The 55,727-nt window shown below is 72.5% G+C and carries 53 protein-coding genes and 1 pseudogene (1 of these 54 running past the window's edge); 22 read left to right on the top strand and 32 right to left on the bottom strand.

From position 1 onward, the window contains the following. Positions 1-353 precede the first annotated feature (353 nt). The 6 genes from proC to ACZ3HQ_RS09135 all read right to left on the bottom strand — a co-directional run bounded on the left by proC (position 354) and on the right by ACZ3HQ_RS09135 (position 4,646). The gene (gene proC, locus ACZ3HQ_RS09110; protein WP_467509074.1) at positions 354-1,166 is read right to left on the bottom strand and encodes a pyrroline-5-carboxylate reductase; all 813 of its coding nucleotides are present in this window, start codon (positions 1,164-1,166) and stop codon (positions 354-356) included. Positions 1,167-1,229: 63 nt separating this feature from the next. Continuing rightward, the gene (locus ACZ3HQ_RS09115) at positions 1,230-2,003 is read right to left on the bottom strand and encodes an ABC transporter permease (protein WP_467509075.1); all 774 of its coding nucleotides are present in this window, start codon (positions 2,001-2,003) and stop codon (positions 1,230-1,232) included. Then, positions 2,000-2,788 (bottom strand): ABC transporter ATP-binding protein, encoded by a 789-nt coding sequence (locus tag ACZ3HQ_RS09120; protein ID WP_467509076.1) that lies wholly within the window; start codon positions 2,786-2,788, stop codon positions 2,000-2,002. Before ACZ3HQ_RS09120 ends, ACZ3HQ_RS09115 begins: the two co-directional genes overlap by 4 nt. Positions 2,789-2,903: 115 nt before the next feature. Next, on the bottom strand, positions 2,904-3,701 hold the full coding sequence (locus tag ACZ3HQ_RS09125; RefSeq protein ID WP_467509077.1) for a class I SAM-dependent methyltransferase: 798 nt from the start codon (positions 3,699-3,701) through the stop codon (positions 2,904-2,906). A gap of 75 nt (positions 3,702-3,776) precedes the next feature. Continuing rightward, a complete protein-coding gene (locus tag ACZ3HQ_RS09130) occupies positions 3,777-4,289 on the bottom strand; it encodes an EamA/RhaT family transporter (protein WP_467509078.1) in 513 nt (170 codons plus the stop codon). A 45-nt stretch (positions 4,290-4,334) separates the two neighbouring features. Continuing rightward, positions 4,335-4,646, bottom strand: a complete 312-nt coding sequence (locus ACZ3HQ_RS09135; protein ID WP_467509079.1) for an SH3 domain-containing protein — start codon at positions 4,644-4,646, stop codon at positions 4,335-4,337. Positions 4,647-4,851: 205 nt separating this feature from the next. Here ACZ3HQ_RS09135 and ACZ3HQ_RS09140 point away from each other — a divergent pair, with 205 nt between their 5' ends. Then, positions 4,852-6,969, top strand: coding sequence for a protein kinase domain-containing protein (locus ACZ3HQ_RS09140; RefSeq protein WP_467509080.1), 2,118 nt, complete (start codon positions 4,852-4,854; stop codon positions 6,967-6,969). 37 nt (positions 6,970-7,006) lie between these two features. Here ACZ3HQ_RS09140 and ilvD read toward each other — a convergent pair whose 3' ends face one another. From ilvD to ACZ3HQ_RS09160, 4 genes are all read right to left on the bottom strand, one after another. Further along, positions 7,007-8,860, bottom strand: a complete 1,854-nt coding sequence (gene ilvD, locus ACZ3HQ_RS09145; protein ID WP_467509081.1) for a dihydroxy-acid dehydratase — start codon at positions 8,858-8,860, stop codon at positions 7,007-7,009. 185 nt (positions 8,861-9,045) lie between these two features. After that, positions 9,046-9,651, bottom strand: coding sequence for a TetR/AcrR family transcriptional regulator (locus tag ACZ3HQ_RS09150; RefSeq protein ID WP_467509082.1), 606 nt, complete (start codon positions 9,649-9,651; stop codon positions 9,046-9,048). Next, entirely contained in the window at positions 9,648-10,460 is an 813-nt protein-coding gene (locus tag ACZ3HQ_RS09155; RefSeq protein ID WP_467509083.1) for a sugar phosphate isomerase/epimerase family protein, read from the bottom strand. Before ACZ3HQ_RS09155 ends, ACZ3HQ_RS09150 begins: the two co-directional genes overlap by 4 nt. An 85-nt stretch (positions 10,461-10,545) precedes the next feature. Further along, entirely contained in the window at positions 10,546-11,478 is a 933-nt protein-coding gene (locus ACZ3HQ_RS09160) for a Ppx/GppA family phosphatase (RefSeq protein ID WP_467509084.1), read from the bottom strand. Between the two features lie 71 nt (positions 11,479-11,549). On the opposite strand from ACZ3HQ_RS09160, the gene ACZ3HQ_RS09165 reads away from it, so the two are divergent. After that, the gene (locus tag ACZ3HQ_RS09165) at positions 11,550-12,374 is read left to right on the top strand and encodes a DUF3109 family protein (RefSeq protein ID WP_467509085.1); all 825 of its coding nucleotides are present in this window, start codon (positions 11,550-11,552) and stop codon (positions 12,372-12,374) included. A 91-nt stretch (positions 12,375-12,465) separates the two neighbouring features. Here the strand turns inward: ACZ3HQ_RS09165 and ACZ3HQ_RS09170 are convergent, their stop codons facing one another. Then, positions 12,466-14,163, bottom strand: coding sequence for a BACON domain-containing protein (locus tag ACZ3HQ_RS09170; RefSeq protein ID WP_467509086.1), 1,698 nt, complete (start codon positions 14,161-14,163; stop codon positions 12,466-12,468). 242 nt (positions 14,164-14,405) lie between these two features. Between ACZ3HQ_RS09170 and radA the strand changes: the two genes are divergently transcribed. Together radA and disA are read left to right on the top strand one after the other, a co-directional pair. Further along, positions 14,406-15,815: a DNA repair protein RadA gene (gene radA, locus ACZ3HQ_RS09175; protein ID WP_467509087.1), complete on the top strand. Its 1,410-nt coding sequence runs from the start codon at positions 14,406-14,408 to the stop codon at positions 15,813-15,815. 80 nt (positions 15,816-15,895) lie between these two features. Continuing rightward, a complete protein-coding gene (disA, locus tag ACZ3HQ_RS09180; RefSeq protein ID WP_135787480.1) occupies positions 15,896-17,020 on the top strand; it encodes a DNA integrity scanning diadenylate cyclase DisA in 1,125 nt (374 codons plus the stop codon). Positions 17,021-17,116: 96 nt separating this feature from the next. Here disA and ACZ3HQ_RS09185 read toward each other — a convergent pair whose 3' ends face one another. Then, on the bottom strand, positions 17,117-17,956 hold the full coding sequence (locus tag ACZ3HQ_RS09185; protein ID WP_467509088.1) for a hypothetical protein: 840 nt from the start codon (positions 17,954-17,956) through the stop codon (positions 17,117-17,119). Positions 17,957-18,137: 181 nt separating this feature from the next. On the opposite strand from ACZ3HQ_RS09185, the gene ACZ3HQ_RS09190 reads away from it, so the two are divergent. The 5 genes from ACZ3HQ_RS09190 to cseC all read left to right on the top strand — a co-directional run bounded on the left by ACZ3HQ_RS09190 (position 18,138) and on the right by cseC (position 22,569). Beyond that, positions 18,138-19,013 carry an HhH-GPD family protein gene (locus ACZ3HQ_RS09190; RefSeq protein WP_467509089.1) on the top strand — a complete coding sequence of 292 codons (876 nt, stop codon included), beginning with the start codon at positions 18,138-18,140 and terminating at the stop codon, positions 19,011-19,013. Between the two features lie 272 nt (positions 19,014-19,285). Continuing rightward, the gene (locus ACZ3HQ_RS09195) at positions 19,286-19,825 is read left to right on the top strand and encodes a SigE family RNA polymerase sigma factor (RefSeq protein WP_467509090.1); all 540 of its coding nucleotides are present in this window, start codon (positions 19,286-19,288) and stop codon (positions 19,823-19,825) included. Between the two features lie 35 nt (positions 19,826-19,860). Next, positions 19,861-20,466 carry a hypothetical protein gene (locus ACZ3HQ_RS09200; RefSeq protein WP_467509091.1) on the top strand — a complete coding sequence of 202 codons (606 nt, stop codon included), beginning with the start codon at positions 19,861-19,863 and terminating at the stop codon, positions 20,464-20,466. A 58-nt stretch (positions 20,467-20,524) separates the two neighbouring features. Beyond that, positions 20,525-21,229 (top strand): two-component system response regulator CseB, encoded by a 705-nt coding sequence (gene cseB / locus ACZ3HQ_RS09205; protein ID WP_467509092.1) that lies wholly within the window; start codon positions 20,525-20,527, stop codon positions 21,227-21,229. A gap of 8 nt (positions 21,230-21,237) precedes the next feature. Next, positions 21,238-22,569, top strand: a complete 1,332-nt coding sequence (cseC, locus tag ACZ3HQ_RS09210) for a two-component system sensor histidine kinase CseC (RefSeq protein ID WP_467509093.1) — start codon at positions 21,238-21,240, stop codon at positions 22,567-22,569. A 395-nt stretch (positions 22,570-22,964) separates the two neighbouring features. Here cseC and ACZ3HQ_RS09215 read toward each other — a convergent pair whose 3' ends face one another. After that, positions 22,965-24,557: an MDR family MFS transporter gene (locus ACZ3HQ_RS09215; protein WP_467509094.1), complete on the bottom strand. Its 1,593-nt coding sequence runs from the start codon at positions 24,555-24,557 to the stop codon at positions 22,965-22,967. Between the two features lie 122 nt (positions 24,558-24,679). On the opposite strand from ACZ3HQ_RS09215, the gene ACZ3HQ_RS09220 reads away from it, so the two are divergent. After that, the gene (locus ACZ3HQ_RS09220) at positions 24,680-25,279 is read left to right on the top strand and encodes a TetR/AcrR family transcriptional regulator (RefSeq protein WP_030811215.1); all 600 of its coding nucleotides are present in this window, start codon (positions 24,680-24,682) and stop codon (positions 25,277-25,279) included. Positions 25,280-25,345: 66 nt separating this feature from the next. Here ACZ3HQ_RS09220 and ACZ3HQ_RS09225 read toward each other — a convergent pair whose 3' ends face one another. After that, positions 25,346-25,891, bottom strand: a complete 546-nt coding sequence (locus ACZ3HQ_RS09225) for a M23 family metallopeptidase (RefSeq protein ID WP_467509095.1) — start codon at positions 25,889-25,891, stop codon at positions 25,346-25,348. A gap of 440 nt (positions 25,892-26,331) precedes the next feature. Here ACZ3HQ_RS09225 and ACZ3HQ_RS09230 point away from each other — a divergent pair, with 440 nt between their 5' ends. Continuing rightward, positions 26,332-26,934 carry an HAD family acid phosphatase gene (locus ACZ3HQ_RS09230; protein WP_467509096.1) on the top strand — a complete coding sequence of 201 codons (603 nt, stop codon included), beginning with the start codon at positions 26,332-26,334 and terminating at the stop codon, positions 26,932-26,934. 50 nt (positions 26,935-26,984) lie between these two features. Beyond that, a pseudogene (locus tag ACZ3HQ_RS09235) lies at positions 26,985-28,259 on the top strand (NACHT domain-containing protein); the annotation flags it as partial. 447 nt (positions 28,260-28,706) lie between these two features. On the opposite strand, the gene ACZ3HQ_RS09240 reads toward ACZ3HQ_RS09235, so the two are convergent. Then, the gene (locus ACZ3HQ_RS09240) at positions 28,707-31,229 is read right to left on the bottom strand and encodes an ATP-dependent Clp protease ATP-binding subunit (protein ID WP_467509097.1); all 2,523 of its coding nucleotides are present in this window, start codon (positions 31,227-31,229) and stop codon (positions 28,707-28,709) included. A gap of 430 nt (positions 31,230-31,659) precedes the next feature. Here ACZ3HQ_RS09240 and ACZ3HQ_RS09245 point away from each other — a divergent pair, with 430 nt between their 5' ends. Then, complete coding sequence (locus tag ACZ3HQ_RS09245; RefSeq protein WP_467509098.1) at positions 31,660-32,322, top strand: SCO3374 family protein; 663 nt, start codon at positions 31,660-31,662, stop codon at positions 32,320-32,322. Here ACZ3HQ_RS09245 and ACZ3HQ_RS09250 read toward each other — a convergent pair. The 10 genes from ACZ3HQ_RS09250 to ACZ3HQ_RS09295 form a co-directional block, all read right to left on the bottom strand. Beyond that, positions 32,301-32,636, bottom strand: coding sequence for a histone-like nucleoid-structuring protein Lsr2 (locus ACZ3HQ_RS09250; RefSeq protein ID WP_130338348.1), 336 nt, complete (start codon positions 32,634-32,636; stop codon positions 32,301-32,303). The two genes, ACZ3HQ_RS09245 and ACZ3HQ_RS09250, sit on opposite strands and share 22 nt — an antisense overlap. Before the next feature lie 203 nt (positions 32,637-32,839). Beyond that, entirely contained in the window at positions 32,840-33,373 is a 534-nt protein-coding gene (locus ACZ3HQ_RS09255; RefSeq protein ID WP_086694982.1) for an amino-acid N-acetyltransferase, read from the bottom strand. Between the two features lie 9 nt (positions 33,374-33,382). Continuing rightward, positions 33,383-33,778: a BlaI/MecI/CopY family transcriptional regulator gene (locus ACZ3HQ_RS09260; protein WP_078858492.1), complete on the bottom strand. Its 396-nt coding sequence runs from the start codon at positions 33,776-33,778 to the stop codon at positions 33,383-33,385. Between the two features lie 65 nt (positions 33,779-33,843). Then, the gene (locus ACZ3HQ_RS09265) at positions 33,844-34,020 is read right to left on the bottom strand and encodes a hypothetical protein (RefSeq protein ID WP_467509099.1); all 177 of its coding nucleotides are present in this window, start codon (positions 34,018-34,020) and stop codon (positions 33,844-33,846) included. An 87-nt stretch (positions 34,021-34,107) separates the two neighbouring features. After that, positions 34,108-34,767 carry a hypothetical protein gene (locus ACZ3HQ_RS09270; RefSeq protein ID WP_467509989.1) on the bottom strand — a complete coding sequence of 220 codons (660 nt, stop codon included), beginning with the start codon at positions 34,765-34,767 and terminating at the stop codon, positions 34,108-34,110. A 137-nt stretch (positions 34,768-34,904) separates the two neighbouring features. Then, the gene (locus ACZ3HQ_RS09275) at positions 34,905-35,702 is read right to left on the bottom strand and encodes a type III pantothenate kinase (protein ID WP_030811239.1); all 798 of its coding nucleotides are present in this window, start codon (positions 35,700-35,702) and stop codon (positions 34,905-34,907) included. A gap of 5 nt (positions 35,703-35,707) precedes the next feature. Continuing rightward, positions 35,708-36,688: a carboxylating nicotinate-nucleotide diphosphorylase gene (nadC, locus tag ACZ3HQ_RS09280; RefSeq protein WP_467509100.1), complete on the bottom strand. Its 981-nt coding sequence runs from the start codon at positions 36,686-36,688 to the stop codon at positions 35,708-35,710. Between the two features lie 48 nt (positions 36,689-36,736). Next, positions 36,737-38,434, bottom strand: coding sequence for an L-aspartate oxidase (locus tag ACZ3HQ_RS09285; RefSeq protein WP_467509101.1), 1,698 nt, complete (start codon positions 38,432-38,434; stop codon positions 36,737-36,739). Then, positions 38,431-39,432 (bottom strand): pantoate--beta-alanine ligase, encoded by a 1,002-nt coding sequence (gene panC, locus ACZ3HQ_RS09290; protein WP_467509102.1) that lies wholly within the window; start codon positions 39,430-39,432, stop codon positions 38,431-38,433. Before panC ends, ACZ3HQ_RS09285 begins: the two co-directional genes overlap by 4 nt. Continuing rightward, entirely contained in the window at positions 39,429-40,421 is a 993-nt protein-coding gene (locus ACZ3HQ_RS09295) for a Rossmann-like and DUF2520 domain-containing protein (protein ID WP_467509103.1), read from the bottom strand. Before ACZ3HQ_RS09295 ends, panC begins: the two co-directional genes overlap by 4 nt. 178 nt (positions 40,422-40,599) lie before the next feature. Between ACZ3HQ_RS09295 and ACZ3HQ_RS09300 the strand changes: the two genes are divergently transcribed. Then, positions 40,600-41,751 carry a threonine aldolase family protein gene (locus tag ACZ3HQ_RS09300; RefSeq protein ID WP_467509104.1) on the top strand — a complete coding sequence of 384 codons (1,152 nt, stop codon included), beginning with the start codon at positions 40,600-40,602 and terminating at the stop codon, positions 41,749-41,751. 5 nt (positions 41,752-41,756) lie between these two features. On the opposite strand, the gene ACZ3HQ_RS09305 is transcribed toward ACZ3HQ_RS09300, so the two are convergent. Beyond that, complete coding sequence (locus ACZ3HQ_RS09305) at positions 41,757-41,969, bottom strand: hypothetical protein (protein ID WP_467509105.1); 213 nt, start codon at positions 41,967-41,969, stop codon at positions 41,757-41,759. A gap of 160 nt (positions 41,970-42,129) precedes the next feature. Here ACZ3HQ_RS09305 and ACZ3HQ_RS09310 point away from each other — a divergent pair, with 160 nt between their 5' ends. Continuing rightward, positions 42,130-43,233, top strand: coding sequence for a DUF5937 family protein (locus ACZ3HQ_RS09310; RefSeq protein WP_467509106.1), 1,104 nt, complete (start codon positions 42,130-42,132; stop codon positions 43,231-43,233). A gap of 3 nt (positions 43,234-43,236) precedes the next feature. Here ACZ3HQ_RS09310 and ACZ3HQ_RS09315 read toward each other — a convergent pair whose 3' ends face one another. Continuing rightward, positions 43,237-43,908: a response regulator gene (locus tag ACZ3HQ_RS09315; protein WP_467509107.1), complete on the bottom strand. Its 672-nt coding sequence runs from the start codon at positions 43,906-43,908 to the stop codon at positions 43,237-43,239. A 71-nt stretch (positions 43,909-43,979) separates the two neighbouring features. After that, positions 43,980-45,185, bottom strand: coding sequence for a sensor histidine kinase (locus ACZ3HQ_RS09320; protein ID WP_467509108.1), 1,206 nt, complete (start codon positions 45,183-45,185; stop codon positions 43,980-43,982). A gap of 117 nt (positions 45,186-45,302) precedes the next feature. Between ACZ3HQ_RS09320 and ACZ3HQ_RS09325 the strand changes: the two genes are divergently transcribed. Further along, positions 45,303-46,298, top strand: a complete 996-nt coding sequence (locus tag ACZ3HQ_RS09325; RefSeq protein ID WP_467509109.1) for an SAM-dependent methyltransferase — start codon at positions 45,303-45,305, stop codon at positions 46,296-46,298. A gap of 22 nt (positions 46,299-46,320) precedes the next feature. Here ACZ3HQ_RS09325 and ACZ3HQ_RS09330 read toward each other — a convergent pair whose 3' ends face one another. From ACZ3HQ_RS09330 to ACZ3HQ_RS09340, 3 genes are all read right to left on the bottom strand, one after another. Continuing rightward, positions 46,321-47,469, bottom strand: a complete 1,149-nt coding sequence (locus ACZ3HQ_RS09330) for an NADH-quinone oxidoreductase subunit D (RefSeq protein ID WP_467509110.1) — start codon at positions 47,467-47,469, stop codon at positions 46,321-46,323. A gap of 37 nt (positions 47,470-47,506) precedes the next feature. Next, positions 47,507-48,652, bottom strand: coding sequence for a hypothetical protein (locus tag ACZ3HQ_RS09335; RefSeq protein ID WP_467509111.1), 1,146 nt, complete (start codon positions 48,650-48,652; stop codon positions 47,507-47,509). Between the two features lie 95 nt (positions 48,653-48,747). After that, positions 48,748-49,878 carry an alpha/beta hydrolase gene (locus ACZ3HQ_RS09340; RefSeq protein ID WP_467509112.1) on the bottom strand — a complete coding sequence of 377 codons (1,131 nt, stop codon included), beginning with the start codon at positions 49,876-49,878 and terminating at the stop codon, positions 48,748-48,750. 221 nt (positions 49,879-50,099) lie between these two features. Here ACZ3HQ_RS09340 and ACZ3HQ_RS09345 point away from each other — a divergent pair, with 221 nt between their 5' ends. From ACZ3HQ_RS09345 to ACZ3HQ_RS09370, 6 genes are all read left to right on the top strand, one after another. After that, on the top strand, positions 50,100-51,914 hold the full coding sequence (locus tag ACZ3HQ_RS09345) for a phosphatidylglycerol lysyltransferase domain-containing protein (protein ID WP_467509113.1): 1,815 nt from the start codon (positions 50,100-50,102) through the stop codon (positions 51,912-51,914). 137 nt (positions 51,915-52,051) lie between these two features. Further along, positions 52,052-52,912, top strand: a complete 861-nt coding sequence (folP, locus tag ACZ3HQ_RS09350; protein WP_467509114.1) for a dihydropteroate synthase — start codon at positions 52,052-52,054, stop codon at positions 52,910-52,912. Continuing rightward, positions 52,909-53,457 (top strand): nuclear transport factor 2 family protein, encoded by a 549-nt coding sequence (locus tag ACZ3HQ_RS09355; RefSeq protein WP_467509115.1) that lies wholly within the window; start codon positions 52,909-52,911, stop codon positions 53,455-53,457. The genes folP and ACZ3HQ_RS09355 overlap by 4 nt, the downstream gene beginning before the upstream one ends. Positions 53,458-53,691: 234 nt before the next feature. Next, entirely contained in the window at positions 53,692-54,051 is a 360-nt protein-coding gene (gene folB / locus ACZ3HQ_RS09360) for a dihydroneopterin aldolase (protein WP_467509116.1), read from the top strand. Next, positions 54,048-54,659: a 2-amino-4-hydroxy-6-hydroxymethyldihydropteridine diphosphokinase gene (gene folK, locus ACZ3HQ_RS09365; protein WP_467509117.1), complete on the top strand. Its 612-nt coding sequence runs from the start codon at positions 54,048-54,050 to the stop codon at positions 54,657-54,659. Before folB ends, folK begins: the two co-directional genes overlap by 4 nt. Before the next feature lie 59 nt (positions 54,660-54,718). Continuing rightward, complete coding sequence (locus ACZ3HQ_RS09370; RefSeq protein WP_031182764.1) at positions 54,719-55,207, top strand: DUF3180 domain-containing protein; 489 nt, start codon at positions 54,719-54,721, stop codon at positions 55,205-55,207. 55 nt (positions 55,208-55,262) lie between these two features. Here the strand turns inward: ACZ3HQ_RS09370 and folE are convergent, their stop codons facing one another. Next, a protein-coding gene (gene folE / locus ACZ3HQ_RS09375; RefSeq protein WP_135787453.1) for a GTP cyclohydrolase I FolE crosses the window boundary here: on the bottom strand, positions 55,263-55,727 show its 3' portion. It continues 141 nt past the right edge of the window; only the last 465 of its 606 coding nucleotides appear in the window; its start codon lies off the right edge, out of view — the gene reads right to left on this strand; its stop codon occupies positions 55,263-55,265.

Raw genomic sequence — 55,727 nt, forward strand, 5'->3', positions numbered from 1 at the left:
GTCTTCGCTTTCGCGCTTTCCTTTCCGGCGGTTCCGACTCTATCAGATCCTTTCGGCGTCTGATTCCCAGTCAGAGGGGGTTGTCTTCCCGGCCCTCTGGGCCGTTCCGACGAGTGAGACTTTAGCGGATTCCCGGCTCCCGAGCTAATCGGGGGCCGCGTCCTTTCGAACACGGATTCCTCATTTCGCAAATGCGCACACGAGCATGCGACAGCAAGTGTCGATGAGTAGTGGGCCTTGCGAGATGGCTGTCCGGGGACCGACCGGAGTCGGCGCTCACGTCGGACAGCTCGGAGTACATTACGCATCTGGGAGGGCGGTGTCAACCCCCCTCCGCAAAGATCTTGCCGGGGTCAGTCCTTCTTGCCGGAGGCCAGCTCACGGCTGCGGTCGCGGGCCGCTTCCAGGGCCGCGATGAGGGCGGCCCGTACCCCGTGGTTCTCCAGCTCGCGGATGGCGTTGATGGTCGTACCGGCCGGCGAGGTGACGTTCTCGCGGAGCTTGACCGGGTGCTCGCCGCTGTCGCGGAGCATCGTCGCGGCGCCGATCGCGGACTGCACGATCAGCTCGTGGGCCTTGTCGCGGGGCAGACCGAGCAGGATGCCGGCGTCCGTCATGGCCTCGACCAGATAGAAGAAGTACGCCGGGCCCGAACCCGAGAGCGCGGTGCAGGCGTCCTGCTGGCCCTCGGGGACGCGGAGGGTCTGGCCCACGGCGCCGAAGATCTCCTCGGCGGTGGCGACGTGCTCCTCGGTGGCGTGGCTGCCCGGCGAGATGACGGACATGGCCTCGTCCACCAGGGCCGGGGTGTTCGTCATGACGCGGACGACCGGGGTGCCCTCGGCGAGCCGCTCCTCGAAGAACGAGGTGGGGATGCCCGCGGCGCCGCTGATGATCAGGCGGTCGGCGGGGACATGGGGAGCGAGTTCGTCCAGGAGGGCACCCATGTCCTGCGGCTTGACCGTGAGGATCAGGGTGTCGGCGCTCTTCGCGGCCTCGGTGTTGGTGACCGGGGTGACTCCATGGCGGGCACGGAGTTCCTCGGCGCGCTCCGGGCGGCGGGCGGTGACCAGGAGGTCGGCGGGCGCCCAGCCGCCCCGGATCATCCCGCTGAGCAGGGCTTCGCCGATCTTGCCGGTGCCGAGGACTGCGACTTTCTGGCTCATGCGGTTCATCCTCGCACCGGGGACACGGCGGGTGGGGCCTTTGTCCGGTGGGCGGACGCGGCCTCAGTCGGTGCGGCGGCGCAGGGTGGCGGCGCCGAGGGCGAGGACCAGGAGCGCGCATCCGGCGACGATCAGTACGTCGCGGACGAAGGCCGAGGTCAGGTCGGTGTGGTGGAGGACCTCGTTCATGCCGTCGACGGCGTACGACATGGGCAGGACGTCGGAAACGGCCTCCAATAGAGGGTGCATGTCCGCGCGGGGCGTGAAGAGGCCGCACAGGAGGAGCTGGGGGAAGATCACCGCCGGCATGAACTGGACCGCCTGGAACTCCGAGGCGGCGAAGGCCGAGACGAAGAGGCCGAGGGCGGTGCCGAGCAGGGCGTCCAGGAGGGCGACCAGTAGGAGCAGCCAGGGTGAGCCGGTGACGTCCAGGCCGAGCAGCCAGACGGCGAGGCCGGTGGCGAGCGCGGACTGGACGACGGCCACGGCGCCGAAGGCGAGCGCGTAGCCGGCGATGAGGTCGGCCTTGCCGAGGGGCATCGCGAGGAGGCGTTCGAGGGTGCCCGAGGTGCGTTCGCGCAGGGTGGCGATGGAAGTCACCAGGAACATCGTGATCAGCGGGAAGATCCCGAGCAGTGAGGCGCCGATGCTGTCGAAGGTGCGCGGGCTGGCGTCGAAGACGTAGCGCAGCAGGACCAGCATCAGGCAGGGGACGAGGAGCATCAGGGCGATGGTCCTGGGGTCGTGGCGGAGCTGGCGAAGGACGCGGGCGGCGGTCGCGGTGGTGCGGGCGGTGCTGAACGCGGCGGTCGGCGCGGCCGGGGTGGTGGTGCTCATCGGGTCGGCTCCTTGGTGCGGTCGTCCGCTTCGTCGACGAGGCGCAGGAAGGCGTCCTCCACGGTGTCGGTGGCGGTGCGGGTGCGCAGGTTCTCGGGGGTGTCGTCGGCGAGGACGTGTCCGTCGCGCATGAGGAGGAGGCGGTGGCAGCGCTCGGCCTCGTCCATGACGTGGGAGGAGACGAGGAGGGTGGTGCCGCGGCCGGCGAGCTGGTGGAAGAGGTTCCAGAGGTCGCGGCGGAGTACGGGGTCGAGGCCGACGGTCGGTTCGTCGAGGACGAGCAGGTCGGGGGTGCCGAGGAGGGCGACGGCGAGGGAGACGCGGCTGCGCTGGCCGCCGGAGAGGTTTCCGGCGAGGGCGTCGGCGTGGGTGGTGAGGTCGACGTCGGCGATGGCGCGGGTGACGTGTTCGCGGCGGCGGTCGGCGGCAGCGCGGCCGGGGTCGAGGATCGCGGCGAAGTAGTCGAGGTTCTGCTCGACGGTGAGGTCGTCGTAGACCGAGGGGGCCTGGGTGACGTAGCCGATGCGGCTGCGCAGGGTGGGGTGGCCGGCGGGGCTGCCGAGGACGTCGAGGGTGCCGGTGACCTTGGCCTGGGTGCCGGTGATGGCGCGGATCAGCGTGGACTTGCCGCAGCCGGAGGGGCCGAGCAGGCCGGTGATCCGGCCTCGGGGGACGGCGAAGTGGAGGTCGTTGAGGACGGTGCGGTTGCCGCGTACGACAGTGAGTCCGGCGGCGCGGACGGCGTCGGGTGCCGTCGGCTGGGGTGACTCGGGCACATTATTCATCACATGATGAATAATGTGCCCGAGCCGGGGTGCCGTCAAGGGGTGCCGTCAAGGAGCCGTGTCAGGGTCGGGCCGTCTCGGCTCAGGGTTGGGTCGGGGTCGGCTCCGGGGCCGGTCAGGGGCGGGTCAGGGGTTCCGGGGTGGTGGCGACGAGCACAACCACCTCGTACGTCTCCTCGACCAGGCCGTCGGGGAAGACCTTGATCAGGTGGGCTCGCTCGGCGTCGAAGAATTCGGAGCGGGCGGGCTCGGGGGCGAGGAGGAAAGCGGAATGACTGCCGATGTTGGCCAGGTGGGTGTCGAGCGGCACGTGACGGCTCCAGCGGACCGAGCGCCGGACGAAGTCGAGCCGGCCGCTGGGATCGGCGGTGGCGACGCGGTCGGCGGCCTTGCGCTGCTCGGTGTGCACGGGCAGGCCGAGGAACCGGGCGGCGCGCGTGGCGGCCGCGGCGATCCAGTCGACGTCTATGGCGTCGGTGTTCCACCAGAGCGCGAGCGCGCCGCCCGGCCGCAGCGCACGCAGCGCCTCCGGCACCGAGCGGGCCGGATCGGTCCAGTGCCATGCCTGGGCGTAGGTGACGAGGTCGGCGTGGGCGTCGGCCACGGGAAGGGCGTCGCCGCTGCCCCGGACCAGTGGGAGGTGTGGGTTCCGGCGGCGGAACTCGGCGGCCATGCCCGCGCCCGGTTCGACGGCGAGCACGTCGGCGCCCCGCCGGTGCAGCAGCTCGCTGGCGATGCCGGTGCCCGCGCCCACGTCCACGGCCCGGGCCCCGGTCAGGGGGCGGCCGGTGAGTTCCTCGATGGTGTCGAAGAGCGCGGGCGGATAGGAGGGGCGGTTCTCGGCGTACTGCGCGGCGGCCACGTTGAAGGAGTGGGCGCGGGCGTCGGCGGTGGGGACTTCCGGTGCGGTCATGCCGCCCATGGTGCTCGGCGTGGGGCCGGTGGGGACAGTGGTTTCGTGCCGTCCGCCCTGGTGCCGACGCCGGGGTCAGGCGCGGCGCTTCTTGCGGGCCTTCGCCGGGTTGCCCGTGCGCCGGGACTGGGTGCGCTCGTACTCGGCGCGGGCCGTGTCGTACTCGGTGCGGTGCAGTTTCTCGCCGGGCGCCTCGGTGAAGGAGCGGGCCGACCAGGCGAGGAGGGTGCCGACGAAGCCGACGGCGAGCAGGCCGCGCAGGCGGGCCTGGCGTTCGGGGTCGGGGCGGCGGCCGAAGTTGTCCCAGGTGGTGCGGAAGGCGAGCGCGCTGCACACCGCGAACATGGCGATGACCAGGACGGTCACGAAGGAACCGGTACCGGCGATCTGGAGGCCCTGGTAGGCCAGGCGCAGGATCAGGCAGGAGACGGCGGCCGCGACGAGGGCGCCGATGGCGACGGCGGCGCGGCGGAGCGTGTAGCCGCCGCTGTGGTCCACCCAGGTCGTGCCGAAGAAGCGGAGGGGTTCGGGGCGGGGGCCGCCCGTGGAGCCCGCCGGGGCGGTGTCGGTGCCGGTCTCGTCGCTCACGCGTCGATTATGGCTCGGTCCTCCGGCGGGCTCGGGGGTGGGGCGTCAGCCGCAGCGGCCGGTCACGTAGCCGTCGCTGCCGGTGTGCACATAGGCGTCGGACACGTACTCGCCGGAGCCGATGTTGTCCCAGATGTTCGTGGTGCCGTACGGGCCGGTCACGGTGGTGCCGGGTGTCTGGCAGTAGAGGGTGACGCTGGAGCCGGCGGGCAGCGTGCGGACGATGCCGTAGCCGGTGCCGGGGCCGCTGCGGACGTTCAGGGTGACGCCCGGTGCGATCGGAAAGCGAGGCGCGGTGGCTGTGGCGACGGCTGTCGCCGGGTCGGCCGCGATCGTGTGCGCGTGGTCGTCGGACATGAGATACCTCCCCCGTGACACCCCGTGACGGCCACGGGGTGGTGACGCCGCTCGCCGGGCATCGCGTACGGGTGCCGGACGGGCGGGCGGGCCACGGCTGCGCCGCGACTCGCAGGCGGAGGTTAGCAAGCCGCCTCGGTGTCGTACGGGCAATCGAATAGGCTCCTTTCGTCGCGCGCGCGGCCGATGAGCACGGGGGTGGTCCATGGCGCCACGGCACAGCACCGGAGCCGGCGCGGAAGCGGAACTTCCGGATTACGCAGGCCACTACCGGCTGGAGTCGCGGCTCGGTTCCGGCGGGATGGGTGTGGTGCATCTGGCCCGCAGCGCCTCCGGGATGCGGGTGGCGGTGAAGGTGGTGCACGCGGAGTTCGCGCGGGACCCCGAGTTCCGGGGGCGGTTCCGGCAGGAGGTGGCGGCCGCGCGGCGGGTGAGCGGTGCGTTCACCGCGCCGGTGGTGGACGCGGACCCGGAGGCGGCGCGGCCGTGGATGGCGACGCTGTTCATCCCCGGGCCGACGCTGTCGCAGCAGGTGAAGCGGAACGGGCCGATGGAGCCCGCGCAGGTGCGGCGGCTGATGGCCGGGCTCGCCGAGGCGCTGAGGGACATTCACCGGGTCGGTGTGGTGCACCGGGATCTCAAGCCGGGGAACGTGCTGCTGGCCGAGGACGGACCGAAGGTCATCGACTTCGGGATCTCCCGGCCGACGGACAGCGAACTGCGCACCGAGACGGGGAAGTTGATCGGCACGCCGCCGTTCATGGCGCCGGAGCAGTTCCGGCGGCCCCGGGAGGTGGGGCCGGCGGCGGACGTGTTCGCGCTCGGGTCGGTGATCGTGCACGCGGCGACCGGGCGGGGGCCGTTCGACTCGGACAGTCCCTATGTCGTGGCCTACCAGGTGGTGCACGACGAGCCGGAGCTGGCCGGGGTGCCGGAGGGGCTCGCGCCGCTGGTGCGGCGGTGTCTGGCCAAGGAGCCGGAGGACCGGCCGACGCCGGACGAGCTGATGCTGGCGTTGCGTTCGGTGGCGGCGTCCTACGACACGCAGGCGTTCATACCGGCGCAGCGGGAGGGAGGAGCGGTCGGGGGCGGGGACGCTCCACAGCGGGAGGAGCCAGATCTCGCGCACGGGTCGGCCTCGCCGAAGCGGTCACGGTGGCGTGGGTGGCCGGTGCTGGCGGCGGCCACGGCTGCGGTGCTGGCCGTCGGCGGCGTGCTGGCCTCGGTGCAGTGGGCCGGAACCGGGCAGGGGGCGCGGCGGCAGGCGGCTCCGGCGGTGACGGCGGCCGGGTTCGACGGGTGGCGCTCGGAGGCGGTGGCCGGGGTGCCCGGTGCGCCCCGGTGCGTGATGGGAGCGGGCACGTTGCTGTGCACGGCGGACGGGGCGGTGTTCGCGCTGGACCCGGTGAAGGGGTCCGTGGTGTGGCGGCGGGCGTTCGCGGGGGCGTTGTGGAGTGACCCACCCGTCGTATCGGGCGGGTTGCTGCGGCTGCGGAACCAGAGCGGACGGCTCACGGCGCTCGATCCGGGCACCGGGCGCACGCGTGGGGAACGGGAGCTGGCCGGGGACACCGGGACGCGGTACATCGGGGACACGCTGGTGACGACCCGGGCGGACGGGGTGGTCATGGGCGAGGAGAGCGGTTCGGGGAAGGAGAAGTGGCGGCTGCCGTTGCCGGACGGCACCCGGCCGCGTGTCGACGCCTTCGGTACCGGGGGCGACGGGTACGCGACGGTGACCTCGGCGGACGGGAAGAGCACACGGGTCACGGCGTTCGACCCCGGGACCGGGGCCGTGCGGTGGAGCGAGCGGATGTCCGGGATGGTCGAACCGGTCGGCGCCGGGGGCGGGTTCGTGTACTTCCTCGACGACGACCCGGTCTACGGGGACACCGAGGGGCTGGTGCGGTACGAGGTGAAGTCGGGCGCCACGCGCCGGGTGCCGCTGCTGGGGCCGCGGCCGGACGCCCAGGCCACCGTGCGGGACGGGGTGGTGTACCTGCTCGCGGCCAACGGGGGCCTGGACGCGGTGGACATGGCGGCGGGCAAGCCGTTGTGGCACCTGGAGACGACGGTGAGCCGGGGTTCGGCGCCGGTGGCGGACGGGCGGCGGGTGTACTTCTCGGCCGCCGACGGGCGGCTGCTCGCGGTGGACGCCCGCCGGGGCACCCACGCGGGTCAGACCCGTCCCCGGCTCGGCGCGCGGGCGGACCGGGTGACGGCGGGGCTGCCCACGCCGGTGCCGGCGTTGGGCCATGTGTACGCCGGGGCGCCGGACGGTTCGGTGTTCGCGGTGAACACGGGTGATCCGGCGGCCTGGTGAGCGTTGAGCGCACCGGCCGCCGGGTCAGCCGGAGGGGTCAGCCCAGGAGGGAGACGTCGCGGACGGCGCCCCGGTCGGCGCTGGTGGCCATGGCCGCGTAGGCGCGCAGGGCGGTGGAGACCTTGCGGGTGCGGTTGGCGGGGGCGTAGACGCCGTTCAACTCGGCTTCGCGGCGGGCGAGTTCGGCGTCGTCCACCAGGAGTTCGATGGTGCGGTTCGGGATGTCGATGCGGATGCGGTCGCCGTCCTGGACCAGGGCGATGGTGCCGCCGGAGGCCGCTTCGGGGGAGGCGTGGCCGATGGAGAGGCCCGAGGTGCCGCCGGAGAAGCGGCCGTCGGTGATCAGGGCGCAGGTCTTCCCGAGGCCGCGGCCCTTGAGGTACGAGGTCGGGTAGAGCATCTCCTGCATGCCGGGTCCGCCCTTGGGGCCCTCGTAGCGGATGACCACCACGTCGCCGTCCTTGACCTCCTGGGTGAGGATGCGCTGGACGGCCTCCTCCTGGGACTCGCAGACCACGGCGGGGCCCTCGAAGGTCCACACCGACTCGTCGACGCCCGCGGTCTTCACCACGCAGCCGTCGACGGCGAGGTTGCCCTTGAGGACGGCGAGGCCGCCGTCCTGGGAGTAGGCGTGCTCGGCGGAGCGGATGCAGCCGCCCTCGGCGTCGTCGTCCAGGGAGTCCCAGCGCTCGGACTGGGAGAAGGCTTCGGCGGAGCGGACGCAGCCGGGGGCCGCGTGCCACAGCTCGACGGCCTCGGCGGACGGGGAGCCGCCGCGCACGTCCCAGGTCTTCAGCCAGTCGGCCAGGGACGGGCTGTGGACGGACGTCACGTCCTCGTTGAGCAGGCCGGCGCGGTGCAGTTCGCCGAGGAGGGCGGGGATGCCGCCGGCGCGGTGCACGTCCTCCATGTAGTACGTGCGGTTCTTGGCCACGTTGGGCGCGACCTTGGCCAGGCACGGGACGCGGCGGGAGACGGCGTCGATCTCCGGGAGGCCGAAGGGGACGCCCGCCTCCTGGGCGGCGGCCAGCAGGTGCAGGATCGTGTTGGTGGAGCCGCCCATGGCGATGTCCAGCGCCATGGCGTTCTCGAAGGCCGCGAAGGAGGCGATGGCGCGGGGCAGGACCGTCTCGTCGTCCTGCTCGTAGTACCGGCGGGTGATGTCCATGACCGTGCGGGCGGCGTTCTCGTACAGGGCCTTGCGGGCCGTGTGCGTGGCGAGGACCGAGCCGTTGCCGGGCAGGGAGAGGCCGATGGCCTCGGTGAGGCAGTTCATCGAGTTGGCGGTGAACATGCCGGAACAGCTACCGCAGGTCGGGCAGGCGTTCTCCTCGATGCGGAGGATGTCCTCGTCGGAGATCTTGTCGTTGACCGCGTCGGAGATCGCGTCGACCAGGTCCAGTGTGCGCACGGTGCCGTCGACCAGGGTGGCGCGGCCGGACTCCATGGGCCCGCCGGAGACGAACACGGTCGGGATGTTCAGGCGCAGCGCGGCCATCAGCATGCCCGGCGTGATCTTGTCGCAGTTGGAGATGCAGACCAGGGCGTCGGCGCAGTGGGCCTCCACCATGTACTCCACCGAGTCCGCGATCAGGTCGCGGGAGGGCAGGGAGTAGAGCATGCCGCCGTGGCCCATGGCGATGCCGTCGTCCACGGCGATGGTGTTGAACTCGCGCGGGATGCCGCCCGCCGCGGTGATCGCCTCGCTGACGATGCGGCCGACCGGCTGGAGGTGGGTGTGGCCGGGGACGAACTCGGTGAAGGAGTTGGCGACCGCGATGACGGGCTTGCGGCCGATGTCCGCGCCGGGTACACCCGAGGCACGCATAAGGGCGCGGGCGCCCGCCATGTTGCGGCCGTGGGTGACTGTGCGGGACCTCAGCTCGGGCATCGTCGCTCGCTCCTTCGTGAGAAGTCGGGTCAGAGGGACTTTCGACTGCTCCCGAGCGTACGCCGGTCATCCACGGGGCGGGACGAAGTGTCCGGAATGCGGGACGGACGTCTTGGCGCCCGGCCTGCCGCGCGCCCTCTCGCCGCGGCCCCCTCGCCGCGCGCCTCCTCGCCGCGCCCCCCGCCTCACTCCCCCGTGAGATGCCCCTGCACCACCGGCGCCAGCCGGGCCACGATCCACTCCAGGTCGGCCGAGGCCAGCGGCTCGACCTTGATCACGTACCGCAGCATGGCCGTGCCGACCAGTTGCGCGGCGGCCAGCTCGACCCGCAGCTCGGCGTCGGACACGTCCAGGCGCCCGGCGATCCGGCGCAGCACCTGGGCGGCGATCAGCCGGCGGAACACGGCGGCGGCAGTGTCGTTGTTGACGGCGGAGCGGACGATGGCCAGCAGCGGCGTACGGGTCGCGGGGTTCTCCCACACACCCAGCACGAACCGGGTCAGCCGCTCCCCCACGGAGTCCAGCGGGCCCTCGGCGATCGCGTCCGGCGCGGCGAGGGCGGGCGCGAACGCGACCGAGACTGCGGCCTCGAAGACCTGCTCCTTGGTGCCGAAGTAGTGGTGGACCAGCGCGGAGTCGACCCCGGCGGCCTTGGCGATGCCGCGTACGGAGGTCTTCTCGTAGCCGCGTTCGGAGAACTCCTCGCGGGCGGCGTCGAGGATGCGGTCGCGAGTGTCGCCGGACTCGGCGCGCGGGGGCCGGCCCCGGCGCCGTGCGGTGGGCTCGCTCACGGCCGGGGCACCCGCGCGCCGGCCGCGAGGTGGCGGCGGGTGAAGGCGAGGGCCTCGGCGAGGTCGGCCTCGCGTTCGGCGCTGGACATGGCCCGGCGGGTGTTGACCTCGATGACGACATGGCCGTCGAAGCCGGTGCGGCTGAGGCGGTCGAGCAGCTCGGCGCAGGGCTGGGTGCCGCGGCCGGGCACCAGGTGCTCGTCCTTGGCGGAACCCCGGCCGTCGGCGAGGTGGACGTGGCCGAGCCGGTCGCCCATGCGGTCGATCATGCCGAGGGCGTCGGTGCGGGCGGTCGCGGTGTGGCTGAGGTCGATCGTGAAGTGCCGGTAGTCGTCCTTGGTGACGTCCCACTCGGGGGCGTAGGCGAGCAGTTCGCGGTCGCGGTAGCGCCAGGGGTACATGTTCTCGACGGCGAACCGCACGTCGGTCTCGTCGGCCATGCGCCAGATACCGTCGACGAAGTCGCGGGCGTACTGCCGCTGCCAGCGGAAGGGCGGGTGGACGACGACGGTGGAGGCGCCCAGTTTCTCGGCGGCCGACTGCGCGCGGCGCAGCTTGGTCCACGGGTCGGTGGACCAGACCCGCTGGGTGATCAGCAGACAGGGCGCGTGCACGGCGAGGATCGGCACGCCGTGGTGGTCGGAGAGGCGGCGCAGCGCCTCGATGTCCTGGCTGACGGGGTCGGTCCACACCATGACCTCGACGCCGTCGTAGCCGAGGCGCGCGGCGATCTCGAAGGCCGTCGCCGTCGACTCCGGGTAGACCGAGGCCGTCGACAGGGCGACCTTTACGTCCCTTGGTTCAGCCACGGACACACCTTACGGGGTGGGGCGGCGGGGACGCGGGGTGTCCCCGCTGCGGTGTGAGCTTCGCCATCGCGGGCCCGCCTACGGCTCACGCCGAGCCCATGTGGTCCAGGCGCCGCAGGATCACGCCCTCGCGCAGCGCCCACGGGCAGATCTCCAGGCTCTCCACGCCGAACAGGTCCATCGCCCCCTCGGCCACCAGCGCCCCGGCGAGGATCTGCCCGGCCCGCCCCTCGGAGACTCCGGGCAGCTCGGCGCGCTGCTGGGCGGACATCGCGGCGAGCCGGGGCACCCATGCCTCCAGCGACTCCCGCTTCAGCTCGCGCTGTACATAGAGGCCGTCGGCGTCCCGCGCCGCGCCCGCGATCCGGGCGAGCTGCTTGAAGGTCTTGGAGGTGGCGACGACATGGTCGGGGGCGCCGAAGCGGCTGAACTCCCCGACGGTACGGGCGATCTCCGCGCGCGCGTGGCGGCGCAGCGCGCGCACCTCCTCGGACGTCGGGGGGTCCTGCCGCAGCCAGCCCGCGGTGAGGCGGCCGGCGCCGAGCGGCAGGGAGGCGGCCGCGTCCGGCTCCTCGTCGATGCCGTAGGCGATCTCCAGCGAGCCGCCGCCGATGTCGAGGACGAGCAGCTTGCCCGCGGACCAGCCGAACCAGCGGCGGACGGCGAGGAAGGTGAGCCGGGCCTCCTCGGCGCCGCTGAGCACCTGGAGGCGGACGCCGGTCTCGTCGGCGACGCGCGCGAGGACGTCGTCGGCGTTGCGGGCCTCGCGCACGGCGGAGGTGGCGAACGGCAGCAGGTCCTCGACGCCCTTGTCCTCGGCGGCCTGGAGGGCGTCCCGTACGACGGCGACGAGGCTTTCGATGCCCTCGTCGCCGATCGCGCCGCTGTCGTCGAGGAGTTGGGCGAGCCGCAGGTCAGCCTTGTGGGAGTGGGCGGGCAGCGGGCGGGCGCCGGGGTGGGCGTCCACCACCAGCAGATGCACCGTGTTCGAGCCCACGTCCAGGACACCGAGTCTCATGGGCGAAACGCTACTGCCAGAACCGCTGTGCGCGGTGCCCGTACGGCTCTGAAGCGACTTACCCTGGACGGGTGCCAAAGACGAAAAAGGCGAAGGCCAACAAGCTCGACAAGCCTGGCAAGCCGCGCAAAGCAGACAAGGCCCTCAAGGATGACGAGAAGGGCCTCGACTTCGCGCGCGCGTGGGTGGAGTTCCCCGACCCCGCAGACGACGAGCAGGTCTTCCGCTGCGACCTGACCTGGCTGACCTCCCGCTGGACCTGCATCTTCGGCCAGGGCTGCCAGGGCATCCAGGCGGGCCGCGCGGCCGACGGCTGCTGCACGCTGGGCGCGCACTTCTCCGACGAGGACGACGAGAAGCGGGTCGCGGAGCACGTGGCCCGGCTCACCCCGGACATCTGGCAGCACCACGACGAGGGGCTGGCCGGCGGCTGGGTCTCGGAGGACGAGGAGGGCTCGCGGCAGACACGTCCCTTCGAGGGCTCGTGCATCTTCCAGAACCGGCCCGGTTTCGAGGGCGGCGCGGGCTGCTCGCTGCACATCCTGGCGCTCAAGGAGGGCCGGGAGCCGCTGGAGACCAAGCCGGACGTGTGCTGGCAGTTGCCGATCCGCCGCACCTACGACTGGATCGACCGCCCCGACGACACCCGCGTCCTCCAGGTGTCCATCGGCGAGTACGACCGCCGCGGCTGGGGCCCCGGCGGCCACGATCTGCACTGGTGGTGCACCTCGGCCACCTCGGCGCACGGCGCGGGCGAGCCGGTCTACGTCTCCTACCGGGCCGAGCTGACCGAGCTGATGGGCAAGGCGGGTTACGACCGCCTGGTCGAGCTGTGCGAGCAGCGGCTGGCGTCCCAGTTGCCGCTGGTGGCCCCGCATCCGGCGGACCCGGCCTAGGGCCTGTCGTTTGGATCATGCCGGCGTCGCGGGGCTCGGGTCGGCCAAGAGGCGCAGTCACTCTCGGCCGACCTGATCCAGACGACAGGCCCTAACCGTCGGCCGGGCTCGGGGTGTCCTCGTCGTCGCTGGGCGGCGGGGACGACTCCGGCGGGTCGGACGGGGTGGTCTCCGAGGGGTCGGGGTCCGGGCTCGGGGACGAGCTGGACGGCGGCGGGGACTGGCTGGGCGGGCTGGAGGAAGAGGGCGGCGCGGTCGGTGTCGTCGGGTCCGGGCTGGGCTGTGGGCGCGAGGGTGTCGGCGTCGGGCCGTACCCGTCGATGGTGACGACCGCGCCGGCCGGGGCGACGGCCACGCGGGCCCGCCAGTGGCCCGAGGGTTCGCGCAGATGGTCGACGTACACCTTGACCGTGACCGAGTCGCCGGGGTCGAGAGTGCCGGCGGACCGGCTCAGGTAGAGCCAGGGCGCCGAGGTGGTCGCGGACCAGCGCACCGGGGCGTCGCCGGAGGCGCTGAGGGTGATCAGCGTGGTGTCGCCGTGGTGGGCGGCGGCGACCGCGAGCCGGCCGGCGCCCTGGTCCCCGGCGCCGTTGACGCTGACGACCTCCACGGAGACGTCCGACTTGCCCTTCTCGGCGGGCCGGGTGCCGGGCTTCACGTCGGCGTTGCCCGCGTTCTGGTAGCCGCCGGCCGGGTCGTCGCCGAGCACTCCGGGGCCGTCCGCCTCGCGGGACGCGCCGGGGCTGTCGTCGCCGCCGGGCGTGGGGGCTCCCCGGTAGGCGGCCCACAGGGCGAGCACCGGGGCGGCGACGACGGTGGCGACGACGGTCGTGGTGACGGCACGCGAGCGGAGCTTGTCGCGGCGGGCCGCGCGGTCTTTGGGGTCCATCGGGAAGCCGCGCCGGTCGAAGCGCGGCACGGCGGCGGACCGGGCGCGCGGCGGGTGCGCGAGCGCCGAGTGCAGGGCGGCGCGGGGCGCGGGGAGGACGGGTAGCTCGGCCGGAGTGACGGCGGCGCCGGGCCAGCGGCCGGGAACGGCACGCTCGGCGGTACGGCGGCAGCGCGGGCAGTCGTCGACGTGCCGGACCAGCTCGCGGCGCAGGGCCGCGCTGAGCATCAACTGGCTGTCGCCGGTGAGGTGCGCCACGCTCGGGCAGCCCCCGGTCTCCACCACGGCGAGGGCGGCGCGGGTGCGTTCGACCTCGCAGGCGGCGGAGGCCAGCAGTTCGCGGGCGGCGGCGGGTTCCAGGCCGAGTACGGCCGCGACCTCGGGGGCGGTCAGCTTGTGACGGACGGCCAGCTCCAGCGCCTCGCGCTGCTCGGGCGTCGTCCCCGCCGCCTCCGGCCAGGCCAGCAGGGCGAGTTCGCGACGGCGCAGCTCCAGCACCTCGACGGGCGGCGCGGGTTCGGGCGCCGGGGCGCCGGGGCCGGGGCGGCCGGCCGCGTGGGTGGCCTGGCGTTTGCGGCGGGCCTGGGCGAGGCCGCGCAGACAGGCCCAGCGGGCCAGCGCGTACAGCCAGGCGCGGCGGTCGCCGGGGGTCTGCGGGTCGCGCCGGCCGCGCCGCTCGGCGATGACGAGCACCTCGCTCAGGGCGGCGGTGGCCGCGTCGTGGTCGCACAGCACCGACAGGCAGTAGGTGAACAGGCCGTCCAGATACGCCTCATGGCGCGACGACGCCCGCTGGGCGATGTTCCGCGCCGCGGATCGGTCGCGCGCCTCCCGGTGCGCCCGTTGCGCCCGGTGTGCGCCGGTGGTGCGGGTCGTGGTCTCCGGAGTGCTGCTCGTCACCTGTGCGACCGTAGGCGTCGGTGGAGTGCCCCTTCTTGCACCTTGAGCACTTTTAATCCGTACGGGTGAAACGATCCCTCATAAGGGGACACCGGCCTCCGGGGAGCGGGCGCGAAGCCGGTGGACGGCATCCGGAACGATCCGCTCCGCGTGCGCCCCGATACCCCGGCGTGCGCCCCCGCCCGCGCGCCGTCGCGGGACGGGCGAGGGGCGTTGTCAGTGGCGGGGGCTACGGTTTCCGCATGGCCACCCGTACCAAGTCCGCCAAGGAGCGTCCGTCCTACCGCTGCACCGAGTGCGGCTGGCAGACGGCCAAGTGGCTCGGCCGCTGCCCCGAGTGCCAGGCGTGGGGCACGGTCGAGGAGTACGGCGCGCCCGCGGTCCGTACGACGGCGCCGGGCCGCGTCACCAGCTCCGCCCTGCCCATCGGCCAGGTCGACGGCCGCGCGGCCACCGCCCGCACCACCGGCGTCCCCGAGCTGGACCGGGTGCTCGGCGGCGGACTCGTACCCGGCGCGGTGGTGCTGCTCGCGGGCGAGCCGGGCGTCGGCAAGTCCACGCTGCTGCTCGACGTGGCGGCCAAGTCGGCGAGCGAGGAGCACAAGACCCTCTATGTCACCGGCGAGGAGTCCGCGAGCCAGGTCCGGATGCGCGCCGACCGCATCAACGCCCTGCACGACCACCTCTACCTCGCCGCCGAGACCGATCTGGCCGCCGTCCTCGGCCACCTGGACGCGGTGAAGCCCGCCCTGCTGATCCTGGACTCGGTGCAGACGGTCGCCTCCCCCGAGATCGACGGGGCCCCCGGCGGCATGGCCCAGGTCCGCGAGGTGGCCGGCGCCCTGATCCGCGCCTCCAAGGAGCGGGGCATGTCCACCCTGCTGGTGGGCCACGTCACCAAGGACGGCGCCATCGCGGGCCCCCGCCTGCTGGAGCACCTGGTCGACGTGGTCCTGAGCTTCGAGGGCGACCGGCACGCCCGCCTCCGCCTGGTCCGCGGCGTCAAGAACCGGTACGGGGCGACGGACGAGGTCGGCTGCTTCGAGCTGCACGACGAGGGCATCACCGGACTCGCCGACCCCAGCGGCCTCTTCCTCACCCGGCGCGCCGAGCCGGTGCCCGGCACCTGTCTGACCGTGACCCTGGAGGGGCGCCGCCCGCTGGTGGCCGAGGTGCAGGCGCTCACCGTGGACTCGCAGATCCCCTCCCCCCGCCGCACCACCTCCGGCCTGGAGACGTCCCGCGTCTCGATGATGCTGGCGGTGCTGGAGCAGCGCGGCCGCATCAGCGCGCTCGGCAAGCGGGACATCTACTCCGCGACCGTCGGCGGGGTGAAGCTGTCCGAGCCCGCCGCCGACCTGGCCATCGCGCTGGCGCTCGCCTCGGCGGCCAGCGACACCCCGTTGCCGAAGAACCTGGTCGCCATCGGTGAGGTGGGTCTCGCCGGCGAGGTCAGACGCGTCACCGGCGTGCAGCGCAGGCTCGCCGAGGCGGCCCGGCTGGGCTTCACGCACGCGCTCGTACCGGGCGATCCGGGCAAGGTCCCGGCCGGGATGAAGGTCGTGGAAGTGGCCGACATGGGCGACGCGCTGCGGGTGCTGCCGCGCTCCCGTCGCCGAGAGGCCCCGCGGGAGACGGAGGACCGCCGGTAGACTTTGCGCAGGTCTCGCCCGTCCGTGCGAAACGCGTGCCGTGACGGAAGCGCGTCAGAACCTGCGACCGGAGGAGTGCAGTGGCAGCCAACGACCGGGCAGCAGCTCCCGGAAAGTCCGGTGGGAGTGCCGGTGCCGATGGCCTGATGCGCGCCTCGCTGAGCGCCGTCGCCCCGGGCACGGCCCTGCGCGACGGTCTGGAGCGGGTCCTGCGCGGCAACACCGGCGGGCTGATCCTGCTGGGCTGGGACAAGACGGTCGAGGCGATGTGCACCGGCGGTTTCGTGCTGGACGTGGAGTTCACCGCGACCCGGCTGCGCGAGCTGTGCAAGCTGGACGGCGGCATCGTCCTCTCCTCGGACCTGTCGAAGATCCTGCGCGCCGGCGTCCAGCTCGTCCCGGACCCCACGATCCCCACCGAGGAGACCGGCACCCGGCACCGCACCGCCGACCGCGTCTCCAAGCAGGTCGGTTTCCCCGTGGTCTCGGTGTCCCAGTCGATGCGGCTGATCGCGCTGTACGTCGACGGGCAGCGCCGGGTCCTGGAGGACTCGGCGGCGATCCTCTCCCGCGCCAACCAGGCGCTGGCCACGCTGGAGCGGTACAAGCTCCGCCTGGACGAGGTCGCGGGCACGCTGTCCGCGCTGGAGATCGAGGACCTGGTGACGGTCCGGGACGTCTCCGCGGTCGCGCAGCGCCTGGAGATGGTCCGGCGCATCGCCACCGAGATCGCGGAGTACGTGGTCGAGCTGGGCACGGACGGGCGGCTGCTCGCGCTCCAGTTGGAGGAGCTGATCGCCGGGGTCGAGCCGGACCGTGAGCTGGTCGTGCGGGACTACGTGCCCGAGCCGACGGCGAAGCGGTCGCGCACGGTGGAGGAGGCGTTGTTCGAGCTGGACGCGCTGAGCCATGCGGAGTTGCTCGAACTGGGCACGGTGGCGCGGGGGTTGGGGTACACCGCGTCTCCCGAGTCGTTGGACTCCGCGGTTTCGCCCCGCGGGTTCCGGTTGCTGGCGAAGGTGCCTCGGCTGCCGGGGGCGATCATCGATCGGCTGGTGGAGCACTTCGGGGGTCTGCAGAAGTTGCTCGCTGCCAGCGTGGATGATCTTCAGGCTGTCGACGGGGTGGGGGAGGCTCGGGCCCGTAGCGTGCGGGAGGGGCTCTCGCGGCTGGCCGAGTCTTCCATTTTGGAGCGGTACGTCTAGTTTTCGTGCGGTTCGTTTTCGGGTGCGGGTGCGTTGTGGCTGGTCGCGCAGTTCCCCGCGCCCCTAAAGGCTCACAGCCGGCCCACGCTCGCTGGCTCAGTCCGCCGACAGGACGAAGGACGTCTGGGTCTTGGCGAAGCCCGATGCCTTCGCTTCCAGGAGGTATGTGCCCGGCATGGCCTTGCCCGCGGGCGGGGTGGCGCACTTGGCGGCGCTCGGGTGGCGGTCCCACTTCACCGTGTAGGTGATGCTCTCCTCGGCCGGGACGCGGAAGATCAGGCTCTTGGCGCCCTCGGGGCAGTCGTCGGAGGCCCAGTAGGGGTCGTCGCCGTCGGCCGGGGTGATCGCCAGGACGGTGTGCTCGGGGCCGAGGTCGACCTTGCAGTCGCCGGAGGAGCTGTTGCGCACGGTGAGTTCGAAGGTGGGCGTCTCGTCGGGCGAGAAGGAGTTGTGCTTGCTGCGCAGGCTCACCGTGACCTTGCCGGGGGCGCAGACCGGGAGCGGGGAGGACGCGGCCAGCGCGTCGCCCGCGCCGACACTGCCGCCGCCCGTGCCGGACGCCGAGCCCGAACCGCCCGTACCGGAGCCGGAGTCGCCACCGGAGCCACTGCCGTCACCGGAACCGTCCGACCCGGAACCGTCGCTGGACCCGCCGTCGCCGGACCCGCCGTCACCCGAGCCGCCGCCGTCCGACTCGTCACGACCGCCGGGGTGTTGGCTGATCGCGGGGCCGGAGGACGTGGGGCCCGGCGTGATCGTGGACGCGGGATTCTTGCCGTCGGGGCCGCCCGCGCCGTTCTTGCCTCCCCCGCCGCCGGACACGACGATCCAGGTGACCACGAGCGCCAGCAGGGCGATCACGGACACGATGACGACCCTCCGTCGCCAGTAGATGGAGGAGGGAAGCGGCCCGACCGGATTGCGCAGAGATCCCACGCGGGAACTCTACGAGAGATCATGCCCACGACTCGCGTCCCCCGCCGCCCTCGCACCAACTTTTCCGGATCATCATCCCGGTAACTTCCCTCGCACACCGGCACCTTGTGCCGAGCGCGACGCTCCGTGCGCGGGCAGTGACCCACGCGGTCCGTGCGCGGCGTGGCAGGATCGGAAGGCCATGACTGAGATGCTTCACGCCCCCGTGATCGACTGGTTCGACTCCCACGCCCGCGACCTCCCCTGGCGCCGCCCGGAGGCGGGTCCCTGGGGCGTGATGGTCAGTGAGTTCATGCTCCAGCAGACCCCGGTCAGCCGGGTGCTGCCGGTCTACGAGCAGTGGCTCGCCCGCTGGCCCCGCCCCGCCGACCTGGCCAAGGAGCCGCCCGGCGAGGCGGTGCGCGCCTGGGGCCGGCTCGGCTACCCGCGCCGCGCGCTCCGGCTGCACGGCGCGGCCGTCGCCATAACGGAGCGGCACGGCGGGGACGTACCCACCGACCACGCGCAACTGCTGGCGCTGCCCGGCATCGGGGAGTACACCGCCGCCGCCGTGGCCTCCTTCGCCTACGGGCAGCGGCACCCGGTGCTGGACACCAATGTGCGCCGGGTCTTCGCCCGCGCGGTGACCGGGGTGCGCTACCCGCCGAACGCCACCACGGCCGCCGAGCGCAGGCTCGCCCGTGAGCTGCTGCCCGAGGAAGACGACACGGCCGCGCGCTGGGCCGCCGCCTCCATGGAGCTGGGCGCGCTGGTGTGCACGGCCAAGAACGAGGAGTGCCACCGCTGCCCGATCGCCGCGCAGTGCGCCTGGCGGCTCGCGGGCAAGCCGGAGCACAAGGGTCCGCCCCGGCGCGGGCAGACGTACGCGGGCACCGACCGCCAGGTGCGCGGGAAGCTGCTCGCGGTGCTGCGGGACGCGCACGTCCCGGTGCCGCAGGCGGCGCTGGACCGGGTGTGGCACGAGCCGGTGCAGCGGGCCCGCGCGCTCGACGGCCTCGTCACGGACGGTCTGGTGGAGCCGCTGCCCGGCGGGATGTACCGGCTGCCGCTCGGCTGACCCACAGGCAGGTCACAGCAACCGGCCGCCCGTCACGGCCCGACCGCCCCAACAAACCAGTCGATAAGGGGACATGACGGTCACCTTCCTTACCCGGAACTCACGGCTGTTACACAACCGACGGACAGCCGAGTGCCGTCCGCAGGCTTCCTCGGACAACCCCGTGACAACCGCTCCGTAGCTTCGTTCCGTGCCCGGCGGACCACCGGGCCGGTGGGAAGAAGGCCCCGGCGTGGACCGGGGCGACGGGGAACACGGAAGGCGGTCGGATCATGGCGCAGGGCGAGGTGCTCGAGTTCGAGGAGTACGTACGGACGCGGCAGGACGCGCTGCTGCGCAGTGCCCGCCGCCTGGTGCCGGACCCGGTGGACGCGCAGGACCTGCTCCAGACCGCGCTGGCCCGCACCTACGGCCGCTGGGAGGGCATCGCCGACAAGCGGCTGGCCGACGCCTACCTGCGCCGCGTCATGATCAACACCCGTACGGAGTGGTGGCGGGCGCGCAAGCTGGAGGAGGTGCCGACCGAGCAGCTCCCCGAGGCGCCGGTCTCGGACTCCACCGAGCAGTACGCCGACCGGGCCCTGCTCATGGACATCCTCAAGGTGCTGGCTCCCAAGCAGCGCAGTGTCGTGGTCCTGCGACACTGGGAGCAGATGTCCACGGAAGAGACGGCCGCGGCCCTCGGTATGTCCGCGGGCACGGTCAAGAGCACGCTGCACCGGGCGCTCGCCCGGCTCCGCGAGGAGCTGGAGGCCCGCGACCTGGACGCACGCGCGCTGGAGCGTGAGGAGCGGGAGCGTTGCGCGGCCTGAACGGGAGGCCCAGACGTGTCCGAGGCGTACGTGCGGTGAGCCTGGCGGTGGCCGGGGTCGCCGCCGTCGGCCTGTCCGCGACCGCCTGCGGCGCCGGGGGCACCGGCGCGCGGGACGAGGGCCCGGCGCACGCCTCCGCCGTGGCCGGGGCGGCACCCGCCTCCCCCTCCCCCACCCCGGCGGCCGGCTACCACCGCGTCGACGCGGTGAGCCTGCTGAAGCGGGACCCGGCGGTCTCGGCCGCCGTCAAGCACGAGCTGAAGCCGTGCGGCAGCGGCGACGACTATCCGGTCGACGTCTCCTACGGCGACCTGACCGACTCGGACCGCTCCGACGTCGTGGTCAACGTGCTGACCTGCGCCGACGCGGTCGGGATCGGCGCGTATGTGTACCGGGAGACCGACGGCTCGTACCGGAACGTGTTCAGGACCGAGGAATCGCCGGTCTACGCGGAGATCGACCAGGGCGCGCTGACCGTGACCAAGCAGGTGTACAGCCGGGGGGACCCCATCTCCAGCCCCTCCGGTGAGGACGTCGTCCCCTACAAGTGGAAGGCGGGCCGGTTCGTGCCGGGCAAGCCCGTGCACACGGACTACAGCGGGGCGGTGGGCCACGAGCCGACCCCCGCGCCCGGCGACTGACGCGACGCCCGCCCGACCGCTAGGACCCACGAGGACCCACGAGGACTGAGAGCACCGGATGCCAGAGCACACGCACGTCCTGTTCGTCGAGGACGACGACGTCATCCGTGAGGCCACCCAGCTCGCCCTGGAGCGGGACGGCTTCGCGGTCACCGCGATGCCCGACGGCCTGTCCGGGCTGGCGGCGTTCCGCGCCGACCGGCCCGACATCGCCCTGCTGGACGTGATGGTGCCGGGTCTGGACGGGGTCAGCCTGTGCCGCCGTATCCGGGACGAGTCCACGGTGCCGGTGATCATGCTGTCGGCGCGGGCGGACTCCATCGACGTGGTGCTGGGTCTGGAGGCGGGCGCGGACGACTACGTGACCAAGCCGTTCGACGGCGCGGTGCTGGTCGCCCGCATCCGCGCGGTACTGCGCCGCTTCGGGCACGCCGGGCACCCGTCCGGTGCCGGTACGGACGGCGCGGCGGACTCCGACGGGGTGCTGACCTTCGGCGAGCTGGAGGTGGACACCGAGGGCATGGAGGTGCGGCGGGCCGGGCAGCCGGTGGCGCTCACCCCGACCGAGATGCGGCTGCTGCTGGAGTTCTCCGGCGCGCCGGGCACCGTGCTCTCCCGCGACAAGCTGCTGGAGCGGGTCTGGGACTACGGCTGGGGCGGGGACACACGTGTGGTCGACGTCCATGTGCAGCGGCTGCGGCAGAAGATCGGCCAGGACCGGATCGAGACGGTCCGCGGCTTCGGCTACAAGCTGCGGGGCTGAGCGCGGTCATGCGGAGTCTCTTCGGGCGCCCGGTGCGGCGGGTGGCGGGCGTGGGCCTGCGCACCGGTCTGCGGTGGAAGCTGAGCGCGGCCATCGCGCTGGTCGCGGGGCTGGTGGCGATCGCGCTCAGCCTGGTCGTGCACAACGCGGCCCGGGTCTCCATGCTGGACAACGCCCGTGACCTGGCCAACCAGCGGGTCCAGCTCGCCCAGCGCAACTACGAACTCGCCGGGCGGCCCAACTTCCCCAGCATCAAGATCGACGACCCCGCCCTCCCGGCCGAGCTGCGGGCCAAGGTGGAGGAGGGGCGCCGGGCCAGCTACGTCAGCGACACGGGCAGCGGCGAGCCGGACATCTGGGCCGCGGTGCCGGTCAAGAACGGGCATGTGCTCTCGCTGCACGGCGCCTTCCCGGACAAGTCCGCGGATGTGCTGGCCGACCTCGACCAGGCGCTGCTCATCGGCTCCATCGCGGTGGTGCTCGGCGGCAGCGCGCTCGGCGTGGTGATTGGCGGTCAGTTGTCCCGGCGCCTGCGCAAGGCCGCGGTCGCCGCGAACCGGCTGGCGACCGGGGAGACGGACGTACGCGTGCGGGAGGCCATCGGCGGGGTCGTACGGGACGAGGCCGACGATCTGGCCCGCGCGGTGGACGCGATGGCGGACGCGCTGCGGCAGCGGCTGGAGGCGGAGCGGCGGGTCACCGCCGACATCGCGCACGAGCTGCGCACCCCGGTGACCGGGCTGCTCACGGCCGCCGAGCTGCTGCCGCCCGGCCGCCCGACGGAGCTGGTGCTGGACCGGGCCAAGGCGATGCGCACGCTGGTGGAGGACGTGCTGGAGGTGGCCCGGCTGGACGGGGCCTCCGAGCGGGCCGAGCTGCAGGACATCATGCTGGGCGAGTTCGTCGCCCGGCGCGTGGCGGCGAAGGACCCGGACATCGTCGTACGGGTGGTGCACGAGTCCGAGGTCACCACCGACCCGCGCCGACTGGAGCGGGTGCTGCTCAACCTGCTGACCAACGCCGCCCGGCACGGCGAGCCGCCCATCGAGGTGACCGTCGAGGGCCGGGTGATCCGGATACGCGACCACGGCCCCGGCTTCCCCGAGGAACTCCTCGCGGAGGGCCCGCTCCGCTTCCGCACCGGCAGCGAGGACCGCGCCGGCCAGGGCCACGGCCTCGGCCTCACCATCGCCGCCGGCCAGGCCCGCGTACTCGGCGCCCGCCTCACCTTCCGCAACATCCGCCCCCACGGCGAGGGCGCGGTAGCCGTCCTCTGGCTCCCGGAACACGCCCCCACGGCAACAGGCAGCTACCCGGTCCCCCCGACCTTGCGAGGCTGAACACGCCCGGCCGGAACGCGGCGCGGAGACACGCGGTCGCCGCCGCTGGAAATGCGTGGGCCGGCGGGAGACAGCACGGGCCGAGGACCAAGGCCAGAAGGCCCGGAGGCAAGGGCCACTATGCGGAGACGCGCACCGCCCCGGCCGGGGCGGTGGAAATGCCCGCGGGATCCGCACGGAGCGAAGACCCAGACCCAAAGGCCGGGGACGGGGACGCGCGGGTTCCAGCCGGGGCGGGCGGAAGCACGTGGTCTGCGGGAGATCCTGCGGGCCCGGACGCGGGACGGCGCTGGGCAGGCCCCCACCGACGCACCCCGTGCGCCGCGCAGGCGCCCGCCGGAGATCGAAGAAGGCCCCCCGACCGATGGTCGGGGGGCCTTCGTGGCGCCGGGTGGTCAGACCGCTTCGGTCACCGGGGCCGGGGTCGCGTCCGTGGGGTCAGGGGACGGCTTCGTGGGGCCGCCGCGCAGCGGGACCTCCTTGACGAAGACGGCCGCGACGAGGACCACGACGGCGATGGCGGCGCCGAGGAGGAACGCGGAGTGCGTGCCCGAGGACACCGCGTGCTGGTACGCCTCGCGTGCCGCGGCCGGCAGCTTGGCGAGGCTGGCCGCGTCGAGCTGGGCGGACTTCTCGGTGATGCCCTTGCCCAGGGCGCCGGCGCGCTCGGTCATGACGTCCTGCACCCGGTTGTTGAACAGGGCGCCCATGACGGCCACACCGAAGGAGGAGCCGAGGGTGCGGAACAGGGTGGCGGAGGAGGAGGCGACGCCCATGTCCTTCATCTCCACGCTGTTCTGCGCGACCAGCATGGTCACCTGCATCAGGCAGCCCATGCCCGCGCCGACCACGGCCATGTAGATCCCGGAGGTCAGCCGGGTGGTCTCGGTGTCCATCGTGGACATCAGGTACAGCCCGATGACCATCAGCACCCCGCCGGCGATCGGGAAGACCTTGTACCGGCCGCTGTTCGTGGTGACCCGGCCCGCGACCATCGAGGTCACCAGCATCGCGCCGAGCATCGGCAGGAGCAGCAGCCCGGAGTTGGTGGCGGAGGCACCCTGCACGGCCTGCTGGTACAGCGGCAGGAAGAGCGTCGCGCCGAACATCACGAAGCCGGTGACGAAGCCGATGAGGGACATCAGGGTGAAGTTGCGGCTCTGGAAGATGTGCAGCGGCAGCACCGGCTCGGCGGCCTTGGTCTGCCAGAACACGAACCCGACCAGCGAGACCACGCCGAGGGCGGTCAGCTCCATGATCCGCGCGGAGGTCCAGGCGTACTCGGTACCGCCCCACGTGGTGACCAGCACGATCGCGGTGATGCCGACGGTCAGCAGGATCACGCCGAGGTAGTCGATGCCCGCCTTGGCCCGCTTCTTCGGCAGGTGCAGCACGGCCGAGACCAGCGCCAGCGCGACCGCGCCGAGCGGCAGGTTGATGTAGAAGGTCCAGCGCCAGCCCCAGTTGTCGGTGATGGTGCCACCGACCAGCGGGCCGCCGATCATCGCCAGCGCCATGACGCCGGCCATCATGCCCTGGTACTTGCCCCGCTCACGCGGCGGGATCAGGTCGCCGATGATCGCCATGACGCCGACCATCAGACCACCGGCGCCCAGACCCTGGACGGCCCGGAATGCGATCAGCTCGCCCATCCCCTGGGCCATGCCGCTGAGCGCGGAGCCGATCAGGAAGATCACGATCGAGCCGAGGAAGGCGCCCTTGCGCCCGTACATGTCACCGATCTTGCCCCAGACCGGGGTCGAGGCCGCGGTGGCGAGGGTGTACCCCGTCACGACCCAGGACAGGTGCTCGAGGCCGCCCAGGTCGCCCACGATGGTGGGCATCGCGGTGCCCACGATCATGTTGTCCAGCATCGCCAGCATCATGGCGATCATGAGCGCGAGCAGGACCACTCGTACGCTCTTCGGCTGCTTCTCCGGCTGCTCGGGCTCCGCCTGGCCCGCCTTGGCCGTCTGCGTGTCCGCCATTTCTCCCACTCCCCCTGGCGGCTGCTACTTACTTGCCGCCCGGCTAGTTCACTACACTGGAAGGTAGCCTGCTACTAGCCGGGCGTCAAGTAAGTTTCCGCGGGAGCGGGAGGAGTACGAGGATGGGCGACACCATGGACGGCACCAAGCAGCAGCGCCGCGGGAACACCCGCCAGCGCATCCAGGACGTCGCGCTCGAGCTTTTCGCGGAACAGGGCTACGAGAAGACCTCGCTGCGCGAGATCGCGGAGCACCTCGATGTCACCAAGGCGGCGCTCTACTACCACTTCAAGACCAAGGAAGAGATCATCGTCAGTCTCTTCGCGGACCTGACGCAGCCGATCGAGGACCTGATCGAGTGGGGCCGCAGCCAGCCGCACACCCTTCAGACCAAGCAGGAGATCGTACGGCGCTACAGCGCGGCGCTGGCCGGCGCGCAGCCGCTCTTCCGGTTCATGCAGGAGAACCAGGCGACGGTGCGGGAACTGCGCATCGGGGACACGTTCAAGGAACGCATGAAGGGCCTGCGGGACATCATCATCGATCCCGAGGCCGAGTTGGTGGACCAGGTCCGCTCGATCAGCGCGCTCTTCACCCTGCACGCCGGCATGTTCGTGATGGCGGACCTGGAAGGCGACCCCGAGAAGAAGCGCGAAGCGGTTCTCGAAGTCGCCGTGGATCTGGTGACGCAGGCGCACGAGGGCGCCCGCGGCAGGGGGTAGTCCGGACATCCGCGGTCCGGACTACCGGCGGTGGCCGGTGAGGGCCGGGGGACGGTGACCCAGGGCTCAGACGTGGACGCCGTGGGACCGCAGGAAGGTGACCGGGTTGACGGCCGAGCCGTAGTTCGGCGTCTTGCGGATCTCGAAGTGCAGGTGCGGGCCGGTGGAGTTACCGGTGCTGCCCGACAGGGCTATGTGCTGGCCGGTCTTGACGACCTGGCCGACCTTGACGTCGACACGGGACAGGTGGGCGTACTGCGAGTACAGACCGTTGCCGTGCTTGATGACGACGGCGTTGCCGTACGCGGGACCGTCACCGGCGCCGTTCGGGCCGGCCTTGACGACGGTGCCGCCGTGGGCCGCGAGGACCTCGGTGCCGGTGGGCACCGCGAAGTCCTGACCGCTGTGCTTGTGCGCCCAGTGGCTGCCGCCCTGGTCGAAGCTGGCGGAGAGGGTGTACTTCTTCACCGGGTCGACCCAGGAGGTCGCGGAGGCGGAGGCGGCGCTGGCAACCCCGCCACCCAGCACGGCCGCGGCGCCGACACCGGCGGCCAGGACGGCCACGCGAGTGCGGAGCGCGGACGTACGGACAGACGTGGAACGCTTGAACATCGATACCTCGTGAACTCGGAGACAGAGAGCCACCCGGCGTACGGATGTTTCACCGGCGCCGGGCGGGACTCCACATTGGTAACCCCTCACCCCATCCGGGTTCAAAGGGCCCATCTACGGCACGAGGTAGTAGAAGTGTCCGAAATCGGTCATCCCTTGACAGGCCGGACGCCCGGGCCGGACCAGGCGGTACGGCCTGCCGGTATCACTCTGGGTTTCGACGTGTACGTACCGGTTTGCCCTGGTTTGGTATCACACTATCCCGGCTAGTACCGGACATTTCGCCTGTGCGGCATGTCACCGGCGGCCCGACTCCGGGACCCCATAAATGTGACGCGCACCTCTAGCAACCTACCGTCCGGTAACCCTACGGTTCCCCTCGCGCCACCCGCTCCGCAGAGCATGCACTGCACCGTACGGACGCGAGAGGACCCCCCTTCATGACCAGACGCCCCTTGGCGCGCCGCATGGCCGCCGTCGCCGTCTCCACCGCCGCGCTGACCGCGCTCGCCGCCCCCGCCGAGGCCGCCACCACCACGCCCGCGGCCGCCGCCGTCGACTACGCCACCTGGCAGCAGGACTGCGGGCGGGTGATGGACGAGGCTCTCCCCTACATCCAGAGCCGCGCGGCCTCCAGCGGCACCGAGAAGCAGGCCATCATCCTCGACGTGGACAACACCACCCTGGAGACCGACTTCGGCTTCCAGTTCCCCCAGCCCGCCAACCGCCCGGTCCTGAAGGTCGCCCAGTACGCCCAGGACCACGGCGTCGCCCTCATCTTCGTCACCGCCCGCCCCGGACTCCTGCACTGGCCCACGTCCTACAACCTCGAACACGACGGCTACCGCGTGACCGACCTGCGCGTACGCGGCCTCACCGACCTCTTCAAGGACGTCGCCGCCTACAAGACCGCCCAGCGGGCCGACATCGAACGCCGGGGCTACACGATCATCGCCAACATCGGCAACAGCGCGTCCGACCTGAGCGGCGGTCACGCGGAGCGCACCTTCAAACTCCCGGACTACGACGGGCAGTTGTCCTGACCTGACCCCGATGTCCTGGCTAGGCTCCATCCCGACGACGGGGGTGACGGATGGAGCCGACGGCCATCGGCGGCAAGGCGGCCTCCGGGCTGCTCGTCTCACTGCTGAAGAAGGTGTTCCCGGCGGACGGGCCCGGTGCGGGATTGGTCCCGAAGCCCGTCCGGCTGAGCGGCCGGATCTCCCCCGGCGCGGAGAAACGGCACCTGGGCGAGCGGGAGCTCCGCCGCCTCGCCACGCATCTGGTCGAGGAAGCGCTGACCACCCCGGGCGAGCCCCCCTTCCCCGACGACGAGCGAACGGCGGTCACCGACGCGGCTCGCTGAGCGCGAACTTGCCGGCCAACTGGTCAGCGCTGCTTCGTGACTTGACGGTATCTCCGGTGACGCCGAGCTGTTCCTGGAGCGGGCCACCGGGTGGGCCTGCAGCCAGATCACTTTCGTGGCCCGGACGGCCGTCGGCCCGCTGGACGCCGCCTATCTGAGCCTGGAGGCGGTCTGCCAGGACGTCGACCCCCTCGGCTCGGCCTTCGGCACCCCCGCCAAGCCGGTCCGCGTCCCCGCCGACGAGGCGCTGGCCGGGCACGACCGGGTGCTGCTGCGGAGTGTCGCGGGGTCGGGGAAGACCACGCTGGTGCAGTGGCTCGCGGTGTCAGCGGCGAGCGGGGCGACGGGGCGTATGGCGCATCTGGCGGGGCGCGTGCCCTTCGTACTCCCGCTGCGCACCCTCACTCGCCACGGCGAGCAACTCCCCACTCCCGCACGGTTCCTGACGGCCGTCGGCTGCCCGCTCGACGGGGCTCAGCCGGAGGGCTGGGAGTACCGGGTACTGGCCTCGGGTCGGGGGCTGGCGCTGATCGACGGGCTGGACGAGGTGCCGGAGCGCGAGCGGGAGCGAGCCCGCGCGTCCCGCACGGCCGTAAGGAGTTGTACGAGTCCGCCCTCTCCATGCTCCTGACCCGCCGCGGCCGCGAACGGGACATGGCCGTCCCGGAGCTGAGCGAAGAACCCCAACTCCAGCCCCTCCAGAGACTGGTGTACTGACTGATCCGCAACGGCCTACTGATCGCCCCGTCGCCCGACACCCTCCACTTCGTCCACCGCACCTTCCAGGACTATCTGGGCGCCCGGGCAACCGTGGAGGCGGGCGACTTGGGCCTCCTGGCCGAGCACGCGTGCGACGACCAGTGGTCCGACGTAATCCGCATGGCAGTGGCCCTGGCCCGGAAACTGCTGCCGCCCCGGACAGCGCAGGAAGCACGGGAGCTGGCAGGCGCCGGCCCGTGGGTACTGGAGCTTCTGCCGGGTCCCGAGGGCTTGTCGGACAAATAGGCCGAGGCAGTGAGCGTCACGGCAGCCCTGGTGGGCACCGACGCAGCAGTGCCATTGCTGGCGCGATACGCGGCGCATTCTTCGGATCGAGGTACTGGCTGAGGTGGACTCCGACAACTTCTACCTCAGCGTCTTCTCCGCGGAAGCTTTGTGTGCCCTTCCCCGGCTCGGCCCGCGGTCCCGGTTGGCATTCGATGGTGCGCACGATCTGATGGACGTCATGCGGGCGATCCCCAGCGACGTGCAAAAGATCGGCTTCTCGGAGAATCCCCTGCTTCACGACCAGTATCGAGTGAGTTGCCCGGAGGAATGCGGGGTCTTCCTCGGGATGCCCCGCTGGAGAGACTTGGGTGTTCGAGGTTCACTCTGACAAACAACAGGAAAGGGGGCCGGTGCCAGAAAAGCACCGGCCCCCTTTTCGGACCTACGCGAACCCCCGGAGGGCTACGCGTCCTTGCTCAGGTTCGGGTCGCCACCCGCAGCCTGCTCGATCGGCGGGGCGTCGGGCAGGGCGGCCTTTTCCTCGCCTCGGAAGGTGAAGGTCTGGTTCTCGCCCTCGCCCTCCGTGTCGACGACCACGATGTGACCGGGCCGCAGCTCGCCGAAGAGGATCTTCTCCGAGAGGGTGTCCTCGACCTCGCGCTGGATCGTGCGACGCAGCGGACGCGCGCCCAGCACCGGGTCGTAGCCCTTCTTGGAGAGGAGCTCCTTGGCGGACTGGGAGAGCTCGATGCCCATGTCCCGGTCCTTGAGCCGCTCGTCCACCTTGCTGATCATCAGGTCGACGATCCGGAGGATGTCCGCCTGAGTGAGCTGCGGGAAGACGACCACGTCGTCGACGCGGTTGAGGAACTCGGGACGGAAGTGCTGCTTCAGCTCGTCCGACACCTTGTTCTTCATGCGCTCGTAGTTGGTCTTCGTGTCGCCGGAGGCGGCGAAGCCCAGGTTGAAGCCCTTGGAGATGTCCCGCGTGCCGAGGTTGGTCGTCATGATGATGACCGTGTTCTTGAAGTCCACGACCCGGCCCTGGGAGTCGGTCAGACGACCGTCCTCCAGGATCTGCAGCAGCGAGTTGAAGATGTCCGGGTGGGCCTTCTCGACCTCGTCGAAGAGGACGACGGAGAACGGCTTGCGGCGCACCTTCTCGGTGAGCTGGCCACCCTCCTCGTAACCCACGTAGCCGGGGGGCGAACCGAAGAGCCGCGAGACCGTGTGCTTCTCGCTGAACTCCGACATGTCGAGGGAGATCAGCGCGTCCTCGTCACCGAAGAGGAACTCGGCGAGCGCCTTGGACAGCTCGGTCTTACCGACACCGGACGGACCGGCGAAGATGAACGAGCCACCGGGACGCTTCGGGTCCTTCAGACCGGCACGGGTACGGCGGATCGCCTTGGACAGCGCCTTGACGGCGTCGACCTGGCCGATGACCCGCTTGTGCAGCTCCTCCTCCATGCGGAGCAGGCGGCTGGACTCCTCCTCGGTCAGCTTGAAGACCGGGATGCCCGTGGCGGTGGCGAGGACCTCGGCGATCAGCTCGCCGTCGACCTCGGCGACGACGTCCATGTCGCCGGCCTTCCACTCCTTCTCCCGCTTGGCCTTGGCGGCCAGGAGCTGCTTCTCCTTGTCGCGCAGGGAGGCGGCCTTCTCGAAGTCCTGCGAGTCGATCGCGGACTCCTTGTCCCGGCGGACACCGGCGATCTTCTCGTCGAACTCGCGGAGGTCCGGCGGCGCGGTCATCCGGCGGATGCGCATCCGGGAACCGGCCTCGTCGATCAGGTCGATCGCCTTGTCCGGCAGGAAGCGGTCCGAGATGTACCGGTCGGCCAGGGTGGCGGCCTGGACCAGCGCCTCGTCGGTGATGGAGACGCGGTGGTGCGCCTCGTACCGGTCGCGCAGACCCTTGAGGATCTCGATCGTGTGCGGCAGCGACGGCTCCGCGACCTGGATGGGCTGGAAGCGGCGCTCGAGGGCCGCGTCCTTCTCCAGGTGCTTGCGGTACTCGTCCAGCGTGGTGGCACCGATGGTCTGGAGCTCACCGCGGGCCAGCATCGGCTTGAGGATGGAGGCGGCGTCGATCGCGCCCTCGGCGGCGCCCGCACCGACCAGCGTGTGCAGCTCGTCGATGAACAGGATGATGTCGCCGCGGGTGCGGATCTCCTTGAGCACCTTCTTCAGGCGCTCCTCGAAGTCACCGCGGTAGCGGGAGCCGGCCACCAGGGCACCGAGGTCAAGGGTGTAGAGGTGCTTGTCCTTGAGGGTCTCGGGCACCTCGCCCTTGACGATGGCCTGGGCGAGGCCCTCGACGACGGCGGTCTTGCCGACGCCGGGCTCACCGATCAGCACCGGGTTGTTCTTCGTACGGCGGGACAGCACCTGCATGACCCGCTCGATCTCCTTCTCGCGCCCGATGACCGGGTCGAGCTTGGTTTCACGAGCGGCCTGGGTGAGGTTCCGGCCGAACTGGTCCAGCACCAGGGAGGTCGAGGGGGTGCCCTCGGCCGGGCCACCGGCGGTGGCGGTCTCCTTGCCCTGGTAACCGGAGAGCAACTGGATGACCTGCTGGCGCACCCGGTTGAGGTCTGCGCCCAGCTTGACCAGGACCTGGGCGGCGACACCCTCGCCCTCACGGATCAGGCCGAGCAGGATGTGCTCGGTGCCGATGTAGTTGTGGCCGAGCTGAAGGGCCTCGCGGAGCGACAGCTCCAGGACCTTCTTGGCACGGGGGGTGAAGGGGATGTGGCCGGACGGGGCCTGCTGGCCCTGACCGATGATCTCCTCCACCTGCTGACGGACCGCCTCAAGCGAAATGCCGAGGCTCTCCAGGGCCTTAGCGGCGACACCTTCACCCTCGTGGATGAGACCCAGGAGGATGTGCTCGGTGCCGATGTAGTTGTGGTTGAGCATCCGGGCTTCTTCCTGAGCCAGGACGACAACCCGCCGCGCGCGGTCGGTGAACCTCTCGAACATCGTTAATCGCTCCTCAGAGCGGTCAGGCAGTGGGGGGAACTTCCCCTCCCTGTCCTTCCGCAGCTTAGTCCCGCAAGCGGGGACCGCTCATTCCAACTGCCGACACCGTCGATGGCCTCCTGACCCCGAACGCCGACATCTGCTCCAACTCGATGGTGCGAGACGATGTTCCCGCAGGCCAGGCAGTTACCCCACTCGCCGTTCCGCCGATGGCGAACGTGAGACGGCCTTTTCTGCGTGTCGCCCCCTCCCACTAGGGATGTCTTACCCGCGGTGACGGGCGGTCCATGCCGCGCGCACCGTTTCCCTCCGCTATGGGCGAACAACCTCACGACCCCGGGTGCGCCCATGCGCTCCCCCGCTTCGTACACAACGTGACCGTCCGGACGCTCAGCGTAACTCCGGGGCGGCTTCGTCTGTTGCACCTGGCATGGCTGGCTCAACGTCCCCGGCATCCCCGGAGCCCTTCCCGGCGTCATCGGCGCTGCCCTTCCCGCGCCCGAGGCGCCCGCTCGGCCCGGCCCCCGAGGAGGCGGCCCGGCACTGGTACGAAGGAGTGCTGGGCTGGGCGACGGCGCCGGGGGCGCCGCTGCGGCTGGTGACGGGGGTGCGCTTCGACGTGCTGGACGTCCCGGCCGAGGCGGGCGCGGCAGCGCTCAGGCATCTGGCGCCGGAGTCCCCGGTGGCCCTCATGGGCGGCCGGATGCGGCTGCTGGTGGCCGCGGGCAGCGCGGAGGAGCTGCCGGGGCTGCTCGACTGGCTGGAGTGGGGGGCGCTGGCGCTGGACCTGCGGGCGCTGGGCGCCGGGGACCTGACGGAGGCGCCGGCGCCGCCCGTGCGGGCCGTGGGCGCGGCGGGGCCGCCGCCGCGCGCCGGGGCCTCGCAGGGGGCCGCCGGGTGGCTGCGGCCCCCCGAGCCGGGGCGCGATGTGGAGGCGGCGCTGCCCGCCCTGCCGTCCTTCGAGGGCGTCACGGGCGCCCCCGACCTCGTACGGCTGGTGGACACCGTGGCGGCGCAGTGCCACCGAGTCCGGCTGCGGCGGGGCGCCGGGCCCCGTTCGCGGGGGCGTGATCAGCCGTTGGCCTTCTCGTAGGCCTCGCGGATGGACGCGGGGACGCGGCCGCGGTCGTTCACGTCGTAGCCGTTCTCCTTGGCCCAGGCGCGGATGGCCGCGGTGTCCTGGTTGCCACCGGAAGCGGCGCGGGCCTTGCCGCGGCCACCGGAGGAACGGCCACCGGTACGCCGGCCGCCCTTCACATACGCGTCGAGAAGACCACGCAGCTTGTCCGCATTGGCGGTCGTGAGGTCGATCTCGTACGTCTTGCCGTCCAACGCGAACGTCACGGTCTCGTCAGCCTCGCCGCCGTCGAGGTCGTCGACAAGAAGGACCTGAACCTTCTGTGCCACGGGATTTCCTTTCATCGAAAACGTGAGGGCGGGGAGGTCCGCGGCGTACGCCGTTTAGCCGCCCCTGTTATATGCAGTGCAGCAGTACGCCGGAAAGCAAACCGCTTTTGCCGGAAAAACACAAACCCTCGGGGAGAGGCCCCACGCCCTCTCGCGTCCGGAAACGTGCGCGTTTCGGACATAGGGAACCGGGGCATTGGCGATCACAGATGCAGAAGCATCCGGCTGTTGCCCAAGGTGTTGGGTTTCACTCGTTCGAGACCGAGGAACTCCGCGACGCCCTCGTCATAGGAGCGCAGAAGCTCCGCGTACACATCGGCGTCGACCGGTGTCTCACCGATCTCCACGAAGCCGTGCTTGGTGAAGAAGTCGACTTCGAAGGTCAGACAGAAAACCCGGCGAACGCCCAGCCGGCGCGCGGTGTCGAGCAACTTCCCCAGCAGCCGGTGGCCCACTCCGGCGCCCTTGAGGGCCGGGTTCACCGCAAGAGTGCGGACTTCCGCGAGGTCTTCCCACATGACGTGCAAGGCGCCGCAGCCGACGACCTCGGCGTTGTCGTCGCGTTCCGCGACCCAGAACTCCTGGATGTCCTCGTAAAGCGTGACCGTGGCTTTGTCGAGCAGGATGCGGTCTCGCGAGTAGGCGTCGAGGAGTCGGCGGACAGCGGGAACATCGCTGGTCCGGGCACGCCGGACGGTGATGGCATTCGCGGAGACTTCGGGGCTCTTCGCTGACATGGGCGGACGCTATCGCCCGCCGGTCTCCTCCGCCGAACCGGGGTTCTCGCGCGTTTGCGGCCCTTGGACGATACGGATGGCGTCGCTGAGGGCCTGGCGCTGTTCCTCGCTCATCATCCCGAAGAAGGCGACGAGAGCGGCGGCGGGGTTGTCGCTCTGCGACCAGGCGTCGTTCATGAGCGCGGCCGCGTAGGCGGCTCGGGTGGAGACGGCCTCATATCGATAGGCGCGCCCTTCCGCCTCACGGCGGACCCAGCCCTTCTGATGGAGATTGTCCAAAACCGTCATGACGGTGGTGTACGCGATCGAGCGTTCCTGCTGGATGTCTTCCAGGACTTCCCGGACGGTCACCGGGCGGTTCCACTTCCACACCCGTGACATGACGGCGTCTTCGAGATCTCCCAAGGGGCGAGGCACAAAACAAATAATAGTGGGAGATCCGGTCAAACCGGCGGCGACGTGCGGGCCGCTCAGGCGTCGCCGGGGGCGGCCTGGCGGGCGTTCTCCGCACGCGCGAGGGCGGCGTCGACGGCCGCGTCCTCCTTGCCCTTGGCCGCTCCGCCCTGGGTCTTCACGATCACCCGGACCACCCCGATGAAGAGGGCGGCCATGACGAAGGGGGGCACCAGCGCGGAGACGTAGTCCATGGCTCCAGAGTAGCCACGGGGGGCGGCCGGGCAGGGGCGGGGTGGGCCTTATGTCCTCCCCGCCCCTGGAGGGCCAGGTCAGCCGGGTCAGCCCGCGGCGAGGTGGCGGGCGTGGTCCTGGCCGGCGGGCGGCGACTGCGGTTTACGGCGCGGGAAGACCTCGCCGGGGGTGGGGACGGGGCGCTTGGGGGCGGCCGGTGCGGCGGGGCGCTCGCCGGGGCGCGGGGCCGGGGGCCGGGCGGGCTCCTCGGCGGGCTTCTGAGCGGCTTCCCCGGACTCGTCGGCCCCGGTGGGCCCGGAGTTCCCCGCGCCGCCCGGAAGGGCCAGCAGACGGGCGCGGGAGGGCGGTGCGGCGGGCGCGGGGACGGTGGGCGCGCCTGTGGCGAAGCGGGCGCGCACGCTCCGCTCGACCAGGCCCTGGCAGTGGGCCAGCAGGTCGGCGGCCACCGGGTTGCCGCGCAGCGCGCGGAGGGCGGCGAGGTCGTCCGGGGCGGGCCGGTGCCCGGCGGCGAGCGCCTCCTGGAGCAGGGCGAGGTAGCCGGCCGCGGTGCCGGGCAGGGCGGCTCGGTAGCGGCCCAGGTCGGCCAGGAGGAAGGCGCGCAGGCGGGCCGCTTCGTCCAGTGCCTCGTCGAGCGATTCGGCGAGGCGGAAGCAGTCCTGCACGTCCTCGGCGGAGGCCGTGCCGGGGTGGAGGGCGAGGGCGAGGGCGCGGCGGAGCACACGCAGCTCCTCCGCGCCGAACGCCATGGCACCGCGAGTTCCGTAGGGCGTGGGCATGCGGCGACGCTACCGCTAATCGGACAAAAGTTACGGAATGGGACGTGTTGTCACGCGTGTCGGACCCAGGGTTCCCCCGCCCGGCCCCTGGGTCCCACGCGGCCCGGCTACCTGCGCGGCACGTTGCGCTCGTAGACCAGGCGCAGGCCGATCAGGGTGAGCCAGGGCTGGTGCTCGTCGATCACCGAGGACTCGCCCAGCACCATCGGCGCCAGACCGCCGGTGGCGATCACGGTGACGTCGTCGGGGTCGTCGGCCAGCTCGCGCGCCATCCGGCCGACCACGCCGTCCACCTGGCCCGCGAAGCCGTAGACGATGCCGGACTGCATCGCCTCGACGGTGCTCTTGCCGATCACGTTGCGCGGGCGGGCCACCTCGATCTTGCGGAGCTGCGCGGCCTTGACACCGAGCGCCTCCACCGAGATCTCGATGCCGGGGGCGATGACCCCGCCGACGTACTCCCCGCGCGCGGAGATCGCGTCGAAGGTGGTCGCGGTGCCGAAGTCGACCACGATCGCCGGGCCGCCGTACAGCTCGTTGGCGGCGACCGTGTTGATGATGCGGTCGGCGCCGACCTCCTTGGGGTTGTCGAACTGCACCGGCACCCCCGTCTTGACGCCGGGTTCGACCAGCACGGCGGGTACGTCGCCGTAGTAGCGCCGGGTGACCTCGCGCAGCTCGTGCAGCACCGAGGGCACCGTGGCGCAGATGGCGATGCCGTGGATGCCGTCGCCCAGTTCCTCACCCAGCAGCGGGTGCGTGCCCATCAGGCCCTGGAGCAGCACCGCCAGCTCGTCGGCCGTGCGGCGCGGGTCGGTGGACACGCGCCAGTGCTCGACGATGTCCTCGCCGTCGAAGAGACCGAGGACGGTGTGGGTGTTGCCGACGTCGATCGTGAGCAGCATCCGCCTCACTCCACCGGGCGCAGGTCCAGGCCGATGTCGAGCACCGGCGAGGAGTGGGTGAGGGCGCCGACGGCCAGGAAGTCCACGCCGGTGTCGGCGTAGGCGCGGGCGTTCTCCAGGGTGAGCCGCCCGGACGCCTCCAGCTCGGCGCGGCCGGCCGTGATGGCGACGGCCTCGGCGCACTCGCCGGGGGTGAAGTTGTCCAGCAGGATCAGGTCGGCGCCCGCCTCGACGGCCTCGCGGAGCTGGTGCAGGGTGTCGACCTCGACCTCCACGGGGAGGTCCGGGAAGGTCTCCCGTACGGCCTTGAACGCCGCGGCCACGCCGCCGGCGGCGAGGACGTGGTTGTCCTTGACCAGGGCGGCGTCGGAGAGCGACATGCGGTGGTTGACACCGCCGCCGCAGCGCACCGCGTACTTCTCCAGCGAGCGCAGGCCGGGGGTGGTCTTGCGGGTGTCGCGCACGCGCGTGCGGCTGCCCTCCAGGACGTCGGCCCAGGCGCGCGTGGCGGACGCGATGCCGGACATGCGGCCCAGGATGTTCAGGGCGCTGCGCTCGGCGGTGAGCAGGTCGCGGGTGCGGGTGGTGACCGACAGCAGGCGCTGGCCGGCCTCGATCAGGTCGCCGTCCTCGACGTGCCGCTCGACCTCGAACTCGTCCTCGCAGACGACGGAGAGCACGGCCTCGGCGACCCGGAGGCCCGCGACCACGCCGGCCTCGCGGGCGACGAAGTCGGCGGTGGCCACCGCGTCCTCGGGGATGGTCGCCACGGTGGTCACGTCGACGCCGCCGGCCAGGTCCTCCTGGACGGTGACGTTGGCGATGTCCTCGATCTCGACGGGGTCGAGCCCGGCATCGGCCAGCAGCGCGGCCAGCGCGGGGTCGAGACCGCACTCCAGTTGCTCTTCGCCCTCCTCGTCCGCGCCACAGGCGCAGCCGTCGCCGCAGCCGCCGGTCGGGGCGAGGGGAAGGTCGTCGGTGCTCACGTTCGTCACTGCTCCTGGGGACGCTGGTTCACCCGGTGGACCGAGATGTCACCGGGTAGGGGGGAAGTCTGCGCTCTCGGTGGTGCGTACGGCCAGCGAACGGTCCGGGCGGAGGGTCACCACGAGGTGGCGGCGCCAGTGGAGGTCGTCGCGGCCGGCGTGGTCCTCGCGCCAGTGGCAGCCGCGGGTCTCCTCGCGCAGCGCGGCGGCGGCGACCAGGACGCGGGCCACGTCCAGGAGGTTGGTGGCCTCCCAGGTGTCGACGCCGGGCTCGGCGGTCTTGCCCTCGCCGTCCAGGGTGTCGCTGGCGCGGGCGTGCAGCTCCGCGAGGCGCCGGGCGGCGCGTTCCAGGGAGCCGGCCGAGCGCAGCACGCCCGCGCCCTCGCTCATGATCCGCTGCACCGCGAGCCGGTCCTCGGGGGCCAGCAGGGGGTGCGCGGGGGTGCCGTGGTGCGGGACGGGGACGGGCACGCGCGTGTGCGGGCCGTTCGCGGTGTGCTCGGCCACGATGTCGGCGGCGAGGCGCTCGGCGTAGACGAGCCCTTCGAGCAGGGAGTTGGAGGCGAGCCGGTTGGCGCCGTGCACGCCGGTGCAGGCGACCTCGCCGCACGCGTACAGGCCGGGGACGGTCGTACGGCCGCGGTCGTCGGTGCGGACGCCGCCGGAGGCGTAGTGGGCGGCCGGGGCGACCGGGATGGGCTCGGTGACCGGGTCGATGCCGTGGGCGCGGCAGGCGGCCAGGATGGTCGGGAAGCGGTGCTCCCACATGTCGGCGCCGAAGTGCCTGCCGTCCAGGTACATGTGCTCGGCGCCCAGCTCCTGCATCCGCCGCGTGATGCCCTTGGCGACGATGTCGCGCGGCGCCAGCTCGGCCAGCTCGTGCTGCCCGGCCATGAAGCGCGTGCCGTCGGCGTCGACCAGGTGGGCGCCCTCGCCGCGCACCGCCTCGGAGACCAGCGGCTGCTGGCCCTCCGCGTCGGGGCCGAGGAAGAGCACGGTGGGGTGGAACTGCACGAACTCCAGGTCGCTGACCTCGGCGCCCGCGCGCAGCGCCAGTGCCACGCCGTCGCCGGTGGAGACCGAGGGGTTGGTGGTCGCGGAGAACACCTGGCCCATGCCGCCGGTGGCGAGCACCACGGCGGGCGCGTGCACGGCGCCCACGCCGTCGTGCTGGCCCTCGCCCATGACGTGCAGGGTGACCCCGGCGGTGCGGCCCTCGGCGTCGGTGAGCAGATCCAGCACGAGCGCGTTCTCGATGGTGCGCAGGCCCCGCGCGCGGACGGCGTCGACCAGCGCGCGGGAGATCTCCGCGCCGGTGGCGTCCCCGCCCGCGTGGGCGATACGGCGCCGGTGGTGGCCGCCCTCGCGGGTGAGCTGGATGGAGCCCGCGTCGTCGGTGTCGAACCGGGCGCCGGTGTCGATCAGCCGCCGTACGGCGTCGGGGCCCTCGGTGACCAGGAGGCGTACGGCGTTCTCGTCGCACAGGCCCGCGCCCGCGACCAGGGTGTCGTCCAGGTGCTGTCCGGGGGTGTCGCCGTCGCCCAGGGCCGCCGCGATGCCGCCCTGCGCCCAGCGGGTGGAGCCGTCGTCCAGGCGGGCCTTGGTGACGACGACCGTCGTCAGGCCGGCCGCCTCGCAGCGCAGCGCGGCGGTCAGGCCGGCCACTCCGGAGCCGACCACCACGACGTCGGCCGGGATGGACCAGCCGGGGGCGGGCGCGTGCAGTCGTATGCCGGTGCTGTTCACAGGGCGGCTCCAGGGCTGCCGAAGGTGAGCGGGATGTTGTCGATCAGCCGGGTGGAGCCGACCCGCGCGGCCACGGCGAGGACCGCCTCGCCGGTGAAGTCGTCGGCGATCTCGGTGAAGTCGGCCGGGTCGACCAGAGCGAGGTAGTCCAGGTCGAGCGGCGGGTCGAAGCGGGCGGCGTCGTCCAGGACCTGGCGGGCGGCCGCGCGGACGGCGGCCGGGCCGCCGGGCGCCGCGGTGGCCACGGCGTGCGCGTCGGCCGCCGCCCGCGACTCGCCTATGGCGCTCAGCGCCTCGGCACGCGCGTGCGTGGACGGCACTTCCAGGGCCCGCGCGCGCAGCGCCTCCTGGGCCGCGTGCCGGTCGCGGCCGGCGAACAGGGCGCGGGACAGGGCGAGGGCGGTGGCGCGCTCCTCGGGGGCGAGGTAGCGGTTGCGGCTGGACAGGGCGAGCCCGTCCTCCTCGCGGACCGTGGGCACGCCGACGATCTCCACGCCGAAGTTGAGGTCGCGCACCATGCGCCGGATGAGCGCGAGCTGCTGGGCGTCCTTCTGCCCGTACAGCGCCACGTCGGGCCGGGTGAGGTGCAGCAGCTTGGCGACGACGGTGAGCATGCCGTCGAAGTGGCCGGGGCGGGTGGCGCCCTCCAGGCGGCCGCCCATGGGGCCCGCGGTGATCCGCACCTGGGGCTCGCCGCCGGGGTAGACCTCCTCGACGGAGGGCGCGAACACCGCGTCGGCGCCCGCGCGCCGGGCGAGCGCGAGGTCGGCGTCCAGGGTGCGCGGGTAGCGGTCGAGGTCCTCGCCGGCGCCGAACTGGAGCGGGTTGACGAAGACGGTGACGACGACCTCGCCGTCCGGCCCGGCGATCTCGCGGGCGGTGCGGATCAGCGTGGCGTGGCCCTCGTGCAGGGCGCCCATGGTCATCACGACGGCACGGCGGCCGTGGCGCACGCGGGCGTGCAGCTCGTCGGCGGTGCTCAGCAGGGCGGTGGTCATCGGTCGTTCCCCTCGGGGCCGTTCTCGTCGTCGTCCGCTTCGGTGCCGGGTGCGCTGCCGGTGCCGGTCTCCTGGTCGGCGAGCACGCCGAGCAGGTCCTCGGCCAGCTCGGCCTTGAGCAGGCCGTGGGCGAGGGCGCGGTCGGCGGTCGCGCGGGCCATCGCCACATAGCCGGCGACGGTCTGCGGGGAGTGCTCGCGCAGCTCGGCGATGTGCGCGGCGACCGTGCCCGCGTCCCCGCGCGCGACAGGGCCGGTCAGGGCCGCGTCGCCGGAGCGCAGGGCGTTGTCCAGGGCGGCGCCCAGCAGCGGGCCCAGCATCCGGTCCGGGGCACCGACCCCGGCCTTGCGCAGCAGCTCCATGGACTGGGCGACCAGGGTGATCAGGTGGTTGGAACCCAGGGCGAGGGCCGCGTGGTAGAGCGGGCGGCTCTCCTCGCTGATCCACTCCGGCTCGCCGCCCATCTCGATGACCAGGGCCTCGGCCGCGAGCCGCAGTTCCCCGGGCGCGGTGACGCCGAAGGAGCAGCCCGCGAGGCGCTGGACGTCGACGGGGCTGCCGGTGAAGGTCATCGCCGGGTGCAGCGCGAGCGGCAGCGCGCCCGCGCGCAGGGCCGGGTCGAGCACCGAGACGCCGTACCGGCCGGAGGTGTGCACCAGGAGCTGGCCGGGGCGGACGGCGCCGGTCTCGGCGAGGCCGGTGACCAGGCCCGGCAGGGCGTCGTCGGGGACGGTGAGCAGCACCAGGTCGGCGCGCCGGAGCACCTCGGCGGGCGGCACCAGGGGCACGCCGGGCAGCATCTTCTCGGCGCGCCTGCGGGAGGCGTCGGAGACGCCGGAGACGGCCACCGGGCGGTGTCCGGCGAGCTGGAGGGACGCGGCCAGGGCGGGGCCCACGCGTCCGGCGCCGACCACGCCTACCGTGAGCCGCGCGGGGCGGCCCTGGGTGCCTGTGCTGTCTTTGCTGTCTGTGGGGGGGACTGTACTCACGCGACCGTGACCTTCCCGTTCCAGTCCGCTCTGGGTACCGGACGATTTCTCGTCATGTTAACGCTATCCGGCGACCGGCCCCCGGTTGTCCACAGGCTGTGGGCCATCACACCGGGCCGCGCCGGCCCGCCCGGAAACCGGGTACCCCCGCGGGGCCCGGCGCGGCATGATCCCCCGCATGAGCGACACGACCGAGGACGAAGAGCGACCTTCGATACGGGAGCGGCGCCGGACCGCGATGCGCACCGCCCCGCGCGTGCTGTCACGCGCGGGCTGGCGCGGCACCCTCCGCGAGCGCCTCACCGAACTGACCGGGGCGGCACCCGAGGTGTACGACCTGGACGAACCCGCCGACGTCTACGGCGACGGCGTGGTCGCCGCCCTGGAGCGCCGGGTCGCGGAGCTGCTCGGCACCGAGGCCGCCGTGTTCTTCCCGACCGGCACCATGGCCCAGCAGGTCGCCCTGCGCTGCTGGGCCGGCCGCACCGGCAACCCGGCCGTCGCCCTGCACGCCCTGTCCCACCCCGAGGTGCACGAGCGGCATGCGTTCAGCCAGGTCAGCGGGTTGCGCCCGGTCACCGTCAGCCAGGAGCCGCGCCCGGTGACGGCGGCCGACGTGCACGGCCTGGACGAGCCCGTCGGCGCCCTCATGCTGGAACTCCCGCTGCGCGACGCCGGGTTCCTGCTCCCCTCCTGGGAGGAGCTGACCGGGGCGGTCGCCGCCGCGCGGGAGCGCGAGGCGGTGGTGCACTTCGACGGCGCCCGCCTCTGGGAGGCCACCGAGCACTTCGGCCGCCCCCTGGACGAGATCGCGGCCCTGGCCGACAGCGTCTACGTGTCGTTCTACAAGTCCCTCGGCGGCCTGGGCGGCGCCGCGCTCGCCGGTCCCGCGAGCCTCGTGGAGGAGGCGCGCACCTGGCGGCACCGGTACGGGGGCATGGTCTTCCAGCAGTTCCCCACCGCGCTGTCGGCCCTCGTCGGCCTGGGCCGGGAGCTGCCGAGACTCCCCGAGTACGTCCGGCACGCGCGCGTGGTCGCCGCCGCGCTGCGCGAGGGGTTCGCCGCGGCCGGGCTCCCCTGGGCACGGGTCCACCCCGACGTGCCGCACACCCACGACTTCCAGGTCTGGCTCCCGTTCGAGCCCGAGGTCCTGGCGGAGGCGGCGGTACGGCAGGCCGAGGAGACCGGCACGCTCCTGTTCTCCGGCGCCTGGGACTCCCGCGGCCCCGGCCTCTCCGTCACGGAGACCGGGGTACGCGCGGCGGGCCTGGAGTGGACGGCACGCGACGTACGGGACGCGGCCGTGGACTTCGCCGGGCGACTGGGCTGAGGCGGCTACGGCGTACGGCGGGCCAAGAGGCCCAGACGGCCCAGGAACCCTCTGAGCCGCCCGCTCGCCGGGCGCCCCGCGAGGACCGCCCGGAAACGGCGCCGCTCGCGCAGGGCGCCCAGCAGGCGGAGCATGCCCGCGCCGGGGTCGGGCGGGGAGGGCTCGCCGTGCTGACGGGCGCGGTGGGTGTCGAAGAGGTGCTGCTGGATGAGGCTCATGGTCCGCCTTCGCGGGACGAGGACTGATCGTCGGCCGGTCGGGCTCCGTGGCTGCCCCGGCGGCTCCCACTCTGCTCCGGGTCCGCCCCGGAGGTCGCGCGGATTGACGACCGTCGTCAATCCGGGGGGCGTTGTCAGTGGTGGGGGGCACCATGGGCACATGAGCGTGACCATCGACGTCAAGGGGCTCCCGGCGGAGCGCATCTCCGTGGTGCCCTCACCGCTGGCCGAGCTGGGGATGGCCCTGCACGCGCTCAGCGAGCCCGGTCACCACCCGGACCTCCAGGGCTGGGTGACCGCCGTGTCCAGCCGGCTGGACCCCTGTCTGGCCGACCGGCTCTGCGAGGCGGACTTCCTGTGGCGCACCACGTTCTCCGACGTGTTCGCCCCCTTCGCCGGACTCCCCGGCCGGCGAGGGCTGCCGGGCGGGACGCTCGCCGAGGAACTCGACCTGCTGGACAAGCTGACGGACGAGCAGTTCGTCGACGCGGCGCTGGAGTTCACCTGCCACTCCCAGTACTCCCGGCAGAGCCTCGGCCCGCTGGGCGACCCGGAGCTGCGCCGCCGGGCCCTGGACCTGGCCGCCGCGCGCGGCGCCGTCCAGGAGCGGTTCGCGCGGCGGCTGCTGGACGACCCGCCGACGGTCCGCGCCTGGTTCCGGCAGCTCGTGCTCGACTGCGACGAGGCGTTCTTCGCCGACACCTGGGCCCGGCTCCAGCCCCAACTCGCCGCCGACGCACGGCACAAGACCGAGCTGCTGCGCCGCAAGGGCCCCGCCGAGGCCCTCTCCTCGCTCTCCGGCGCGGTGTCGCTGGACGAGGAGGCCGGGATCGTCACCATCGACAAGCTCCTCGTGGGCCGGGGCACCACCGGTGACGGCGGCCTCGTCCTGGTGCCCACCAGCCTCGGCTGGCCGCACGTGATGGTGCTGCACCGGTACGACTGGCAGCCCGTGATCACCTACCCCGCGAAGGCCACCCGCCCCCAGGCTCCCACCGTCGAGCAGCTCACCCTCCGCATGGAGGCCCTCGCCCACCCCGCGCGCCTGCGCCTGTGCCGCCACCTCGCCCGCAGCCCGCACAGCACCAGCGAACTCGCCGACGCCCACGGCATGTCCGCGCCCGAGATATCCCGCCACCTGGCCGTGCTGAAAAAGGCCGGCCTGATCACCAGTTGCCGCCAGGGCCGGTACGTCCAGCACCAGTTGGACCTGGCCGCCGTGTCCCGGCTGGGCAGCGACTTCATCGAGGGCGTACTGCGCTGAGGCTCAGGGACGCCCGCCCGCGCGGACCAGCCCGGTCTCGTAGGCGAGGACGACCACCTGGACCCGGTCGCGCAGCCCCAGCTTGGTGAGGATGCGGCCCACATGGGTCTTCACGGTGGCCTCGGAGAGGACCAGCCGGGCGGCGATCTCGCCGTTGGAGAGCCCCTGGGCGACCAGCACCATGACCTCGCGCTCGCGCTCGGTGAGCCGGGACAGCTCCGCGTGCCGGGGCTCCTGCACGGCCGAGGGCAGCATCGGGGCGAACCGGTCGAGCAGCCGGCGCGTGGTGGAGGGCGCCACCACCGCGTCCCCGCTGTGCACCGCGCGGATCGCGCTGAGCAGCTCGCCCGGCGGCACGTCCTTGAGCATGAAGCCGGAGGCGCCCGCCTTCAGCCCGGAGAACGCGTACTCGTCCAGGTCGAACGTGGTCAGGATGAGCACCTTGGGCGGCTCGGGCTCGGAGCAGATGCGCCGGGTGGTCTCCACACCGTCCAGCTTGGGCATGCGCACGTCCATCAGGACCACGTCGACCGGGGTGGTGCGCAGCACCTGGAGCGCCTCCACGCCGTCGCCCGCCTCCGCGACGACCTCCATGTCCGGCTGGGCGGCGAGCACCATCCGGAAACCGGTGCGCAGCAGCACCTGATCGTCGACGAGCATCACGCGGATCGCCATCGGGGTCCTCTTCCGTGTCCTTCTCGGGGTGCGCGGGGCGCGGGGTGTGCGGGGCGCGTTCGTGACAGGTGTCAGTGCGCCGGTTTCAGCGGGAGCAGCGCGCTGATGCGGAAGCCTCCGCCGGGGCGCGGCCCGGCGTCCAGGGTGCCGCCGACCATGCCGACCCGCTCCCGCATGCCGATCAGGCCGTGTCCCTGGCCGTCCGCGCCGCCCTCCTCGTACAGCTCGTGCGGGGCGCCCTTGCCGTCGTCCTCGACCAGCAGGCCGAGCCCGTCGTCGAAGTACACCAGCCGGACGCTGGCGCCCGCCTCGGGCCCGCCGTGCTTGCGGGTGTTGGTGAGCGCCTCCTGCACGATCCGGTACGCGGTCAGCTCCACGCCGCTGGGCAGCGGGCGCGGGGTGCCCTCGACCTTGAAGTCGACCGGCAGCCCGGCGTCGCGGCACTGCTCGATCAGGTCGTCGATCTGCTCCACGTCGGGCTGCGGGACGTACTCCCCGCTCTCCTGGTGCTCTCCGGTGCGCAGGACGCCCAGCAGGCGGCGCATCTCGGCCAGCGCCTGGCGGCCGGTGGAGGAGATCGTCTCCAGGGCCTGGCGGGCCTGGTCGGGGGCGGCGTCCAGGACGTAGGCGGCGCCGTCGGCCTGCACCACCATCACCGAGACGTTGTGCGCGACCACGTCGTGCAGCTCGCGGGCGATCCGGGCGCGCTCGGCGGCGACGGCGACCTTGGCCTGCGCCTCGCGCTCCTTCTCCAGCCGGGCGGCCCGCTCCTCGAGCTGGGCGAAGTAGGCGCGGCGGGTGCGCATCGAGTCGCCGAGGACCCAGGCCAGGGCGAACGGCACCGTCTGGAACACCGCGAGCGCGATCTGCCCGAGCCCGCTGACCTGTTCGTTGGGCCAGCGCAGTTGCGCCAGCGTGGCCGCGACCAGGCTGGTGGCGAGCGCCAGCCGGGAGGCCCACAGGGCGCCGGTCGCGGCGACCGTGTAGATGATCACCAGCATGGTGAAGTCGGCGACGAGCGGCTCGACGTCCAGGATGAGCTGCGCCAGCCCGGTGACCAGCACGGCGACCAGCATCAGGTCCGGCAGGCGGCGGCGCAGGGCGAGGATCACGCACAGCACGGTGGAGATCGTCCAGGCCGCGGCGAAGGAGCCGTGGTGGTGCGGGGTGCCGTCCATGTTCACCACGCTCACGCCGGAGAGCCCGAGCAGGACGACGGCCCAGAAGCAGTCGACCCCTGTGGGGTGTCGGCGGAGGAAGTCATAGAGGCGCTGCACGTCATCAGCGTAAGGAAACCCGGTGCGCGCACGGGTCAGCCGAAGGGGCGATCCGTGCCCGGCACACGTACGCCGCAAGGTGGATGTCCCGGTCCTCTGTACGCCTAGGCTGACCCGATGCGGGAGAGATCGGAGCAGGGCTGGCGGGAGGCCACGGAGCGGGCGCTGTACGGCCCCGGGGGCTTCTACCGGCGTCCCGAGGGACCTGCCGGGCACTTCCGCACCTCCGTGCACGCCTCGCCGCTGTTCGCCGCCGCCGTGGCCCGGCTGCTGTGCCGGGTGGATGTCGCGCTGGGGCGGCCCGAGATGCTGGACTTCGTCGATCTGGGCGCCGGACGCGGGGAGTTGACCAAGGGGGTGCTGGCCGCGCTGCCCGATGAGGTGGCGGCGCGCACGCGGGCGTACGCCGTGGAGGTCGCGGAGCGGCCCGAGGGGCTGGACGGGCGGGTCGAGTGGCGGGCCGAGGTGCCCGACACGGTCACCGGGCTGCTGTTCGCCAACGAGTGGCTGGACAACGTGCCCGTGGACGTGGCCGAGACCGACCGCGCGGGTGTGCCCCGGCTGGTGCTGGTCGTGCCGGACGGCACCGAGCGACTCGGGGAGCCGGTGACGGGCGCGGAGGCCGAGTGGCTGGCCCGCTGGTGGCCCCTGGCCGCCGAGGAGGGGCTGCGGGCGGAGATCGGGCTGCCGAGGGACCGGGCCTGGGCAGCAGCCGCCGGCCGGGTGGAGCGGGGTCTCGCGGTGGCCGTGGACTACGGCCACACCCTCTCCACCCGCCCGCCCTACGGCACGCTCACCGGCTTCCGGGCGGGCCGGGAGACGGCCCCGGTGCCCGACGGGACGTGCGACATCACCGCGCACGTCGCCCTGGACGCCTGCGCGGCGGCCGGGAGCACCCACGGCACCCCCCGCCTGCTCACCCAGCGCGAGGCCCTGCGCGCGCTGGACGTCACCGGCGCACGCCCCCCGCTCGCGCTGGCCGGCACCGACCCCGCCGCCTACGTACGCGCCCTCGCGGGCGCCGGAGCCGCCGCCGAACTCACCGCGCCGGGCGGCCTCGGCGACTTCGGCTGGCTCCTCCAGCCGACGGGCCTGCCCGAGTCGCCCCTGTAGACCTACGTGCCGCTACTTGGCGCTACTTATCAATGTCGCCCACCACGAAGAACAGCGACCCCAGGATCGCCACCATGTCGGACACCAGCGTCCCCGGCAGCAGCTCCCCCAGCACCTGGATGTTGTTGTACGACGCCGACCTGAGCTTCAGCCGGTACGGCGTCTTCTCGCCCTTGCTGACCAGGTAGTAGCCGTTGATGCCGAGCGGGTTCTCGGTCCAGGCGTAGGTGTGCCCCTCGGGCGCCTTCAGCACCTTGGGGAGCCGCTGGTTGACCGGGCCGGGCGGCAGCTCCGCGAGCCGGTCCAGACAGGCGTCCGCGAGGTCGAGCGCGTTGTGGGTCTGCTCCAGCAGCACCTCGAAGCGGGCCAGGCAGTCGCCCTCACTCCGGGTGACGACCTTCAGGGTGTCCTGGAGGTCCCCGTAGGCGAGGTACGGCTCGTCGCGGCGCAGGTCGAAGTCGACGCCCGAGGCGCGCGCGATGGGCCCGCTCACGCCGTACGCGTGCACGGCCTGCGGGGTCAGTGCCCCCACGCCCCGCGTGCGCCCCCGGAAGATCTCGTTGCCGAGGACCAGGTCGTCGAAGACGTCCATGCGGGAGCGGACGGCGGCCACCGCCTCCCGCGCGCGGCCGGTCCAGCCGTCGGTGAGGTCCTCCTTGAGGCCGCCGACCCGGTTGAACATGTAGTGCATGCGCCCGCCGGAGACCTCCTCCATCACGTTCTGGAGCACCTCGCGCTCCCGGAACGCGTAGAAGACCGGGGTGATCCCGCCCAGCTCCAGCGGATAGGAGCCGAGGAACATCAGGTGGTTGAGCACCCGGTTCAGCTCGGCGAGCAGGGTGCGGGTCCACACCGCGCGCTCGGGCACCTCCATGCCGAGCATCCGCTCGACGGCGATGACCACGCCCAGCTCGTTGGAGAACGCCGACAGCCAGTCGTGGCGGTTGGCCAGCATGATGATCTGCCGGTAGTCACGGGCCTCGAACAGCTTCTCCGCGCCCCGGTGCATGTAGCCGATCACCGGCTCGGCGCGCTGGATGCGCTCGCCGTCCAGCACCAGCCGCAGCCGGAGCACGCCGTGCGTGGAGGGGTGCTGGGGGCCGATGTTGAGCACCATGTCGGTGCTCTCGGCGGCACCGCCGATCCCGACCGTGGTCTCCGTGGCAGTCATGCGTTCCAGTCTCCCCCACGTCGCGGGGGAGACGGAATCAGGAGGCCGCGCTGCGCAGCCCCTCCACGTCGATGTGCTCGGTCTCGTCGTGCGCGGTCAGGTCGATGATCTGGCCCACGTCGTAGGTGCCGGCCGGCTTGTACGCGGACCCGGCGTCGGCCTTGTGCAGCGCGAGGGCCTCCTGTCCGACCACGTCGGCCAGGTCCTCGTTGCGCACGTCCAGCTCCGCCGAGGTGTCCTTCTGGGTACCGAAGAAGTCGAACCCGCCCTCGACCAGCGGACGCCGGGAGGGCGCGGCCGGAACGACGGCGACGGCGGTCGGCACCGTGAAGTGCCCGGCGGGGCGCTGCCCGGCGACGGTGTGCGCCTGCCCCTCCTGCGGCGTCTCGCCCTCGGGGCCGGTGTGCGCCTCGGTCACTTCGCCTTCGGCGTCCACGGGTCCCAGACCCTCGGCGGACGCCTCGGCTCGCTCGGCGGCGGCGTGGTCGTCGTCGTGGTCGGCGGCGACGCCGGCCTGGGTGCCCCCACTGTCCGGATCTCCTTTGGCCACGGCCCCCACCTCGGCCTCCGGCTCCTCGGCCGACCGCTCCAGCCGCGCCAGTGCGCTCGCGGCCTTCAGGTACAGCTCCTTGGCCGTGACGGCCGTCGGGGGCTGCGGAACCTCGACGGTGTCCGCCGCGACCTCCGCGCTCGGCCCGGCCGTCAGCGCGAGGGTGCCGGACTCCGGGACCGCCTCGATCTCCAGCAGCCGCCGCCCCTCCAGCGCGCTGGCGCGCTCGGTCTCGGCGGTGGCATACCGGCGCAGCAGGGAGGCGTGCTCGTTGCGCAGCCCGGCCAGTTCGGCGCGCTTGGCGCGCAGGCGCGCCTCCAGTTTGGCGCGCAGCTCGCGCGACTCCTCCAGGTCGGTCTCCAGCTCGGCGACCCGTTCGTCGTACCGCCATTCGTCGCTGGCACGGGCGCGGGTCAGCTCGGCGACCTGCTTGCCCGCCTGTGCGTCCCACTGGCGCATCACGACCGCGCCGCCGACCGCCGTGAGCGCGGCGACGCCGGCCAGGGCGCGCACCACCCCGAGGGAGGAGAACACCCAGGGAGCCAGCGCGCAGACGACGGCGACACCGGCGATCGCCGAGGGAGGCAACAGCCGGTGCAGAGGCGGGGAATGGCGGTGGCGTCCTCGTGGCATGGCCAGAAACTTACCGCGCGTAGGCGCCTCATGGGCCCCCGAGGCCCAAAAATCCGGCCACGCCAAGGGCTTCACGGGGTTTCAGCACCCCCGGCTCAACGGTCGCTGAGCTGCCCGCTGAGCCACTGGAGGGCGGGCGGGATCTCGCGCCGCCAGGTGTTGAAGTTGTGGCCGCCGCTCTCCAGGATGATGGAGGAGATCCTGGTCCGGCCGGTGGCGCGCACCTCCTTCACGAACCTCAGGGTGTCCCGGTAGTTGTGTTCGCCGACCTTGCTGCTGGTGACGAGCAGGGAGGTGTCGGGCGCCGGTTCGTGCGCGAGCAGCCAGTGCAGATCGGCGTGATCACGCAGGCTGCGGTCGCCGTGGAAGAGGTCGCCGGTGGTGGGGTCGACGGGCGCGGTGTAGTACGCCGACAGGCCCGCGCCGGCCGCGTAGACGTCCGGGTGGCGCATGGCGAGCTTGAGGGCGCAGTAGCCGCCGGTGGAGTCGCCGATGATGCCCCAGCTTCCGGGGCGGGCGCCGGCCCGGTAGTGGGCGAGGACGGCCTCGGGGAGGTCCTTGGCGAAGAAGGTCTCGGTCTGCGGGCCGCGCGGGATGTCCACGCACTCGGTGTCGCGCGGGGGCGCCACGGTGGGCCGCATCATCACCAGGATCATCGGCTGCGCCCGCCCGTCCTTGGCCAGGCCCCATGCCACGGCCGGGTACTTGAGCTTGGTGACGAGGGCCTGCGCGGTGCCGGGGTACCCGGTCAGCACCACCGAGACCGGGAACGTACGGGTGCGGAACCGGGGCTGGAAGTACTCCGGGGGCAGATACACGTACGCCGGGGTGGCGATGCGGGAGACGCGGCCGACGATGTCGACCTTCTGGACCTGGCCCACCACCGAGGCCCGCGAACCGCCGTCGCCCGGCGGGGACTTGCTGCTGACCACCCGGAGCGGGCCGCCGGCGCCGGTGGTGACGGCCGACTGGTCGACGAGGACGCCCTGTTCGGTCTCCCGGCCCAGCAGGTCGTCCCAGCCCGCGTAGAAGCCGAACGCCTGGTTGGCGGCCACACCCAGGGAGCAGATGAGCGCCAACTGGGTGGCGAGCAGCAGGCCCACCCGGCCGCCGAGGGCGCGCCAGCTCCGCCGGGCCAGGCGCGGCCACAGCCACAGTGTGGCCCCGAACAGCACCACGGCGACCGCCACCGCCAGCACCAGAAGTGAGTTGCTCGTGAGACCCATGGCTGTTCCTGCCTGCGCTTTCCGCCCGGACACCCGTGCGGAGGCACGGACTTGTCCCAGGCTTTCCTTGACCTTTGACCCGACTTTCCGGAGCGGGAGGAACCTGTTTCCCCAAGACACCGTCCTAGAGGGCGCAATGTCACCGGATGCCCGATCGGCACCGGGTTTCAAGGTCTCTCGCAGAGCTACGGGATGCGATGTCTGTCAGGATAGATGGGGAATTGTCGGGCGGGGTTCCGCGGCCTTCGAACCGGGCGCGGCGCATACTGCGCGGCCCGCGTGCCGAGGCCGTCCCCACCCTGATCGGCCGGGCGTGCGCCCTCGTCGGTCTGCTCGACATCGCCGCGGGCGTGTTCCCGCGCTTCCGTCACAGCCGTATGCACGCCCTCGCGGAGGCGCTGCCCGGCTCCTTCGGGCCGTTCGCCGCGGCCCTCTCGCTCAGCGCGGGCGTGCTGCTGCTCCTGCTCGCGCACGGGCTCAGGCGCCGCAAGAGGCGCGCCTGGCGGGCCGCCGTCGTGCTGCTGCCGGCCGGCGCGGTCGCCGAGTTCGTGTACCGGCACTCGCTGCTCGGCGTGTTCATCTCGGTCGCGCTGCTGGTGCCGCTGCTGCGCCACCGCGCCGAGTTCGACGCGCTGCCCGACCCGCGCAGCCGCTGGCGGGCCCTGGCCAACTTCGTCCTCATGAGCGCCGGTTCCCTCGTCCTCGGACTGGTCATCGTCAGCGTCCACCCCCATCGCACCCTCGGCGACCCGAGCCTGGCCGATCGGCTGACCCATGTGGTCTACGGCCTGTTCGGCTTCGAGGGCCCCGTCGACTACCAGGGCAGCACCTCCTGGACGGTCGCCTTCTCCCTCGGCGCCCTCGGCTGGCTCACCGCCGTCACCACCAGCTACCTCGCCTTCCGGCCCGAACACCCCGCCGCCCGCCTCACCGAGGAGGACGAGGCGCGCCTGCGGGACCTGCTGGACCGGCACGGCCGCCGCGACTCCCTCGGCCACTTCGCGCTGCGCCGGGACAAGGCCGTCGTCTTCTCCCCCAGCGGCAAGGCCGCCGTCACCTACCGCGTCGTCTCCGGCGTGATGCTGGCCAGCGGCGATCCCATCGGGGACGTGGAGGCGTGGCCCGGCGCCATCGAGCGCTTCATGGACGAGGCCAAGGCCCACTCCTGGACCCCTGCCGTCATGGGCTGCTCGGAGACGGGCGGCGAGGTGTGGACCCGTGAGACCGGCCTGGACGCCCTGGAGCTGGGCGACGAGGCGGTGGTCGACGTGGCGGATTTCTCCCTCGCCGGACGCGCGATGCGCAATGTGCGCCAGATGGTCAAGCGCATCGAGCGGGCCGGCTACGAGACCCGCGTCCGGCGCGTCCGTGACCTCACCGGCGCCGAGCTGGAGCGGGTGCGGCGGGCCGCCGAGGACTGGCGCGGCACCGACAACGAGCGTGGCTTCTCCATGGCGCTGGGCCGCATCGGCGACCCCGCCGACGGCGACTGCCTGATCGCCACCGCCCACAAACAGGACGACACACCCGGCCCGTACGGCGATCTGAAGGCGATCCTGCACTTCGTGCCGTGGGGCGCGGACGGCGTCTCGCTGGACCTGATGCGCCGTGACCGGTCGGCCGACCCCGGCATGAACGAGCTGCTCATCGTCGCCGCCCTCCAGGCCGCGCCCAAGCTCGGCATCACCCGCGTCTCGCTCAACTTCGCCATGTTCCGCTCCGCCCTCGCGCGCGGAGAGAAGATCGGCGCCGGGCCGGTGCTGCGGGCCTGGCGGGGGCTGCTGGTGTTCCTCTCCCGCTGGTTCCAGATCGAGTCGCTGTACAAGTTCAACGCCAAGTTCCAGCCACGCTGGGAGCCCCGCTTCGTCGTCTACCGGGCCTCGGCCGACCTGCCCCGCATCGGCTTCGCCGCGATGCAGGCGGAGGGCTTCGTGGACCTCGCGCTGCCGCTGCCCCGCTTTCTGCGTCGCCGCCGGAACGCCGCGGCCCGGCCCTGCGCCCACCGCTCCCACGAGCGCGGCGTACGGGCCGCCTGACCCGGCCGGACCAATCCCGCGCGCCTCGCGCGGAGGGGCCCGAAGGCCCCGGACCGCCTTGCCGAGGCGGTCCGGAAGGGGCCGTTCCGTACCGACCCGCGCACCTTCGCCGTGCACCTCGGGCCTACGCTGAACGTATGAAGAACCTCAGCGGACGCGGCGAAGTGGCGGGTCTTCCGACGTGGGACCGCTGCGCGGTCATGGGCGTCGTCAACGTCACCCCCGACTCCTTCTCCGACGGCGGCCGCTGGTTCGACACCACGGCCGCCGTCAAGCACGGGCTCGACCTCACGGCCGAGGGCGCCGATCTGGTCGACGTCGGCGGCGAGTCCACCCGGCCCGGCGCGTCCCGCGTGGACGAGGCCGAGGAACTGCGCCGTGTGATCCCGGTCGTGCGCGGGCTGGCCGCCGAAGGTGTGACCGTATCCGTGGACACCATGCGCGCGGCCGTCGCCGAGCAGGCGCTCGCGGCGGGTGCCGTCCTCGTCAACGACGTCAGCGGCGGCCTCGCCGACCCCGCCATGCTGCCCGTGGTCGCCGCCGCGGGCGCCCCCTTCGTGGTCATGCACTGGCGCGGCCTCCTGGAGGGCGGCAACGTCCGGGGCGTCTACGAGGACGTCGTCAGCGAGGTCTGCGACGAGCTGCACGCGCGCGTGGAGGCCGTCCTCGCCGCGGGCGTCGCCCCGGAGCGCGTCGTCGTCGACCCCGGTCTCGGCTTCTCCAAGGAGGCCGAGCACGACCTCGCCCTCCTCGCCCACCTCGACCGGCTGCGCGCGCTGGGCCACCCTCTTCTGGTCGCCGCCTCCCGCAAACGCTTCCTCGGCCACGTCCTGGCCGGCCCCGGGGGCACCACCCCGCCGGCCCGCGAACGCGACGCCGCCACCGCCGCCGTCTCCGCTCTCGCCGCCCGGTCCGGCGCCTGGGCCGTCCGCGTCCACGAGGTACGGGCCACGGCCGACGCGGTCCGGGTGGCGCGCGCGATCGAGGGCGCCCGGTGAGCGCCGCGGACGTCGACGTCGAAGAGGTGTCCGCCGCCAACACCTCCTTCTACGAGGCGATGGAGCGCGGCGACTTCGAGGAGGTGGCCGGGCTCTGGCTGGCCCCGGCCGACCTGGGCGTCGACGAGGAGTACCACGACCCCGCCGACACCGGGGTCGTCTCCTGCGTCCACCCCGGCTGGCCGGTGCTCACCGGGCGCGGCGAGGTGCTCAGGTCGTACGCGCTGATCATGGCGAACACCGACTACATCCAGTTCTTCCTCACCGACGTGCACGTCTCCGTGACCGGGGACACCGCGATCGTGAGCTGCACCGAGAACATCCTCAGCGGCGGGCCCGCGCCCGAGGAGGGCGAGGAGCTGGGGCCGCTGGTGGGGCAGCTCGTCGTCGCCACCAATGTGTTCCGGCGCACCCCCGAGGGCTGGAAGCTGTGGTCCCACCACGCCTCCCCGGTCCTCGCCACGTCCGAGGAGGACGAGGAGGAGGACGAAGGCGGGGCCGGCGGCGACGAGGGCGTGGGACCGGACGACGGCACTCTGGCCTGAGGCGTGGTTCGCGTCACCTTCGCCGGGGTGAGTGCGGCTACCAGCCGACGGCAGGACCGGTCCCTCCGGGCGGACACCTGGGCAAACGCCCGGTGAAACCTTCCGGTACCGGCACCGGGCCACACCCCCGTGGCCCGGCCGTGTCCGTGCGCGCGGGTAGATTCGTGCAGGGCCGGTGTGCCGCCCGAGCGCGGCAGCGACCGGCCGTTCCCGACGATTGCAGGAGTGATTCGCGTGGATCGTGTCGCGCTGCGGGGCCTGAAGGCCCGCGGGCACCACGGGGTGTTCCCCAAGGAACGCGAGGAGGGCCAGACCTTCATCGTGGACCTCGTCCTGGGTCTGGACACCCGCCCGGCCGCGGCCGACGACGACCTCACCAAGACCGTGCACTACGGCATCGTGGCCGAGGAGGCCGTGGCCGTGGTCGAGGGCGAGCCGGTCAACCTGATCGAGACCCTCGCCGAGCGGATCGCCCAGACCTGTCTGAAGCACGAGGGGGTGCGGGAGGTCGAGGTCTGCGTCCACAAGCCGGACGCCCCGATCACCGTCCCCTTCGACGACGTGACCGTCACCATCCTCCGGAGCCGAGCATGACCCGCCCGTTCAGCAAGGGTCACAGCGACCCGACCGTCCAGCCGGTGCCCGCGTCCGTCGTCCAGCAGGTCGACGACGCCGACTCCACCCTGCACAACCCCCAGCGGGCCGTCCTCTCCCTGGGCTCCAACCTCGGCAACCGCCTGGAGACCCTCCAGGGCGCCGTGGACGCGCTGGAGGACACCCCTGGCGTCCGCGTCAAGGCCGTCTCCCCGGTGTACGAGACCGAGCCGTGGGGCGTCGAGCCCGGCAGCCAGCCCTCGTACCTGAACGCGGTGGTGGTCCTGAAGACCACCTTGCCGCCGTCCTCCCTGCTGGAGCGGGCGCAGGCCGTCGAGGAGGCGTTCCACCGGGTCCGCGACGAGCAGTGGGGTCCGCGCACCCTGGACGTCGACATCGTGTCCTACGCCGACGTCACCTCCGCCGACCCCCGGCTCACCCTCCCCCACCCGCGCGCCCACCAGCGGGCCTTCGTCCTCGCTCCCTGGCACGACGTGGACCCCGCCGCCGAGCTGCCCGGCCAGGGCCCGGTCGCCGGTCTGCTGTCCGCCGTCACCCGCGAGGGAGTCGCGCCCCGCGCGGATCTGGAACTCCGACTGCCCGAGTAGTCGTTAAGGTCGACAACGACCACGGGCCCGACAGGTCCGGGGGGACCTGAAGGGACACCGTGAAACAGCTTCGCATCAGGGTGCTGGCAGGCGTGTTCGTCGTCGCCGGAGTCCTGTCCTGGGCCGGCGCCCGCCTCTGGAACTCGCTCGGCACCCTGCCCGGCGTACCGGTGGCCGCGCCCATCGTGCTCGCGCTGATCGCCGTGGTCCTGTTCGCCACGGCGCTCTCCCTGCGCGCCCGGTTCAAGGCCCAGCGCGAGCGCCGCCCCGACGCCAAGGGCGTCGACCCGATGATGGCCGCCCGCGCGGTCGTCTTCGGCCACGCCAGCGCGCTGGTCGCCGCCCTGGTCAGCGGCGTCTACGGCGGCACCGGTGTCCTCCTGCTGGAGCTCCTCGACATCCCCGCCCGCCGCGACCAGGCCATCTACGCCGGCTTCTCCGTCCTCGCCGGCTTCGCGGTCATAGCGGCCGCCATCCTCCTCGAACGCGTCTGCCGCCTCCCCGAGGACGACGACACCCCGCCCACCGGCACCGAACCGGCGGCCTGAGGGGCCACCGGTCCGCCGGATCGAGCGGGGTGAGCGGGGATGAGGAGACGCGCGGTCAGCGCGCCATGATGAGGCTCATCGCCTCGTTACGGGTCGTCGCGTCCCGGAGCTGACCGCGCACCGCCGAGGTGATGGTCTTCGCGCCCGGCTTGCGGATGCCGCGCATGGACATGCACATGTGCTCGCACTCGATCACGACGATCACACCGCGCGGCTCGAGTATCTCCATCAGCGAGTCCGCGATCTGTGTGGTGAGCCGCTCCTGCACCTGCGGGCGGCGCGCGTACACGTCCACCAGCCGGGCGAGCTTCGACAGGCCCGTGATCTTCCCCGTGACCGAGGGGATGTAGCCCACGTGCGCCACGCCCCGGAAGGGGACCAGATGGTGCTCACAGGTGCTGTAGACCTCGATGTCCTTCACCAGGACCATCTCGTCGTGCCCGAGGTCGAACGTCGTGGTGAGCACGTCCTCCGCGCGCTGCCGCAGCCCGGAGAAGATCTCCCGGTACGCCCGTGCCAC

The sequence above is a fragment of the Streptomyces sp. NPDC018263 genome, assembly GCF_055562575.1.

Excerpts from the sequence above, each read along its gene's own strand:
- ACZ3HQ_RS09325 (WP_467509109.1), top strand. The coding sequence starts at position 45,303 with ATGCGGGAGAGATCGGAGCAGGGCTGGCGGGAGGCCACGGAGCGGGCG.
- ACZ3HQ_RS09335 (WP_467509111.1), bottom strand. The coding sequence starts at position 48,652 with ATGCCACGAGGACGCCACCGCCATTCCCCGCCTCTGCACCGGCTGTTG.
- ACZ3HQ_RS09120 (WP_467509076.1), bottom strand. The coding sequence starts at position 2,788 with ATGAATAATGTGCCCGAGTCACCCCAGCCGACGGCACCCGACGCCGTC.
- ACZ3HQ_RS09315 (WP_467509107.1), bottom strand. The coding sequence starts at position 43,908 with ATGGCGATCCGCGTGATGCTCGTCGACGATCAGGTGCTGCTGCGCACC.
- ACZ3HQ_RS09135 (WP_467509079.1), bottom strand. The coding sequence starts at position 4,646 with ATGTCCGACGACCACGCGCACACGATCGCGGCCGACCCGGCGACAGCC.
- ACZ3HQ_RS09160 (WP_467509084.1), bottom strand. The coding sequence starts at position 11,478 with ATGAGACTCGGTGTCCTGGACGTGGGCTCGAACACGGTGCATCTGCTG.
- ACZ3HQ_RS09125 (WP_467509077.1), bottom strand. The coding sequence starts at position 3,701 with ATGACCGCACCGGAAGTCCCCACCGCCGACGCCCGCGCCCACTCCTTC.
- ACZ3HQ_RS09255 (WP_086694982.1), bottom strand. The coding sequence starts at position 33,373 with ATGTCAGCGAAGAGCCCCGAAGTCTCCGCGAATGCCATCACCGTCCGG.
- ACZ3HQ_RS09220 (WP_030811215.1), top strand. The coding sequence starts at position 24,680 with ATGGGCGACACCATGGACGGCACCAAGCAGCAGCGCCGCGGGAACACC.
- ACZ3HQ_RS09240 (WP_467509097.1), bottom strand. The coding sequence starts at position 31,229 with ATGTTCGAGAGGTTCACCGACCGCGCGCGGCGGGTTGTCGTCCTGGCT.
- ACZ3HQ_RS09270 (WP_467509989.1), bottom strand. The coding sequence starts at position 34,767 with ATGGCGTTCGGCGCGGAGGAGCTGCGTGTGCTCCGCCGCGCCCTCGCC.
- ACZ3HQ_RS09275 (WP_030811239.1), bottom strand. The coding sequence starts at position 35,702 with ATGCTGCTCACGATCGACGTCGGCAACACCCACACCGTCCTCGGTCTC.
- ACZ3HQ_RS09115 (WP_467509075.1), bottom strand. The coding sequence starts at position 2,003 with ATGAGCACCACCACCCCGGCCGCGCCGACCGCCGCGTTCAGCACCGCC.
- proC (WP_467509074.1), bottom strand. The coding sequence starts at position 1,166 with ATGAGCCAGAAAGTCGCAGTCCTCGGCACCGGCAAGATCGGCGAAGCC.
- ACZ3HQ_RS09245 (WP_467509098.1), top strand. The coding sequence starts at position 31,660 with ATGGCTGGCTCAACGTCCCCGGCATCCCCGGAGCCCTTCCCGGCGTCA.
- folK (WP_467509117.1), top strand. The coding sequence starts at position 54,048 with ATGACCCGCCCGTTCAGCAAGGGTCACAGCGACCCGACCGTCCAGCCG.
- ACZ3HQ_RS09230 (WP_467509096.1), top strand. The coding sequence starts at position 26,332 with ATGACCAGACGCCCCTTGGCGCGCCGCATGGCCGCCGTCGCCGTCTCC.
- ACZ3HQ_RS09215 (WP_467509094.1), bottom strand. The coding sequence starts at position 24,557 with ATGGCGGACACGCAGACGGCCAAGGCGGGCCAGGCGGAGCCCGAGCAG.
- ACZ3HQ_RS09195 (WP_467509090.1), top strand. The coding sequence starts at position 19,286 with ATGGCGCAGGGCGAGGTGCTCGAGTTCGAGGAGTACGTACGGACGCGG.
- folP (WP_467509114.1), top strand. The coding sequence starts at position 52,052 with ATGAAGAACCTCAGCGGACGCGGCGAAGTGGCGGGTCTTCCGACGTGG.
- ACZ3HQ_RS09330 (WP_467509110.1), bottom strand. The coding sequence starts at position 47,469 with ATGACTGCCACGGAGACCACGGTCGGGATCGGCGGTGCCGCCGAGAGC.
- panC (WP_467509102.1), bottom strand. The coding sequence starts at position 39,432 with ATGACCACCGCCCTGCTGAGCACCGCCGACGAGCTGCACGCCCGCGTG.
- ACZ3HQ_RS09190 (WP_467509089.1), top strand. The coding sequence starts at position 18,138 with ATGACTGAGATGCTTCACGCCCCCGTGATCGACTGGTTCGACTCCCAC.
- cseC (WP_467509093.1), top strand. The coding sequence starts at position 21,238 with ATGCGGAGTCTCTTCGGGCGCCCGGTGCGGCGGGTGGCGGGCGTGGGC.
- ACZ3HQ_RS09140 (WP_467509080.1), top strand. The coding sequence starts at position 4,852 with ATGGCGCCACGGCACAGCACCGGAGCCGGCGCGGAAGCGGAACTTCCG.
- ACZ3HQ_RS09310 (WP_467509106.1), top strand. The coding sequence starts at position 42,130 with ATGAGCGTGACCATCGACGTCAAGGGGCTCCCGGCGGAGCGCATCTCC.
- ACZ3HQ_RS09265 (WP_467509099.1), bottom strand. The coding sequence starts at position 34,020 with ATGGACTACGTCTCCGCGCTGGTGCCCCCCTTCGTCATGGCCGCCCTC.
- ACZ3HQ_RS09305 (WP_467509105.1), bottom strand. The coding sequence starts at position 41,969 with ATGAGCCTCATCCAGCAGCACCTCTTCGACACCCACCGCGCCCGTCAG.
- ACZ3HQ_RS09225 (WP_467509095.1), bottom strand. The coding sequence starts at position 25,891 with ATGTTCAAGCGTTCCACGTCTGTCCGTACGTCCGCGCTCCGCACTCGC.
- ACZ3HQ_RS09300 (WP_467509104.1), top strand. The coding sequence starts at position 40,600 with ATGAGCGACACGACCGAGGACGAAGAGCGACCTTCGATACGGGAGCGG.
- cseB (WP_467509092.1), top strand. The coding sequence starts at position 20,525 with ATGCCAGAGCACACGCACGTCCTGTTCGTCGAGGACGACGACGTCATC.
- radA (WP_467509087.1), top strand. The coding sequence starts at position 14,406 with ATGGCCACCCGTACCAAGTCCGCCAAGGAGCGTCCGTCCTACCGCTGC.
- ilvD (WP_467509081.1), bottom strand. The coding sequence starts at position 8,860 with ATGCCCGAGCTGAGGTCCCGCACAGTCACCCACGGCCGCAACATGGCG.
- ACZ3HQ_RS09340 (WP_467509112.1), bottom strand. The coding sequence starts at position 49,878 with ATGGGTCTCACGAGCAACTCACTTCTGGTGCTGGCGGTGGCGGTCGCC.